Annotated in this window: 46 protein-coding genes and 1 riboswitch; of the genes, 28 read left to right on the top strand and 18 right to left on the bottom strand. The window is 62.9% G+C overall.

Annotated elements, in window-relative coordinates; genetic code table 11:
• Positions 1-286: 286 nt before the first annotated feature.
• Positions 287-580 carry a DUF1330 domain-containing protein gene (locus AC244_RS32155; RefSeq protein WP_053252889.1) on the bottom strand — a complete coding sequence of 98 codons (294 nt, stop codon included), beginning with the start codon at positions 578-580 and terminating at the stop codon, positions 287-289.
• A 232-nt stretch (positions 581-812) separates the two neighbouring features.
• Positions 813-1,029, top strand: a riboswitch (cobalamin riboswitch).
• A gap of 107 nt (positions 1,030-1,136) precedes the next feature.
• On the opposite strand from AC244_RS32155, the gene AC244_RS32160 reads away from it, so the two are divergent.
• From AC244_RS32160 to AC244_RS32205, 10 genes are all read left to right on the top strand, one after another.
• Positions 1,137-1,550, top strand: a complete 414-nt coding sequence (locus AC244_RS32160; RefSeq protein ID WP_053252890.1) for a DUF1636 family protein — start codon at positions 1,137-1,139, stop codon at positions 1,548-1,550.
• Positions 1,534-2,382, top strand: a complete 849-nt coding sequence (locus AC244_RS32165) for an ABC transporter ATP-binding protein (RefSeq protein WP_234717096.1) — start codon at positions 1,534-1,536, stop codon at positions 2,380-2,382. The genes AC244_RS32160 and AC244_RS32165 overlap by 17 nt, the downstream gene beginning before the upstream one ends.
• The gene (locus AC244_RS32170) at positions 2,379-3,332 is read left to right on the top strand and encodes an ABC transporter substrate-binding protein (RefSeq protein WP_053252892.1); all 954 of its coding nucleotides are present in this window, start codon (positions 2,379-2,381) and stop codon (positions 3,330-3,332) included. The genes AC244_RS32165 and AC244_RS32170 overlap by 4 nt, the downstream gene beginning before the upstream one ends.
• A gap of 164 nt (positions 3,333-3,496) precedes the next feature.
• Entirely contained in the window at positions 3,497-4,495 is a 999-nt protein-coding gene (locus tag AC244_RS32175; RefSeq protein WP_414735985.1) for a FecCD family ABC transporter permease, read from the top strand.
• A 229-nt stretch (positions 4,496-4,724) separates the two neighbouring features.
• Positions 4,725-5,285 (top strand): DUF924 family protein, encoded by a 561-nt coding sequence (locus tag AC244_RS32180; RefSeq protein WP_053252894.1) that lies wholly within the window; start codon positions 4,725-4,727, stop codon positions 5,283-5,285.
• 73 nt (positions 5,286-5,358) lie between these two features.
• On the top strand, positions 5,359-8,220 hold the full coding sequence (locus tag AC244_RS32185) for a mechanosensitive ion channel family protein (protein ID WP_321166247.1): 2,862 nt from the start codon (positions 5,359-5,361) through the stop codon (positions 8,218-8,220).
• Between the two features lie 167 nt (positions 8,221-8,387).
• Positions 8,388-8,651, top strand: a complete 264-nt coding sequence (locus AC244_RS32190; protein ID WP_053252895.1) for a hypothetical protein — start codon at positions 8,388-8,390, stop codon at positions 8,649-8,651.
• 501 nt (positions 8,652-9,152) lie between these two features.
• Positions 9,153-10,706, top strand: coding sequence for a caspase family protein (locus AC244_RS32195; protein WP_234717098.1), 1,554 nt, complete (start codon positions 9,153-9,155; stop codon positions 10,704-10,706).
• A gap of 279 nt (positions 10,707-10,985) precedes the next feature.
• Positions 10,986-11,678: a redoxin domain-containing protein gene (locus AC244_RS32200; RefSeq protein WP_053252897.1), complete on the top strand. Its 693-nt coding sequence runs from the start codon at positions 10,986-10,988 to the stop codon at positions 11,676-11,678.
• A gap of 202 nt (positions 11,679-11,880) precedes the next feature.
• Positions 11,881-12,642 carry an MBL fold metallo-hydrolase gene (locus AC244_RS32205; RefSeq protein ID WP_053252898.1) on the top strand — a complete coding sequence of 254 codons (762 nt, stop codon included), beginning with the start codon at positions 11,881-11,883 and terminating at the stop codon, positions 12,640-12,642.
• Positions 12,643-12,698: 56 nt separating this feature from the next.
• Here AC244_RS32205 and AC244_RS32210 read toward each other — a convergent pair whose 3' ends face one another.
• A complete protein-coding gene (locus AC244_RS32210) occupies positions 12,699-12,974 on the bottom strand; it encodes a hypothetical protein (RefSeq protein ID WP_053252899.1) in 276 nt (91 codons plus the stop codon).
• 109 nt (positions 12,975-13,083) lie between these two features.
• Between AC244_RS32210 and AC244_RS32215 the strand changes: the two genes are divergently transcribed.
• Positions 13,084-14,304 carry a hypothetical protein gene (locus tag AC244_RS32215; protein ID WP_053252900.1) on the top strand — a complete coding sequence of 407 codons (1,221 nt, stop codon included), beginning with the start codon at positions 13,084-13,086 and terminating at the stop codon, positions 14,302-14,304.
• 9 nt (positions 14,305-14,313) lie between these two features.
• Positions 14,314-14,982 (top strand): DUF5074 domain-containing protein, encoded by a 669-nt coding sequence (locus AC244_RS32220; protein ID WP_053252901.1) that lies wholly within the window; start codon positions 14,314-14,316, stop codon positions 14,980-14,982.
• Positions 14,983-15,045: 63 nt separating this feature from the next.
• Here AC244_RS32220 and AC244_RS32225 read toward each other — a convergent pair whose 3' ends face one another.
• A complete protein-coding gene (locus tag AC244_RS32225) occupies positions 15,046-16,455 on the bottom strand; it encodes an adenylate/guanylate cyclase domain-containing protein (RefSeq protein ID WP_053252902.1) in 1,410 nt (469 codons plus the stop codon).
• Positions 16,456-16,666: 211 nt separating this feature from the next.
• On the opposite strand from AC244_RS32225, the gene AC244_RS32230 reads away from it, so the two are divergent.
• The 4 genes from AC244_RS32230 (at position 16,667) to AC244_RS32245 (ending at position 21,352) form a co-directional block, all read left to right on the top strand.
• Positions 16,667-17,734: a cyclic nucleotide-gated ion channel gene (locus AC244_RS32230; RefSeq protein ID WP_053252903.1), complete on the top strand. Its 1,068-nt coding sequence runs from the start codon at positions 16,667-16,669 to the stop codon at positions 17,732-17,734.
• 409 nt (positions 17,735-18,143) lie between these two features.
• Entirely contained in the window at positions 18,144-18,977 is an 834-nt protein-coding gene (locus AC244_RS32235) for a response regulator (RefSeq protein ID WP_053252904.1), read from the top strand.
• Between the two features lie 409 nt (positions 18,978-19,386).
• Entirely contained in the window at positions 19,387-20,688 is a 1,302-nt protein-coding gene (locus AC244_RS32240; protein WP_063934184.1) for a sensor domain-containing diguanylate cyclase, read from the top strand.
• 181 nt (positions 20,689-20,869) lie between these two features.
• Entirely contained in the window at positions 20,870-21,352 is a 483-nt protein-coding gene (locus tag AC244_RS32245) for a VOC family protein (protein ID WP_053252906.1), read from the top strand.
• Between the two features lie 101 nt (positions 21,353-21,453).
• Here the strand turns inward: AC244_RS32245 and AC244_RS32250 are convergent, their stop codons facing one another.
• The 5 genes from AC244_RS32250 to AC244_RS32265 form a co-directional block, all read right to left on the bottom strand.
• Positions 21,454-22,053, bottom strand: a complete 600-nt coding sequence (locus tag AC244_RS32250; RefSeq protein WP_053252907.1) for a YdeI/OmpD-associated family protein — start codon at positions 22,051-22,053, stop codon at positions 21,454-21,456.
• A 1,148-nt stretch (positions 22,054-23,201) separates the two neighbouring features.
• Positions 23,202-24,206, bottom strand: a complete 1,005-nt coding sequence (locus AC244_RS32255; RefSeq protein WP_057210910.1) for a GlxA family transcriptional regulator — start codon at positions 24,204-24,206, stop codon at positions 23,202-23,204.
• Positions 24,203-24,514, bottom strand: a complete 312-nt coding sequence (locus AC244_RS37775; RefSeq protein WP_152976204.1) for a hypothetical protein — start codon at positions 24,512-24,514, stop codon at positions 24,203-24,205. Before AC244_RS37775 ends, AC244_RS32255 begins: the two co-directional genes overlap by 4 nt.
• A gap of 160 nt (positions 24,515-24,674) precedes the next feature.
• On the bottom strand, positions 24,675-24,878 hold the full coding sequence (locus AC244_RS32260) for a hypothetical protein (protein ID WP_053252908.1): 204 nt from the start codon (positions 24,876-24,878) through the stop codon (positions 24,675-24,677).
• 97 nt (positions 24,879-24,975) lie between these two features.
• Positions 24,976-25,296 (bottom strand): hypothetical protein, encoded by a 321-nt coding sequence (locus AC244_RS32265; protein ID WP_053252909.1) that lies wholly within the window; start codon positions 25,294-25,296, stop codon positions 24,976-24,978.
• A 113-nt stretch (positions 25,297-25,409) separates the two neighbouring features.
• On the opposite strand from AC244_RS32265, the gene AC244_RS32270 reads away from it, so the two are divergent.
• From AC244_RS32270 to AC244_RS32285, 4 genes are all read left to right on the top strand, one after another.
• A complete protein-coding gene (locus AC244_RS32270) occupies positions 25,410-26,333 on the top strand; it encodes a LysR substrate-binding domain-containing protein (protein WP_053252910.1) in 924 nt (307 codons plus the stop codon).
• A 61-nt stretch (positions 26,334-26,394) separates the two neighbouring features.
• On the top strand, positions 26,395-27,048 hold the full coding sequence (locus AC244_RS32275) for a VIT1/CCC1 transporter family protein (protein WP_053252911.1): 654 nt from the start codon (positions 26,395-26,397) through the stop codon (positions 27,046-27,048).
• A gap of 181 nt (positions 27,049-27,229) precedes the next feature.
• Positions 27,230-27,541, top strand: a complete 312-nt coding sequence (locus AC244_RS32280; RefSeq protein WP_053252912.1) for an ArsR/SmtB family transcription factor — start codon at positions 27,230-27,232, stop codon at positions 27,539-27,541.
• Between the two features lie 53 nt (positions 27,542-27,594).
• Positions 27,595-28,062, top strand: a complete 468-nt coding sequence (locus AC244_RS32285) for an SRPBCC family protein (protein WP_053252913.1) — start codon at positions 27,595-27,597, stop codon at positions 28,060-28,062.
• 386 nt (positions 28,063-28,448) lie between these two features.
• On the opposite strand, the gene AC244_RS32290 is transcribed toward AC244_RS32285, so the two are convergent.
• The 7 genes from AC244_RS32290 to AC244_RS32320 form a co-directional block, all read right to left on the bottom strand.
• The gene (locus tag AC244_RS32290; protein WP_053252914.1) at positions 28,449-30,521 is read right to left on the bottom strand and encodes an ASKHA domain-containing protein; all 2,073 of its coding nucleotides are present in this window, start codon (positions 30,519-30,521) and stop codon (positions 28,449-28,451) included.
• A gap of 162 nt (positions 30,522-30,683) precedes the next feature.
• Positions 30,684-31,031 (bottom strand): hypothetical protein, encoded by a 348-nt coding sequence (locus AC244_RS32295; RefSeq protein ID WP_053252915.1) that lies wholly within the window; start codon positions 31,029-31,031, stop codon positions 30,684-30,686.
• Positions 31,032-31,531: 500 nt separating this feature from the next.
• Positions 31,532-32,497, bottom strand: a complete 966-nt coding sequence (locus AC244_RS32300; RefSeq protein ID WP_053252916.1) for a methyltetrahydrofolate cobalamin methyltransferase — start codon at positions 32,495-32,497, stop codon at positions 31,532-31,534.
• Positions 32,498-32,596: 99 nt separating this feature from the next.
• Positions 32,597-33,688 carry a methylenetetrahydrofolate reductase gene (locus AC244_RS32305; RefSeq protein ID WP_053252917.1) on the bottom strand — a complete coding sequence of 364 codons (1,092 nt, stop codon included), beginning with the start codon at positions 33,686-33,688 and terminating at the stop codon, positions 32,597-32,599.
• On the bottom strand, positions 33,685-34,293 hold the full coding sequence (locus AC244_RS32310) for a methylenetetrahydrofolate reductase C-terminal domain-containing protein (protein WP_053252918.1): 609 nt from the start codon (positions 34,291-34,293) through the stop codon (positions 33,685-33,687). Before AC244_RS32310 ends, AC244_RS32305 begins: the two co-directional genes overlap by 4 nt.
• Positions 34,286-34,588, bottom strand: a complete 303-nt coding sequence (locus tag AC244_RS32315) for a virulence factor (protein WP_053252919.1) — start codon at positions 34,586-34,588, stop codon at positions 34,286-34,288. Before AC244_RS32315 ends, AC244_RS32310 begins: the two co-directional genes overlap by 8 nt.
• 258 nt (positions 34,589-34,846) lie before the next feature.
• Complete coding sequence (locus tag AC244_RS32320; protein WP_053252920.1) at positions 34,847-35,650, bottom strand: formyl transferase; 804 nt, start codon at positions 35,648-35,650, stop codon at positions 34,847-34,849.
• 249 nt (positions 35,651-35,899) lie between these two features.
• Between AC244_RS32320 and AC244_RS32325 the strand changes: the two genes are divergently transcribed.
• Positions 35,900-37,129: a GGDEF domain-containing protein gene (locus tag AC244_RS32325; RefSeq protein WP_082367304.1), complete on the top strand. Its 1,230-nt coding sequence runs from the start codon at positions 35,900-35,902 to the stop codon at positions 37,127-37,129.
• A gap of 48 nt (positions 37,130-37,177) precedes the next feature.
• Here AC244_RS32325 and AC244_RS32330 read toward each other — a convergent pair whose 3' ends face one another.
• Entirely contained in the window at positions 37,178-37,798 is a 621-nt protein-coding gene (locus tag AC244_RS32330) for a DUF1638 domain-containing protein (RefSeq protein ID WP_053252921.1), read from the bottom strand.
• Positions 37,799-37,837: 39 nt separating this feature from the next.
• On the opposite strand from AC244_RS32330, the gene AC244_RS32335 reads away from it, so the two are divergent.
• Positions 37,838-37,996, top strand: coding sequence for a hypothetical protein (locus AC244_RS32335; RefSeq protein ID WP_053252922.1), 159 nt, complete (start codon positions 37,838-37,840; stop codon positions 37,994-37,996).
• Between the two features lie 254 nt (positions 37,997-38,250).
• Here AC244_RS32335 and AC244_RS32340 read toward each other — a convergent pair whose 3' ends face one another.
• The gene (locus AC244_RS32340) at positions 38,251-38,949 is read right to left on the bottom strand and encodes a corrinoid protein (protein ID WP_053252923.1); all 699 of its coding nucleotides are present in this window, start codon (positions 38,947-38,949) and stop codon (positions 38,251-38,253) included.
• 336 nt (positions 38,950-39,285) lie between these two features.
• Between AC244_RS32340 and AC244_RS32345 the strand changes: the two genes are divergently transcribed.
• From AC244_RS32345 to AC244_RS32355, 3 genes are all read left to right on the top strand, one after another.
• On the top strand, positions 39,286-40,860 hold the full coding sequence (locus AC244_RS32345; protein ID WP_053252924.1) for a trimethylamine methyltransferase family protein: 1,575 nt from the start codon (positions 39,286-39,288) through the stop codon (positions 40,858-40,860).
• Between the two features lie 107 nt (positions 40,861-40,967).
• Positions 40,968-41,672, top strand: a complete 705-nt coding sequence (locus tag AC244_RS32350) for a 4Fe-4S dicluster domain-containing protein (RefSeq protein WP_053252925.1) — start codon at positions 40,968-40,970, stop codon at positions 41,670-41,672.
• Positions 41,673-41,802: 130 nt separating this feature from the next.
• Complete coding sequence (locus AC244_RS32355; RefSeq protein WP_152976205.1) at positions 41,803-42,354, top strand: hypothetical protein; 552 nt, start codon at positions 41,803-41,805, stop codon at positions 42,352-42,354.
• Between the two features lie 55 nt (positions 42,355-42,409).
• On the opposite strand, the gene AC244_RS32360 is transcribed toward AC244_RS32355, so the two are convergent.
• Positions 42,410-42,793, bottom strand: coding sequence for a hypothetical protein (locus tag AC244_RS32360; RefSeq protein WP_053252927.1), 384 nt, complete (start codon positions 42,791-42,793; stop codon positions 42,410-42,412).
• 155 nt (positions 42,794-42,948) lie between these two features.
• Here AC244_RS32360 and AC244_RS32365 point away from each other — a divergent pair, with 155 nt between their 5' ends.
• The 3 genes from AC244_RS32365 to AC244_RS32375 all read left to right on the top strand — a co-directional run bounded on the left by AC244_RS32365 (position 42,949) and on the right by AC244_RS32375 (position 46,458).
• Positions 42,949-43,698, top strand: coding sequence for a phosphodiester glycosidase family protein (locus AC244_RS32365; protein WP_053252928.1), 750 nt, complete (start codon positions 42,949-42,951; stop codon positions 43,696-43,698).
• Between the two features lie 97 nt (positions 43,699-43,795).
• Positions 43,796-44,323 (top strand): RNA polymerase sigma factor, encoded by a 528-nt coding sequence (locus AC244_RS32370; protein WP_053252929.1) that lies wholly within the window; start codon positions 43,796-43,798, stop codon positions 44,321-44,323.
• 2 nt (positions 44,324-44,325) lie between these two features.
• Positions 44,326-46,458 (top strand): YfbK domain-containing protein, encoded by a 2,133-nt coding sequence (locus tag AC244_RS32375; protein WP_414735984.1) that lies wholly within the window; start codon positions 44,326-44,328, stop codon positions 46,456-46,458.
• The last annotated feature ends 249 nt before the right edge of the window (positions 46,459-46,707 follow it).

The following is a 46,707-nucleotide window of genomic DNA, read 5'->3' on the forward strand; positions in this document are numbered from 1 at the left end:
CCGGGAGCCTCCCACTACGAGGAGAATTACCGCCGACGCATCCTGACTAATCTCCAGCGGAGGGCAAAGTCGCTTGGGTATGTCCTACAGCCCGCGCCAACGCCCGCCTGATTGTTTCTTAGGAATGTCGCATATTTGGGCGCTGGACCGAGGCAGGGCACACTCTTCTGGACTGGGTCCATCACTCAACCGGGGCCGATCACTCGGAGTTCCATACCGCGACTTTCCCGGAACCTCCAATACCGTTGCGCTGATTGCCATCAGGACGCTGCGCTGGAACCGCTTCCTAAGCGGCGACACCCTCCAGCGTCATGATCCGCGTCTTGGCGCAGCGCTCGCGGATCGCCTTGAGACGTTGATATTCCGGCGAGTTGTACCACTCGAGCAAGGAATGCATGTCCGGGAACTCGACGATGACGAGCCGGTGCGGCTCCCAGTCGCCTTCGAGTACCCGGGTCGAGCCACCGCGGCCCAAATATCGACCGCCATAGCGCGCTTCCGTTGCCGGCACCTCCTGTATGTATTGCTCAAAGGCCGCGGCATCCGTGACCTCGACATCCGCAATCAGATAGGCTGCCATGGTAGATCTCCTTTCCACACCGGCGCTATCGAAGGATACGCTCGTTGGCCGTTCCGGGCGAGTTCGCTAGCGAACCCGGCAGACAAAGGGAGGCCTTTGCCGCCCTTCGTTTCTGCCATATGTTTTTGTTGAGCTATGTAATGTTATTTCGTAACAAAAGCGCATGACCAAAAGCCGCATGTTGATATGCCTTGCCCGAACCGTTCCGGCGGTTGTCACCTCCGCCGAAGTGTGCGACGAAGGCTTTGATGGTGCTGCGACCGCGACAATGCGGAAGCGGCTGAAAAGGGAACACGGAACGGACGACCCGAATGGGGCCGAAACCGTGGCTGCCCCCGCAACTGTGAGCGGAAAGCGCATTCACACCATGTCACTGGCGATCAGCCGGGAAGACGTGGATGCGCCGCGACCCGCGAGCCAGGAGACCTGCCATCGAACCGATCAACCACAACGGACGGGGTGTTCCGATGGAAAAGAACTGGTTTTTGCGCGACGGTCATCCGTCATCAGACCGCTTTGCCACATTCTCTCCGGACCAATCCGGCGGAGAAGAGATATGGCCAATCCGGCATCCCGACAGCATAAGATAACGGTCTGCACCGATTGCCGCTTCACCGGCGGCCCCTGCCGGCCGGGCGCGGATCTGATCCAGCGGCTGAACCGCAGCATCGCCGCGCTCGGCGAGCCGCTCGACCGGGATTTTTCCATCGCCGGGACGGTCTGCATGGCCGCCTGCACCAGGCCTTGCACCATCGCTTTCCAGGCAACGGGAAAGGCGACCTACCTCTTCGGCGATATCTCGCCGGAAGAAGATATCGACGATCTCGTTTCCTTCGCGACTGCTTATGCCGGGCGCAACGATGGCATGACGCGGGCGGCCGAGCGGCCGCGCGGGCTCAACGGCAAGACGCTGGCGCGCATTCCGGCAGCGCTGCTGGTCTCCGAAGACATTGGTGGGCATTTCCAATGAGCGCGCGGGAAGGGACGAGCCGATGAGCTGCACCGCGACAGGGGCCGGCCTTCGGGTCCGCGCCCTGGATTGGGGCCCGCGCCCGAACCTGCGGCTGGTCCGCGAGGTCGACTTTGCCATTGTGCCCGGCAGCCGCCTTGCCATTCTCGGCCCGAACGGCGCCGGCAAGACCTCGCTGCTGCGCTGCCTCTATCGCTCCGCCCAGCCGACGGCGGGCTCGATCGAGGTCGATGGCGTCGACATCTGGGCGATGACGGCGCGCGAGGCGGCCAAAATCATTGCCGTCGTGCTGCAGGAAATGCCCAGCGATTTTCCCTTCAGCGTGCGCGACGTGGTGATGATGGGCCGCATTCCCCGGCGGGAAGGCATGAGCGGCTGGACCGCCAGGGACCGTGAGACGGTGGCGCATGCGCTCGAGCATCTCGATCTCACCCACCTTGCCGGACGGCAATTCTCCACACTTTCGGGCGGCGAGAAGCAGCGGGTGCTGATTGCCCGGGCTCTGGCCCAGCAGCCGCGCATCATCATCCTGGACGAGCCGACCAACCATCTCGACATCCGCCACCAGCTCGAAATTCTCGACCTGTTGCAGACGCTGCAGCTGACGATCGTCACCACGCTGCACGACATCAACCTGGCGGCCGAGTTCGCCACCGACGTGGCGATCCTGACGGAGGGGCGCATGACGGCCTTCGGCTCGCCCGAAGACGTGCTCAACCCGCAGGCGCTTTCCGCCGCCTTCGGCGTTACCGCCACTGCCCACAACAATGCCGTTACCAGCGGTTCGCGCTTTTCCTTTTCACTCGCTCGACAGGGATCGATGCCATCATGAAGACCTTTTTCGCCAGCTCCGCCCTTTTGCTCCTGACGCTTGCCGCAACGCCGGCGCTTGCCTATCCCGTCACCGTCAAGAGCTGCAACCGCGAGGTGACCTTCGATGCGGCGCCCAAGCGGGCCGTCGCCAACGACGTCAACCTCACCGAAATGATGCTGGCCCTGAAGCTGCAGGACCGCATGGTCGGCTATACCGGCGTTTCCGGCTGGAAGACGCTGGATGAAAAGCTGCGCAAGGGCGTCAAGGCGCTGCCGGAGCTCGCGGAGAAATACCCGACCAAGGAAGTGCTGCTCAATGCCGACGCCGATTTCTATTTTGCCGGCTGGAACTACGGCATGAAGGTCGGCGGCGAGGTGACGCCGGAAACGCTCGCGCCCTTCAAGATCAATGTCTATGAGCTGACCGAATCCTGCATCCACATCATGGCCAAGGGCAAGCCTGTCATGGACGACATGTTCGTCGATCTCCTCAATCTCGGCCGCATCTTCGGCGTCGAGGACCGGGCTCAGGCGCTCGTCGACGGCTATCGCCGCGATCTCGACAAGATCACTGCGGGCATCGGCGGCATCGAGCGCCCGACCCGGGTCTTCGTCTATGATTCCGGTGAGGAGAAGCCGTTCACCTCGGGCCGTTTCGGCATCCCGACGGCGATGATCGAGGCGGCTGGCGGCGTCAACGTCATGGACGATGTCGAGAAGAGCTGGACGGAGATTTCCTGGGAGCCGGTGATCGACAAGAACCCGGAAGTGGTGGTGATCGTCAACTATGGCGAGGTGTCTGCCGAGCAGAAGATCGCCTTCATGAAGAGCAATCCCGCCTTTAGGAATATCGATGCCGTGAAGAACGACCGCTTCGTGGTGCTCGACTATGTCGAGGCGACGCCGGGTCCGCGCAACATCGACGCCATCGCGCGGCTCGCCAAGGCCTTTCACGCTCAGGCGATGTAACCGGGAACCTGCTGCACAATTCCTTAAGTCGGCATCGATTTAAGGAGGAAATTATGCAGCAAGTTTGGATGGTTACAGCTTCTTTGGCGCCGTAGCGGGAGCGTGCCTTGCGGCCTGCTTCCGCCCTTTCATCTGCAACATCTGACCAGGGACGGACTGTGAAGATCACGACCGCCTTTCTCGCGGCGCTGCTGCTGTTGTGCCTGACGATCACTGTCGCCGTCTCATTGGGCTCAGCGCCGATCCCGGTCTCGACCGTCTGGTCGATCATCGCTTCGAAACTGTCTCCCGGCAGCGTCGAGGTCGCCTGGTCGGCCGGCCGCGAAAGCATCGTCTGGGATGTGCGTCTGCCACGCGTCGTCCTTGCCGGGCTTGTTGGGGCCGGGCTGGCGCTGACCGGCGCCGTGCTTCAGGCCGTCACCCGCAATCCGCTTGCCGACCCGCATCTGCTCGGCGTCTCTTCCGGCGGCGCGCTCGGCGCAATCATCGCGCTCCTGCACACCGGCCTGATCCTCGGCCTTGCCACCGTGCCGCTGTTTGCCTTTGCCGGCGCGCTGGTCGCGACCGCGCTCGTGGCTCTCGTCACGCGGGTGCTCGGCACCAACGCCGACAGGCTGGTGCTTTCCGGCGTTGCTGTCGCCTTCACCTTGACGTCGATCGGCAACCTGATGATTTTCCTTGGCGATCCAAGGGCGGTGCACACCGTGATCTTCTGGATGCTCGGCGGCCTCGGGCTCGCGCAATGGCCGCACCTTATCTATCCCGCCGTGGTGCTGGCCGCCTGCCTTAGCTATCTCGTGCTTCGAGCGCGCGAGATCAACGCACTTGCCATGGGCGACGAGACGGCAACGACGCTCGGCATTCCCGTCCGCCGGTTTCGCCTCGTGCTCTTCGTCGTCACGGCACTTCTGACCGGGGTCATGGTCGCCTTCTCCGGCGCGATCGGCTTCGTCGGGCTGATGGTGCCGCATTTCGTGCGGCTGTTTGCCGGCAGCGACAATGTCCGGGTCATCCCGCTTTCCGCCCTCGTCGGCGCGCTGGTGCTGATCTCGGCCGATCTCGTTGCCCGCGTCGTCATGGCGCCCGAGGACATGCCGATCGGCGTCGTCACCGGGCTTGTCGGCGGCATCGCCTTTATTGCCATTCTGAAGCGGCGCGCGTAATACCAGCGCAGGTTGGTATTAGCCATCTGCATCGAAAGATGCGATTGCCGCCTATTTCCAGGGTCAGGAACTCAAGTCCTGATCCCGGGGTCAGGACCCTAGGCCCTGATCCCGAGGTCAGGACCCTCGGCCCTGATCCCGAGGTCAGGACCCTAGGCCCTGATCCCGAGGTCAGGACCCTAGGCCCTGATCCCCGGGGCGATCGTCCCCACTGCGACATGAGGAGCGAATGACCTATCAAGCTGAGGCCTGCACCCCGGATGAAGTGCTGAAATTCTGGTTCGAGGAACTGTCGCTCGACCATTGGTTCAAGCCGACGCGCGAACTCGACGAACATTGCTTCCAGCGCTTCCAGTCATCGCACCTCGCGCTTGCGCGGGAGATCGGCGACGTCTGGCGGGCGACCCCGGAGAACCGGCTGGCGGCGATCGTGCTTCTCGATCAGCTGCCGCGCAACATGTATCGCGCCACGCCGCTCGCCTTTGCGACCGATGGTCTGGCGCTCCGGGAAGCCAAGCTCGCCGTCGGCGCCGGCGCCGACATGGCGGTTCGTCCGGAATGGCGGGCGTTCTTCTACATGCCCTTCGAGCATTCGGAGAACTTGACGGACCAGACCATGGCGTTGAAGCTCTTCACCGAGCTCGGCGATCCCATGTATATCGACTATGCGATCCGGCACCGCGAGGTGATCGAGAAATTCGGCCGCTTCCCGCATCGCAACGCCTTCGTCGGGCGGACGTCGACGGCGGCCGAACTGACTTACCTGGCGCAGCCGGGCGCAGGATTCTGACGGTTTGAGGGGCGGCGAAGGCATGATTTCCCATGCCTTTGCATCTTTCCGCCGTCTTTCGTATTCAAACCGCATTGTGACGACCGCCAGGGGCGATTCCGCATCCGGGGCGTGGTTTGGGCTTTTGAGGGTTTTGAAATTGCATTTCGTGGGAAAGTTGCTCGCTGTTTCTGTCTGCCTGCTTTCGCTGGCCGGTGCCGGCGCCGTCGTGGCGCAAGATGCCCAGCCGGCGCAGACGACGACGCAACCTGCCCAGACGCCTGCTCAAGCCCCGGCCCAGAGCAATAATCAGCCGGCGCAGAACGGCGCCCAGCCCGCCCAGGGCGGCGCGCCTGCGCAGAACGTGCAGCCGGCCGCCGATGATGGCAAGGCGCAGCCGGCACCGAATGCGCAGCAACCCGCAGGCGGCGCGGCGCAACCCGCCCAGAATGCGCCGACACCCGTGCAGGACGCGGCGCAGTCGAACGACGCCACTATTGCGGCCGATGCCGGCCAGAGCCAGACGGCGGAGCAACTGGCCAATGCCGGCAAGGAACTGAAGCGGCTGAGGGACCTTATTGCCAAGGCCAGTGACGACGACATCGCGCTTGCCGAACTCAAGGTGCAGGTCGATGCGGTCGGCAAGCAGATCATCTCGACCTCGATCGCCACGCGCCCGCGGCTGGACGAGATCAAGGCGCGGCTGACCGAACTCGGCGATCCGCCGGGCGAGGGGCAGCCGCCGGAAGCCGACATCGTGACCGCCGAGCGCAAGCGGCTGCTTGCCGAGCGCGGCGAGATCAATGCGCTGACCGGGGAGGCCGAGAGCCTTTCCGTCCAGGCGACGAAGCTGTCGAACGGCATCACCGCCACCCGGCGCGCGCTGTTTTCCAACACGCTGTTGAAGAACACCGATGTGTCGATCGAGATGTTCGATGAGGCGCTGTCGGCGACGGCGAATGAAACCAAGGTGCTGTCGCGCAGCACCATGAGCTGGCTGACCTTCGTCTGGAACTACAAGCGGATTCCATTGCTGACCGCGATCTTCCTGTCGATTTGTGCGGCAATGGTCTTCCTCGTCGGCAGCAACAAGCTGTTTTCGCCCTATATCCATCACGACAAGTCCGATGAGGAACCAAGCTATTTCCGGCGCCTGTCGGTTGCCTTCTGGTCGACGCTCATTCCGACCATTTCGACCGGTGCCTTTGCCGTATCGAGCTTCTTCTTCCTGCACAGTTTCAATGTGCTGCGTTCCGATATCACGCCGATCATCGCGATTGCGCTTGCGGTGACTGTGGTCGGGTTCTTCGTCACCACGCTCGCCAATGCGGTGCTGTCGCCGTGGGATTCGCGGTGGCGCCTGGTGCGCGTATCGGACCGCGGCGCCAAGGTGCTGTTGATCACCATCTTCGCCATGGCGCTGGTCAACGGCCTGGACTACATGTTCGGCGGCGTCAGCGAGGCGCTCGGCTCGCCCGTCGTGCTGACGGTGGTGAAGAGCTTCATCGCCTCGGTCGTCATCGGCCTGATCATCATTGCCTCCGCCTGGATCAAGCCGACGCTCAAGCGCGACGAGCCCTTCGATGCGCCGGGCCGCCCCTGGCCGCGTATCGTCTCTATCGGGCTGATGCTGACCGGCGCGTCGCTGATCATCGCGGCTGCTTCCGGCTATGTCGGCCTGTCCCGCTTCATCGCCACTCAGATCATCATCACCGGCGCCATCCTCGTGATGATGTATATCGGCTTCCTCACCGGCAAGGCGGTCTCTCGTCAGGGTGCCTTTGCCGAAACCTTGGCCGGGCGCTATCTCGAACGCCGCTTCAAGCTGGAACAGGTCGGGCTCGACCAGGTTGGCCTGATGGCCGGCCTCGGCATCTACGCGCTGGTGATCCTGTTCTTCATCCCGCTGATCCTGCTGCAGTGGGGCTTCCAGGTCGCCGACATCGAATCCTGGACCTATCGCGCCGTCACCGAGATCAAGATCGGCACCATCACCATCTCGCTCATGGGCATCATGGCGGGCGTCCTGTTCTTTGTGCTCGGCTATATCGTCACCCGCTGGGTGCAGCGCTGGATCGACGGCAACGTCATGGCGCGCAGCCGGGTGGATGCGGGCGTCAGGAACTCGATCCGCACCGGCATCGGCTATATCGGTGTCGGGCTTGCCGGCCTGATCGGCGTTTCGGCGGCCGGCATCGATCTTTCCAATCTCGCGCTTGTCGCCGGTGCCCTCTCGCTCGGCGTCGGTTTCGGCCTGCAGAACATCGTCTCGAACTTCGTCTCGGGCCTCATCCTTTTGGTCGAGCGCCCGTTCAAGGTCGGCGACTGGATCGTCAGCGGCACGACCGAGGGCTTCGTCAAGCGCATCTCGGTGCGAGCCACCGAGATCGAGACCTTCCAGCACCAGTCGATCATGATGCCGAACTCGCTGCTGATCAACGCGTCGGTGGGCAACTGGACCCACCGCAACAAGCTCGGCCGTTCGGAGATCGCGGTGACCGTCACCTATGCCAGCGACCCCCGGCGGATCATGGATCTGCTCGCCGAGATCGCCGGCGCCCACCCGATGGTGCTGAAGAACCCGTCGCCAACCGTCGGCTTTACCGCGTTTGGCGAAGAACGCATGACCTTCGAGCTTAGGATCTACGTGGCCGATGTGCTCACCGGCGGCGGCGTGCGCAACGACCTTCGTGTCGCCATCTACGAGCGCTTCCGCGACGAGGGCATCGGCGCGCCGTTCCCGCTGAAGATCGAGGATGTGCCGATCGAGGACCAGACCGGCATCGAGAGCCACGAACCGGAGACGGTCGGCGAGCCCAAGGGCGCAACGTCGGCCGAGGCGAGGGCTGCTGCCCCAAAGAAAGAAGCTGCCTCCGCCGCACCGCTTGACGAAGAAAGTGAAGAGGAAGGCGGCAAGCGCCGCGCTTCCAGCCGCCGCTCAAACCCCAACCGCTGATAAACGGAGCGTTCAGCCGCTATTCAGCCTGCCCGCGATAAAAAGCATGCAATTCTTCTTTTGACGGTCTAGGCTGTCACGGGCTGAAGAGGTGGCCGGAGCCACCGTCGCAATCCGACGGGGCGGCTGGCTGGACAAAAGGGCGGCGCCGCGGGCGACGATGGGCGATGAAGACATTTGTGATTGCTTTGCTTTCCGGCGTGCTGGCGGCAGCGGCGGTTTCGGCCGCGACTGTCACGAACAAGGATGGCGAGACTGCTGTTCTGGTTGTCGTCGAGGGTGAAAGCCGCATGGAAGTGGCGATCGACGCCGGCGCCACGGAGATGATCTGCCCCAGCGGCTGCTTCGTCACCACACCGAGCGGCGACCGCATCGGCCTGCAGGGCGACGAGAATGTCGAGATCGTCAACGGTTCGGCGATCGTCAAGTAAAAGCACCTCTTCATAACGGAATTTCGAACGGCGTCGGGATCACCCGGCGCCGTTTCCGTTTCGAGCGATCGTCGGCAGGCAAGCCGGCGGGTTTCCTGAGAAGCGCTCTCGTACTGGCGCCTGCTGCACGGCTGTGAAAATTGACGTCCACGGTGCCGTAAACCGAAAGGGCTAGAACGCCCTAATCCCATTTGGCAATTGAATGAAATGCCGCCATGGCCCGTTAATCCAGGGACGAGCCCTACACGTGTTTTCGTGCAGAACGGGTGTTGGAGTGGCGGGCCGACCGCATTGACAGGGTCGGCAATGGACCGCACCCTTCAGACCATCGGCGGATGCGCGGCGGCGGGGCAGGCGACTTACTACAGCGCCGCGTGTATCATCGTACGCGCAAAGGTCGCTGTAGCGCTTTGAATTGCTGCATGTTTTTATCCTTAAATCGGCAACGGTTTAAGGAAACAGGCAATAGGGACATGGATGGGCATGTCCGGGGGGTATGACATGCATTGCCTTCGCATGGTCATGACGGTCTTCCTGGTGCTGATCTGTTCGCAGGCGCTTGCCGAAAAGCGGGTGGCGCTGGTCATCGGCAATTCGGCCTATCAGCATGTGCCGACGCTGCCCAACCCCGACAACGATGCCGGCGACATGGCGGCCAAGCTGAGAGATCTCGGCTTCGAGGTCGTCGTTGGCCGCGACCTCGATCTTGCCGGCGTCCGCAACACGATCCGTGATTTCGTCGGCAAGCTCGACGGCGCCGACCTGGCGCTGTTCTACTATGCCGGGCACGGCCTGCAGGTGAACGGCGAGAATTACATCGCTCCTGTCGATGCCAAGCTTCTTTCCTATATCGACCTCGAATTCGAGGCGGTGCCGATGAACCTGATCCTTTCGGCGATGGAGCGCAGCACCCGGGTCAATCTGGTGTTTCTCGATGCCTGCCGCGACAACCCGCTGGCGGTCAATCTTGCTCGTTCGATGGGCACGCGCTCCAGCTCGATCGGCCGGGGGCTGGCAAAGGTCGGCACCGGCATCGGCTCCTTGATCGCCTTTGCCACCCAGCCCGGCAACGTCGCGCTCGATGGCGCCGGGCGCAACTCGCCCTTCACTGCCGCTCTGCTTCGCCATCTCGGCAAACCGGGGCGGGACATTACCCGCGAGTTGATCGACGTGCGCCGCGACGTGCTGGAGGCGACCGGCGGCAAACAGGTGCCCTGGGACAATTCCTCTCTGACCGGCGAGGTGGTGCTGAAGCCGTCGACGACGCCGGAACCCGCCGCATCGGGCGTGAGCGGCAAGAGCGACAATGCCGCCGAGCTGGCCTATTGGGACACGATCAAGGATTCGAGCGACCGGGACCTGTTCGACGCCTATCTGCAGCAATATCCCGCCGGTACGTTCGTTTCTCTGGCCAAGGCGAAGATCAGGATCATCGAGCGTGCGGCGGGCGAGGCGGCTGCAACCGAGCAAGTGGCCGCACTGACACCGCCGACCACCGAAACGCCGGTGCTTGAAACGGCCGAGACCGACCGCGAACTGGTACGCTCGATCCAGAAGGAGCTGAACCGCGTCGGCTGCCGCGCCGGCAGCGAAGACGGGCTCTGGGGTTTGGGCAGCCGCCGGGCGCTGGAGCAGTTCGCCAGGCTCAGCAAGGTCGAGCTTGCGGCCCTCGAACCGTCTGGTGACGTGCTGGTGCGGCTGCGGACGCAGAAGGCACGGATCTGCCCACTCGTCTGCGCCCAGAACCAGCAGCTGAGGGGTGGTCGCTGCGTCGACATCAAGCGCGATGCGAAGCTGCCGGAGCCATCGACGACGCGCAGCACCGGCGAGACGCCGGCCAAAAAGACACCATCGAACGCCATCACTGCGCCTGATGACGCCAAGCGAAAGAGTTTTGCTGGCTGCCCGGCCAGCGCCCAGCTCGCCGCCCGGCAGACGTTGGAGCGCGGCACGGGGCGCGGACGCACGGTGAGATCGGCCACGCATTCCTGTGGCCGCACCTTCGTTTGCCGCCGGGCCGCCCGTGGGCAGCCCTGGGATTGCGACTGGCGGTGAGTGCACCGCGCAAGCCGTCATGGTCACGAGACGACCAGAGCGGCGGGTGACATGACAGCGCCGCGCGCCAAGTATGGCGTGCCAAGGACGCTGTAACGCTATAAATTTGCTGCATAATTTTCTCCCTAAATCGGCTCCGATTTAAGGAATTATGCAGTAGAGCGTTTCCGGTACCGACGGAATCGTGGAAACGCTCTATCTCTTTGTTTGTACGCAATTCCGGACGCAGAACCGCTCTGCACTTTTGCTGGAATTGCTCTGGGAGGAGGACGGTTGTCCATGGTGAATGAGCTTCCTGCACTGCGCCCGGGGGACGCCGCCCCAGCGTTTTCGCTGCCCGCAGCCAATGCCGAGGACGCGGTCTCGCTTGCGGGCCTGCGTGGCCGGCCCTTCCTTATCGGGCTGTTTCGCGGTCTGCATTGTCCGTTCTGCCGGCGTCAGCTGCGGCAGTTTTCCGCGCTCCAGCCCGCCTTGCTCGAGGCGGGCGTCGAGACGCTGGCCGTGATCAACACGCCGGTGGAGCGGGCGCGGCTCTATCTCCAGTTCCAGCCGACGCCGGTGACGGTGCTGTGCGATCCAGAGTGCCGCACGCATCGCGACTTCGGCGTGCCACGCGTCGTCTTCGCGGCAGCCGACAGCGAGGAGAAGCCGCAATGGCCCTTCCACACCACCTTCGAACAGTTCGCCGCCGCGCGTATCAACCCGTTCGGCGAAATGGCCGAGCCGACGCAGCCGATGGAGGCCAATACCGTGCTCAATGCCAAGGATGGCTTCGAGCTGCTGGACGTCGACCGCTCGATTTTTGAGAACCACGGCACCCAGCTCGTCGGCCATTTCCTCGTCGATGCATCGGGCAGCATTGCCTGGGCTGAGGTCGAGGCGCGCAACGGCCCGGAGGGCCTCGGGACCTTTCCGACTGCTGAGCGGATCATCGCCGCCGCAAAAGATATCGCGATTTCTTCAGCCAAGTAGGGCACGGCGATGATGGACGCCGCCGTGGCGAAAGCGACGGCCTCCTGCATGCGCGATGTTTCAGTCGCGCCGATGACCGAAGCTTGATCTAGCGCTGCCTGAGTGGCCGGCACACGGCTGCATTTCGGGGCTTGATTTTACCGCCGCAATCGCAACGATCCGGCTACCTTCAAACACTGCTCGCCGCCAGAGGATGCACCCCATGAAACTGCAGCTGATCCGCAACGCCACCCTGAAGCTCGACTATGCCGGACGCACCGTCCTGATCGATCCCTATCTGGCGCCGAAACACAGCCTGCCATCCTTCGCCAATCGGTCGGAAAACCCGATGGTCGAACTGCCTGTCGCGATCGAGACGATCCTTGATGGCGTCGAGCTGGTCATCGTCTCGCACCTGCATTCGGACCATTTCGACAGCGTGGCCAAGGAGCGCCTGCCGAAGCATCTGCCGATCTTCTGTCAGCCAGGCGACGAAGGGGAGATCCGCGCGGCGGGTTTTACCGATGTTACCCCGCTCACCGATCGCGCCAGCTGGCAGGGGCTGACGCTGACGCGGCGCGAAGGCAGCCACGGTCTTGGGCCGGTCGTCGAGCTGATGGGCCCGGTCATGGGCTTGACGCTTGAGGGCGAGGGCGAGCCTTCGGTCTATTGGGCCGGCGACACCGTACTCTATCCACCGGTGGCAAGCGTGATCGCCGAGACGAGGCCGGACATCATCGTCACCCATTCCTGCGGCGCGCGCTGGGACGGCGACCTGATCGTCATGGACGCGCAGGAAACCGTCGCCGTCTGCGAAACGTCAGGCGATGCGGTGGTCGTCGCCACTCACATGGAGGCGCTCGACCACGCCACGATCAGCCGGCGGGATCTGCGCGCGGCGGCCGAGGCGCGCGGCATTTCCGCGGCGAAACTGCTGATCCCGGCCGATGGCGATGTGCTGGTGCTGGACAAGTCCGCGAAGTGATTGGCTCGCCCCAGCGTCTGCCGTTGTCACACTGTCCTTTCGATAGGAGACGCGCTTCACGGACGATGGGCCGAGCCCCGCTGCCCGGCGATCAGTCTTAGCCACGGCCCGGAATGGAAGGCACTCATCAGCCCGTACATTGCGACCATTCCCGTCAGCGGAGACGCCGGCGAGGCTGTGCAGAGCATGCCCTGCTCGCCGGCACTCAGGATGCCGGTCAGCAGCGCCATGATCGCGAAGGTCGGACTGGCGAGGAGTGAAAGCCGATCGGCCAAACCAAGCGCTATCGCGCTTCGCCACCCTTCAATCGTTCCGGTTCTGTGCGACGACATTTTCGGCTATCCATTCGTTGGTCGGTGTTGTGGGGCGCGTGGCTATCCTTCGGTTACAGTTAGCGCCGGGTGCCGAGAGGACGGGAGTTACAAGTTTGGCGGGATTGCCATGGACTCACTGATCACGGCTGCAGCGCGGGCGCTGGCGGCAGGCGATCCGCTCGGCGCGCTGAAACGCGTAGCACTTCGCGACGACGCGCCGGCGCTGGCGCTGCGCGGGATCGCGATGGCGCAGCTCGGTGATTTCACGCGCGCAAAGGTTTTGCTGAAAAGCGCTGCTCGCGCGTTCGGTCCGAGGGAGGCGGTGGCACGGGCGCGATGTGTCGTCGCCGAAGCCGAGATTGCGCTCGTTTCGCGCGATCTCGGCTGGCCAGCGAAGGCGCTCGATACGGCGCGCATGACGCTCGAGGCCCACGGCGATCGCGCCAACGCGGCTCACGCGCGCAATCTCCAGGTCCGCCGTCTGGTGCTGATCGGCCGCCTCGACGAGGCCGAGCGGGCGCTTGCCGGTTTCGACCCGGCGCCGTTGCCGCCCGCGTCGCGGGCCGCCCATGCTCTCATTGTTACGGGCATCGCCATTCGGCGCTTGCGCACCAAGGTGGCGCGTCAGGCGTTGGTGCAGGCCCGAGAGGCGGCGCGCGAAGCGGGTGTCCCGGCACTGATCGCCGAAGTCGAAGGCGCATCTCTCGCCCTCGACACACCGGTTGCACGCCTGATCGCCCGTGGCGAGGAGAGGGCGCTGTTGCTCGAGGAGGTCGAGGCGCTGCTGGCGTCCGGCGCACTGGTCGTCGATGCATGCCGCCATGTCGTGCGGGTAGATGACAGGATCGTGTCGCTCGCGACGCGCCCGGTTCTCTTTGCGCTCGCCCGGACGCTGGCCGAAGCCTGGCCCGGGGATGCGCCGAGGAGCGTGCTTCTCGCCCGCGCCTTCCGGGCCAGGCACGCCGATGAATCGCACCGCGCCCGGCTGCGCGTCGAAATCGGGCGGCTTCGGGCAGAGCTACGGGATGTGGCAGAGGTAAGCGCGACGGCGCGCGGTTTTGCGCTCATGCCGCTGCACGCCCGGGAGGTCGCCGTGCTGACGCCACCAGCCGAAGGACAGCATGGCGCGGTGCTTGCCTTTCTCGCCGATGGCGAGGCGTGGGCGAGCTCGGCGTTGGCGATTGCGCTTGGCGCCAGCCCGCGCACGGTGCAGCGGGCGCTTGACGCACTTAGCGCCGCCGGCAAGGTGCAGTCGATCGGGCAGGGGCGCGCGCGCCGCTGGATGATGCCGCCGATGCCGGGTTTCCCGACAGTGTTGTTACTCCCCGGTCCGCTGCCGAGCGATTAGGATGAAATGATGAAACGAAGCTCCGCCGAAATTCTCCGCGAATATGGCCCCTTTCCCGGTGCCGACCACGTGCATGGCGTTACCTTCGACGGCCATCACGTCTGGTTTGCCTCCGGCGATAAGCTGAATGCGCTCGACCCCGAGAGCGGGCAGACGGTGCGCTCCATCGAGGTCGCCGCCCATGCGGGCACGGCGTTTGACGGGCAGCACCTGTTCCAGATCGCCGAGGATTGCATCCGGAAGATCGATCCGAAGACCGGCCGCGTGCTTTCGACGATCCCGGCTCCGGGCAATGGCGGCGATTCCGGCCTTGCCTGGGCGGAAGGCACGCTCTGGGTGGGGCAGCATCGGGGTCGAAAAATCCATCAGATCGATCCGGAGACGGGGGCCATCCTACGCACGATCGAGTCCAACCGCGTCGTCACCGGCGTCACCTGGGTCGACGGCGACCTGTGGCACGGCACCTGGGAAGGGGACGACAGCGATGTCAGGCGCATCGATCCGCAAACGGGCGAGGTGCTGGAGAGGCTGGACATGCCGGCCGGCACGGGCGTGTCGGGGCTCGAGGCCGATGGCGGCGATCGCTTCTTCTGCGGCGGCGGCGCAAGCGGCAAGGTCAGAGCCATCCGTCGGCCGAAGCGAACTGCCGCAGCCAACCGCAGTGCCAGCAGCAAATAGTCCATCCTCATCCTAGGGGCGCCGATCGCACTGAGCCGCTCATCGAGCGCTCGGCAACGCCCCTCAAGGTATCGCGAAAATGCTGATCTCGTTGGTGATGCCGCGCAGCGTGACGTTGTGGGTCATCGGGTTGAGGCCGCGGTCGCTGAGCAGGTCGGCGGCGGCCGGATGCTTGAGCACCGCGCTGGTGGCGAAGATCTCCTGGGCGGTGGCGAGGTGCTGCACCCGCGAAGCGATGTTGACCGTCTGGCCGAAATAGTCCTGCCGTTCGTTGAGGCTGACGGCGATGCAGGGCCCTTCGTGGATGCCGATCTTCAACAGGAGGTCCTCGCTGCTGCGCTCCTGGTTGAGCTGGCGCATGGCGTCGCGCATCCGCATGGCCGCGGCAATGGCGCGGTCCGGTGTCGGGAAGGTTGCCATCACGGCGTCGCCGATCGTCTTGACCACGGCGCCGGCCTCGGCGGCCACGATCTCGTTGAGCACGCTGAAATGGGTCTTCACCAGGTCGAAGGCGGCGAGGTCGCCGACGCGCTCGTAAAGCTCGGTCGAGCCGCGCAGGTCGGTAAACAGGAACGTCAGGCTGGTGATCTTAAGGCGCTGATCGACGTCGATCGTATCGGTGCGATAGATGTCGCGGAACGTCTGGTTGGAGAGCAGCCGCTTGGCCGTCAGGAAGGGGCGCCGGCGCCCGAGCAGCGCATGCAGCGCTTCGCCGGCGATGCAGACGCTCGGCAGGGTGCGCACCTCCGCATGGTTTTCCACCTGGATGCGCAGCGGCCCCGGCTGCAGGCTGATGGTCTCGTTGTGCCGGTGCGTGCGGTCGAACACCAGGGACAGGTTTCGTTTTTCCTTCGTCGGCTCTCCCGATACGTCGAGGAACTGCGCCGCATGGGTCACCGGCTCGAAGATGATGACGAACTCCGCCGGAAGCTGCAGCGCGATGACCGCCTTTTCACCGGGCGGCAATTCGAGCGTCTCGATAAGGAACTCCTCGACCTTTTCCTCGAAATCATCGTCCGGCAGGTCGACGCCGGACCCCCAGTAGATCTGGCGGAAATATTCGGCGGCCGGCAGCTCGTGCGGATTGTGGGCCTCGATATGGCGGACACGCGGGCTGACGGTAAAGGTGACCTCGATCATCTCGTCCAGCGTCGGCTCATAGCCGGCGGCGCAGAGCGCGCAGGTATAGGCCTCGCTCTGCACGGTTTTCAGCGACGTGTTGGCGTCGAGCACGCCGCCGCAGCCAGGGCACAGCACATTCCAGGACAGCTCGAACAGTCCGAGGCGCGAGGCGTGCAGGAAGCCGGCGATGGTTTTTTCTTCGTCCAGCCCGTATTCGGCGGCAAAGGCGAGCGCATTGATGCGGCCGAGCTTGCGGTCCGGCGCGTCGCGCACGTGCCGCTCGAGGGCATCGGCGAAGGCGGGTGCCACCGACTGGCGCAGCACGTCGAAGAGGGCCTGGGTTTCGCTCATGGTGGTATCTTATACTGAAACAGGCACGCGGTCAGCGCCTTGTCTTGGGCGCGCTGAGAAGCTCAACCGGCTCTTCGACCAGCCGATGGGAGCCGGTGCCGCGTCGACGCTTTTGCCAAGGTCAACTCTGCTCCAGGGCCGTCTCGTTGGCCCCTTTGCGCTTGGCCTGAAGCATCTTATTCTAAGAGGGTGTAGGCCGCGGGAGCGTTGAATGTCGGTACGGCCGTTCTCGAAGATTTCTGCGCCGCTCGGCGGGCTGCTCGCCGCGGTCGGGCTTGTGGCGGTCGCTGCACTCACCACACCGGACATGACCGGACGAACCAGGCTCAATTTGGAGGTCCTGCTCGCTCTCATCTGGGCCATCTATGTCCTGCAACTGATCGATACGCTGATCGCGCAGCGCGCGAGAGACGTTCGCGACAGTCTGCCGGCGGTTGCTATCGATGTGCTTGCTGTCTTGGTTCCTCTCGCCGCGGTGCTGTTCGTCGGCACGCGCGATCAGAGCCTCTACTGTGCCATCTGGCTGCTGAAGCCTCTGCGCGGATCGCCCTTCTTCCGGCTTATGGGCAGGGTCCTGAGCAAACAGGCACGTAACCTGATCGGCATCACCTCGATCTTCGGCATCGTTCTTTTCGGCGCGGCGCTCACGGCCTATCTCATCGAGCGCGACGTCCAGCCGGACACGTTCGGCAGCATCCCCCAGGCGATGTGGTGGGCGGTGGTGACGCTGTCGACCACCGGCTATGGCGACAAGATTCCGCAAAGCTTCGCCGGCCGCGTTCTTGCCGGGCTGGTCATGATGTGCGGCATCGGCATCTTTGCGCTCTGGGCCGGCGTCCTCGCCACCGGCTTCTACGAAGAAGTCCGTCGCCGGGACTTCGTGCGCAATTGGCAGTTGGTGGCGGCCGTGCCACTGTTTCAGAGGCTTGGCTCGGCCGCGCTCGTCGAGATCGTGCGGGCGCTGAGGCCCCGCGTCGTGCCGGCGGGCGCTGTCATCTGCCGCAAGGGCGAGACCGGCGACCAGATGTTCTTCATCGTCGAGGGTCGCGTCAGCATCGCGACACCGAACCCGGTGGAGCTTGGCGCCGGCAGCTTCTTCGGCGAGATGGCGCTGATTACGGGCGAGCCCCGTTCGGCGACCGTCAGCGCGGCGACCGAGGTCTCGCTGCTGTCGCTGTATTCGGAGGATTTCCAGATGCTGTCCAGCAGCAACCCGGAGATCGCGGAGATCATCCGCAAGACCGCGCTCGAACGGCGCGGCGCGACGCCGAAGGCTTGACGGACCTGTATGGCCATTGGGTCTTATACCAAGTCTCGATGATAGAAACCTATAGGATGGTCCATGGCTGATCTCTGGCTAGGCGCGGTGCGCAGGTCGATGCTGACGCATCGGGCAAGCATCGCAACGACGCCAGAGATCAGCCATGGACCACCTTCGGCAGGCTTCTCGGGCTTTCTGGCGGCGTCGAGATCCTTGACCGATGCATGAGCATCGCTCCGCGGACCTCTCCTGGCCAGAAAACCCGATCGAGCCTGTCCTATAGGTTCCTATCACCGAGACTTGGTATTATGCCCAGACCCGAACGCAAGCGCGCCTAAGCGGCCATTTCACCGCCCGCTCATTAACAGCCGGGAAAGTCTTTCTCCTCTAGCATGGCTTCGGGGACACTCTTTCTTATAGGCGATCAATGTCATTTTTCGGCGTTTCCGGAATGTACTATTCCGGTGAATCTCTTGCTGAGCACCGCATCGTGCTTGCCGAGGACTCCAACCTGTTTTCGTCGATGGTCTCGAAGCGGCTGAAAGAGCTGTTCGACATCGACGTCATCGTCTGCCGTGACTATGACGATCTGCAGTTTGCCGTCGAAAATGCGACGTTTCCGGCGTCGCTGGCCATTTCCAACATCAATCTGCCCGGCGCCGAAAATGGCGAGGCGCTCAACTATCTCATCGAGATGAGCGTGCCGACCGTGGTCTTCACCGGCTCGTTCCAGGAATCGACGCGCGAGAAGATCCTGGCCATGGAGATCGTCGACTACGTCATCAAGGACAGCGTCTTTGCCGTCGACATGCTGGCGGAATCGGTTTGCCGGTTCCTCACCAACCACAAGCACCATGTGCTGATCGTCGATGACAGCCCGACGGCGCGCGCGCTTCTGACGACGCAGCTGAAGCGCTACAACTTCCGCACCAGCTCGGCCGAGAACGGTGCCGTTGCCCTCGAAATCCTCAAGAACAATCCCGATATCGGCCTCGTCATCACCGATTACAACATGCCCGATATCGACGGCTTCGAGCTGACGCGGCGCATCCGCAGCGCCTATGGCCCGCATCAGCTGCGCATCATCGGCGTTTCGTCCTCGACCAACCGGCTCCTGTCGGCGCGCTTCCTCAAGGCCGGCGGCAACGACTTCGTCGTGCGCCCCTTCGTCAACGAGGAGTTCTATTGCCGCGTCAACCAGAACCTCGACACGCTGACCAAGATCAAGACCTTGAGCGAAAAGGTAAAAGTCCCGGCGTAGGCCGGCGGCCGATCCCGCCGCGCTCGCCGGCTGAAGGGTCAGCGGGCACAGCGCCTGGACCTTGACCGCCGCCTTCGATTGAAGACGATGGCGCTCTTCCGTCGGGCATTCGCGCCGGCGCCATTGCAGCTTTCCTGCGCTTGCGACCCGCAAAATTGCCCGGGTCGCAAGAAAAGACTCCTTACGGTTGCCGCATTAACGAAATTGCAATCCGGACCGTCTTCAATCGGCCGCAATAAAAAGTGGGGAACCCGGTCACGCCTGGTCATGCCAAGACGAAACGTCTGGCGCGATCCGTGCCGGGTATATCAGTATATTGGGAGCCAGCGTCACCCTCCAGGGGACAGCACGCCTGCGGCTCGAAATCGGGATTTGCAGGGACGTGAGATTGCGCCGCACGCCGGGTCGGATGAATTCTGTGCAGAAGCACAGCGACAAGCGCATGCTGCTCATCGAAGATTCCCGCATGTTTGCCACCGCGCTGAAATACGGCCTGGAGACGGTGCATGGCATCCGGGTCAGCCATTGCGCCTCGCTGGAAGCTTTGCGTCAGGAGATCGCGGCAGCGCCTGACAGCTTCTCGCTTGCCGTGCTCGACCTCAACCTTCCCGACGCGCCCAATTGCGAGGCGCTCGACTTCATCCTCGCCAATCATGTGCCGGCCGTGGTCTTCACCACGGCGTTCAACGACAGCACGCGCGAGCAGATCCTCGGTCGCGGCGCGCTCGATTGCGTCATCAAGAACCAGCCGGAATCGATCAATCTGCTGATCGGTGCCGTCGACCGGGCTTTGACCAACGGCAAGACGACAGTGCTGCTTGCCGATTCCGACACGCCGTCGCGGGCCGAGCTTGCCGACATCCTGCGCCGGCAACGGATTTCGGTCTGCGAGGTCGCTTGCGCCGCCGATGCGCTGCAGGTGCTTGATTCCGGCGAGGCGATCGATCTCGTCATCACCGATCTGGACCTTGCCGACATGACCGGCGCGGCGCTGCTTGCCGAAGTGCGCCGGCGCCAGGGCGACGAGGCGTTGCCGGTGATCGCGCTTTCCGACAGCGGCGACCGCCGGATCGGTGCGCGTTTCCTCGAGGCGGGTGGTACCGACTTCATCCAGAAACCGTTCCTGGAAGCCGAGTTCAACGGTCGCATCGCCCATGCCGCCGGTATCCAGAAACGGCTGCAGACGCTGCAGCGCCAGGCGGCGAGCGATTATCTCACCGACATCTACAACCGCCGCCATTTCTTCCTGACCGGCCCGCGCCTGGTCGAGCAATGCCTGCGCCGCGGCGAGACGACCGCGATCGCCATTCTCGACATCGACCATTTCAAGCGGCTGAACGATACCTATGGCCACGAGATCGGCGACGTCGTCCTGAAGCATGTCGCAAAACGGCTGACGACGCTGGTCGGCGACGAACACCTGCTCGCCCGTCTCGGCGGCGAGGAGTTCGGCATCCTGTTCAACGGTTTCGACGTCCAGCGCGCTTTCGCCTTCTGCGAGAAGCTTCGCATCGAGCTGTCAAAATCGCGCATCGTTGCGGACGACGAAGAACTGTCGATCACTGTGTCGATCGGCCTTGCGACGATCGAGGCGCCGGAATCCTTCGAGAACTATCTGCATGCGGCCGACCAGTTTCTCTACATGGCCAAGCATGCCGGGCGAAACCGGGTGATCTCCGAGCTGGCGCTGCTGGATGCGCTGGCGTCGTAATTGGCAGCAATCTGCCGTTTTTCTGACGGTCCGGCGGGCGGATTTGTTCTCGCATAACGGCGCGGTAGCGTTTCTTGCCGGTGTGCCCGCAATAAATCCCTGGGCGTTGTCGGCCCTGACATCGGCGAAACGTCCTCTAGTTAGCTGGACATGTTGCAGCTATGCGAAGAGGAGTCTGCAGATGACGAATGTCGTTTCAAACCTCTGGTTCGAGAAAGACGCGCTCGACGCCGTCGAGTTCTACATCTCGGTCGTCCCCAATTCGGCGATCATCCGCACGACGACGCTGCCGGCGGAGTCGCCGAGCGGTCCGGCCGACAGCGTCAAGTTGATCGAGTTCACGCTGGGAAACCAGCAATTCATGGCGCTCGAAGCCGGGCCGCTCGACCCGTTCAATCATGCCTTCTCGATCGTGATCCAATGCGACAGTCAGGAGGAGATCGATCGTCTCTGGAATGCGCTGCTCGAAAACGGTGGTGAGCCCGAGCAGTGCGGCTGGATCCGGGATCGTTGGGGGCTCTGCTGGCAGATCGTGCCGAGGGCGCTGGGCGACATGATCGCCCATTCCGACCGTGATCGCGCCAGGCGGGCGGCGGAGGCTATGCTCGGCATGATCAAGCTCGATATCGCCGCACTCGAACGCGCGTTCCATAGCCACGGGTGAAGAGCCGCCGGGGGAAAGCCCGGTAGGGAGGGGCAAGGGCTGAAGGTTTGACCGGCGCAGCGACACCGGTCTTGGCCCCTGTTCGGACGACACGGTGCGGGCTATTTCCTTGCCTGTGGATAAATCGTCTCGCCGCGCTTCAGCATCTCGACGAAGGTCTCGATCTTTTTCCGGCGCCCGGCCTCCGTCTTCATGTTGTGGGTGCGGAAGGCGAGCGCGAAGCGGTTCTGCTCGCTCAGCTTTGTCAGCATTTCGCGGGCCAGAGGCTCGGCGTCGATGGCCGCCTGCAGGTCGTCCGGGATCTTCATGTCCTTGCCGCTGCCATAGGCGCGGTCCCAGCGGCCATCGGCCTTGGCGGCTTCGACCTCCTTCAACCCGTGCGGGGTCATCCGGCCCTCGGCGATGAGCCTTGTGACATTGTCGACGTTGATCTGGCTCCAGATGCTTTTCTTGCCGCGCGGGGTGTAGCGCTGCAGGAAGCTCCGGTCGTCGAGGCCCTTGCGCACGCCGTCGATCCAGCCCCAGCACAGGATCACGTCGATCGCTTCCTTCGGCGTGATCGATTTCAGCCCGGAGCTTACCTTGTGGATCTTGATCCAGACCTCGGTTTCGCTGGCATGATGGGCGCCGAGCCAGGTGTAGAAGCGCTCCGCGTCCTCGAATTCGTGGACCTTGTCGGGATCGATAATCACGGGTGCCATAGGGCAAATTGCTCCTGATCGTGGGGCTCTGAGCTCAAACGGAACGCTGCGGCGTCCCGTGATTCCCAGGGCCGTGACATTCAAGGCAAAATCGCGAGTGCGCAAGCCGGCCGGCGGATCGAGTGGTTCTGCACGGTGCAGGCACGGTGAACTCTGCTCCCGTCATCCTCGGGCTCGATCCGAGGATCCATCTACGACATAAGGGACACTATTGCGCCCACGACCTGGATGCTCGGGTTAAACCCGAGCATGACGGCGAGGAGAATTGCCTGCGACTGCCCCCAGGATCCTGTCGGTGGAACAAAAGGGCGGATAATTCCGCATCTGAACCGTTGCCATGCAGATGCCCGAGCTCTTCTCCCGTCATCGTCGGGCTCGATCCGAGGATCCATTTTACGGCGCAAAGGGCGCTATCGTGCTGGCGACTTGGATGCTCGGGTTAAACCCGAGCATGACGGCGAGGAGAATTGCCTGCGACTGCCCCCCGGATCCTGTCGGTGGAACAAAACGGCGGATGATTCCGCATCTGAACCGTTGCCATGCAGATGCCCGAGTTCTCCTCCCGTCATCGTCGTGCTCGATCCGAGCATCCATTTTACGGCGCAAAGGGCGCTATCGTGCTGGCGACTTGGATGCTCGGGTTAAACCCGAGCATGACGGCGAGGGGAATTGCCTGCGACTGCCCCCCGGATCCTGTCGGTGGAGCAAAAAGGCGGATGATTCCGCATCTGAACCGTTGCCATGCAGATGCCCGAGTTCTCCTCCCGTCATCGTCGGGCTCGATCCGAGGATCCATTTTACGGCGCAAAGGGCGCTATCGTGCTGGCGACTTGGATGCTCGGGTTAAACCCGAGCATGACGGCGAGGGGAGCCTGCGACTGCCCCCCGGATCCTGTCGGTGGAACAAAAGGGGCGGATGATTCCGCATCTGAACCGTTGCCATGCAGATGCCCGAGCTCTCCTCCCGTCATCCTCGGGCTCGACCCGAGGATCCATCTGCGACACAAGGGACGCTTTTTCGCCCGCGACCTGGATGCTCGGGTTAAACCCGAGCATGACGGAGCGGAAGGCTGGCGACTCCGTAGCGCCGCAGCTTGTTTCCAGCAAAAAGGGCGGAAGACCCGCCCTTTTGTGTGGTCGTACAGTTCCTACCGCGCCATCTGCAGCGTCAGCTTGCGGTCGGCGCGCTCCTGCTGCGGCGAGCGGTTGTAGAGTTCGCGATAACACTTGGAGAAGTGCGACGCGGAGACGAAGCCGCAGGCGACGGCCACTTCGACCACCGGCATCGAAGACTGGATCAGGAGGTGGCGAGCCCGGTCGAGCCGGATTTCCAGATAGTAGCGGGCAGGGGAGCGACCCATTTCCTGGCGGAACAGCCGTTCGATCTGACGGCGCGACAGGTCGGCGCCCTCGGCGATCTCCAAGAGCGACAGCGGTTCGGCAAGGTTACCTTCCATCAGTTCGATGATCGACAGCACCTTGGCGTTCTGGACGCCGAGACGGGCGCGCAGCGGCAGTCGCTGGCGATCGTGGGGCCCACGCACGCGGTCGGTCAGCGCCTGTTCGCAGACGCGGTTGACGAGATTCTCGCCGAAATCCTGGTCGATCAGGTTCAGCATCATGTCGAGCGAGGCGGTGCCGCCGGCGCAGGTGTAGATGTTGCTGTCGATTTCATAGAGGTCGGCATAGACGTCGACCTGCGGGAAGTTCTCGGAGAAGCCCGGCAGGTTTTCCCAATGAATGGCGCAGCGCTTGCCCGTCAAGAGGCCGGCCGATGCCAGCACATGGGCGCCGGTACAGAGGCTGCCGACGGCGACGCCGCGGTTGTAGACCTCGCGTAGCCAGGCATTGACGGACTTGTTGTTGAAATCCTCGACATAGATGCCGGAACAGACCAGCACCATCGACGGACGGTTTTCCCCACCGAGGAACTTGCGTTCGTCGGCCAGCGACGAGTTGACCTCAAGGGCGATGCCGCTCGAGGAGAGAACCTTTTCGCCGTCGGTCGATGTGAGGCGCCATGTATAGGCCTCATAGCCGAGCATGCGGTTGGCGATGCGGAGCGTTTCAATGGCGGCCGAAAACGGCAGCATGGAAAAGTTCGGCACCAGGAAGAAGACGAGAGAACGCTTTTTGGTCAAGGGCTTGTTCATGTGGCTTCCCATGCTTGGCGATGCCGTATATTCGTCGCTTGGAAGATACCTTCCGGCTTGTCTGTTTGCGACATTGGCATGGAAAGCAGCGACCGCAAAGACATTTCGCATTGCGACATGGGGCGGGAAAGCCGCTGCCGAGCCGGCTTTGCGGCTTTTGTAAGGAATGCGACAGATTTGCCGGCGCGACTGACGTAATCTGACAAGAAACGCCAGAGGTGCGTAATTTTCGCAAAGAACGCCTTTGGGTTGTGTTTGCCGATTGCGACGCGCGAATGGTGGGAATGCCAGGTGTCGGTATCGGACAAATTCTCCCGAAGAACGGTTCACGGCGTTTTAGCGCCCGGCTGTATCCGCCAAGGCCTTCAAGAGAAGCCGCAAAAGAAGAAGGGCACCGCCTTCTCGACGGTGCCCTTCAGCGGTTCGCACTCGGGGTCTTGGGTCCCCGAGAACAGGTCAGTCGGTCATTCATTGTTCCGTCTTGTGCACCGCATCGTCGACGGAGGGAAAGCCGATGTCCTTCATCGTGTCGTAGGACAGATTTTCAAGCGCACGTTCGTTGGCATAACGCTTCCAGGCAGCCCAGGCGCGTGCACGAAGATTGAAGAGACCCGGGATGGACGAGTGGGAGGATGCCCGCTCCGAGGTCTGGGATAGATGGATAGTAGACATTTCATGGCTCCTTCTGAGTGCCTCAGAGGTCGCGACCACGATCTATATATGTCGCAACCCTAATCATCATTCAAACGAATATGTTTGATGTCTTTCATCAAACATGGTGATCAATCAGCGTCTCGCCAAAGATGAGGTCGTTGCGGACCCGTTTGGGTAGTTTCGCCAATTCGCGTTGGGCTTCCACCCGATTCCGGGCGATGCGTTTTGCCAGTCGTTTTCGCGCAATGCCGTCGATCAGCGATTGCACACGGGAGAGCAACGACAGCACGAGATCGCCGTCGGCATTGGCCTGTCTGGCAGGCAGGGTATCTGCCATTCGCACGGCATGGTCGGGAGTGCGGTTCATCTTGGGTTTCACCTTGCTCACGTGCCGGATGTCCTGCGGGGCAGCGAAGACCATTGTTGTCGCGGACATGACTGGTTTCCTTCCTTACCGTCCTTGCAACTTGACTATCGGTCTTTGTTGATGTTCAATCAAACGAAATGGATTGAAGCAATCTGTCAGTTTTATTGAATAAGGATGCCGCCATGAACATGATGATGCGCCACGCGCTTCCGCTCCTGGAAATGGACGTGTTGAAGACTTTTGTCGCCATCGCCGAGACTGGCAACTTCACCACCGCGGCCGAAACGGTCTACCGCACGCCGTCGGCGGTTTCGATGCAGATCAAGAAGCTGGAAGAGTTGCTCGGATGTACGCTCTTCCTGCGCGATGCGCGCTCGGTGTCGCTGACGCCGAAAGGAGAGATGCTGCTGGGCTTTGCCCGACGCCTGCTGGCGCTCAACAACGAGACGGTGTCGCGCTTCCTGCTGCCCGACATGAACGGCGTCGTGCGCGTTGGCGCGCCCGAGGATGTCGGCGAGCGCATCCTGCCCGAAGTGCTGAAGCGTTTTGCCGAATCCTATCCGAATGTGACTGTCGACGTGTCGATCGGCATGAGCGGCGCCATGCGCAAACGCGTCGACGAGCATCGCCTCGACATCGCCATCTTCAACAGCCTGACCGATGTTGCGCCGACGAACGGCGAGATCCTGATGCAGGAGAAGCTCGTCTGGGCCGGCGCCAAATGCGGCAATGCCCATCTTAGGGATCCGCTGCCGGTGTCGATGTGGGAGGATGGCTGCGTCTGGCGGGCCGATGCGGTGGAGAAGCTGTCGCGCGCTGGCCGCAGGTTCCGCATCGCCTTCCTCAGCGCCTACACGACCGGGCAACGGGCTGCAGTGCTGGCTGGCCTCGCCATCGCGCCGCTGCCGCGTTATCTCGTCCACGGCGATATGGTGCAGCTTGGCGAGCGCGACGGCCTGCCGGACCTTGGTCACTACGATATCGGCCTGCAGGTGATCGACGGCGCGTCGGCGCCGGTGCTGGCGGTGGCAGATCACGTTCGCGAAGCTTTCGCCGAATTGAGGATGCAGTCGGGAGAGGTGCGGCTTGCGTCAGCGGTTGCCTGACCGAGCGGCCGGCTCCGGCCCTATCGTCAACCATTGACCTTCACGCAGGGGATGGCGTGCCATGGCACGAGATGACCAGCCGCGCCCCATTCTGGATCCGATCGATCGCCTGTCGGAGATCATCTTCGGGCTGCTGATGGCGCTGTCCTTCACCGGCACGATGAGTGTGGCGGTCGGTGGCGGCGGCACGGTGAACGCGATGCTGGTCGCCGCCTTCGGCTGTAACGTCGCCTGGGGCATCGTCGATGGCGTCATGCATGTGTTGACGACAGCGGTGGAAAGGGTCAAGCGCCGCGGCTTTGTTGCTGCTTTGAGGAGCGAGCCGCTCGCCAGCGCGCGCCAGCTGTTTCTCGACAGCCTGCCCGACGATGTGCGTCTCGTGGCTTCGGAAAACGAGGTGGAAGCAATTCTGCAGCGCGTTCGCACGTTGCCCGCGGACCCGCGGAGAGCGGTCGTCACCGGCCGCGATCTCAAGGCGGCGCTCGCCATCTTCGCACTCGTCGTCATTTCGACACTGCCGCCCAGCATTCCGTTCCTTTTGATCGAGCGCATCGATGTCGCCATGCGCGTTTCGAACGGCATCGCGCTGGTGATGTTGTTTGCGATCGGCGCTCAGCTTGGCCGCTACATGGGCCGCAGCCCGTGGCCAATGGCTTTCGCCATGACCGCGATCGGTGCTGTGCTGGTGGCAATCACGATTGCGCTCGGCGGGTAGAAAAGGGTCCGACGCCACCGGCGCGGCTCGGGCTCGTATCTAGATTCATGTCCGGCCTGTAACAAACTGAATTCTAATGCATTTTTTATGACGCGATGCTCTCGCGCGGGGTCGGCAGGAGCATCGGGTGGCGGCGATGGCGTTCGGCTTGCATATCATAAGTATCGGCTTATAATAAGGCATGACTTATGAAGGCAGAGTGCTTGCCGCGCTTGCGGATCCGACCCGGCGGGCGATCATCGAGAAACTCGCGACGGGCGGCCGCTCAGTTGCTGATATCGCCCGGTCATTGCCGGTGTCGCAGCCGGCGATATCGCAGCATCTGAAAGTGTTGAAGGAGGCGGGGCTGGTCAACGACGTGCCATTGGGCACGCGGCGAATCTATGCCATCGATCCCGACGGTCTCGGGCCGCTGCGGCAATGGCTCGACCGATTCTGGGGCGACCAGCTAGCAGCTTTCAAGGCAATTGCAGATCGTGACGAGACGAGTTGAAACATTCAGCCTCGCGATGACCGTGAGTGCATAGTGTAGTGGGAGGCCGTGCCATGCATGTCATCCAACCGGCTCCGGTGCGCAAGGCCGTCACGGTCCGCGCTGACCAGGAGCGCGCTTTCGATATCTTCGTTTCAGCGATGGGCGATTGGTGGCTGAAGAGCCATAGCCTGACGACAAGCGGACAGAAGACCGTCGTGGTCGAGCCGTTTGCTGGCGGTCGCTGGTACGAGATCGGCAATTCCGGCGAAGAGAAGCAATGGGGGCGGGTGCTGGCCTGCGAGCGGCCGAGGCGCATCCTCTTTGCCTGGCAGCTCAACGCCGACTGGGTGTTCGATCCCGATTTCCGGACCGAGGTGGAGGTGACCTTCGAACCCACGACGGATGGCGGCACGATGGTGCTGCTCGAACATCGCGATATCGGCAATTATGGCGACAAGGCGAGCGAAGCCCGCGCGGCGCTCGATTCCGAAGGCGGATGGGCAGGGTTGCTGGCGGCGTTTGCGGCAAAGGCTGCGTGACGCGTCGCGGTTTAAAGCCCTTGCGGACCGGGCCCCTCATCCCGCTGCCGCGACCTTCTCCCCGCGGGCGGGGAGAAGGGATGTGCCGAGCCCGATCGTATCTACAGCTACTGCATGTTTCCTTAAATCCTAGCCGATTTAAGGATAAAAACATGCAGCTTCAAAGTACTACAGCGACCTTTGCGCGTCTGATAAGACGCGCGGCGCTGTAGGCTCGCGATTGCCGCCGCTTGCCGGCAGCAGCCGTCAAGTGGCGATCCCTGCGAGGTGACCACGTTCAATCTCCCCGCAAGCGGGGAGAGGGTTAGGGTGAGGGGCGAGCGAGGGTAGCGGGCGTGAGGACGAAAACCGCTCGGGATTCCGGGACTGTCCTGTGCCGGGCCGGCCTACTCCCGGCTGCGCCGCCGGCGACGGCCGCCGGCTTCGCCGTCGTCGCCGGTCACCTTGCGCTCCGGCAGGGTGACGACCGCAGACAGTTTCGGGAAGGCGTCGACCTTGTTCGGCATCGCCATCGCGTTGATGAAATGCTCCTGAAATTTTGATTCAAGTGCGGTCTCTATCTTCTCGATTTTGCTGACGGTTTGCTCGATCTCGCGGCGGTGGCCGCGGTTCAGGAGCGCCATCAGCGCGCCGGTGCCGGCGGCATTGCCGACCGCTTTCACCTCATCAAGGTCGCAGTCCGGGATCAGGCCCAGCACCATGGCGTATTTCGGGTCGATGAAGGAGCCGAAGGCGCCGGCAAAGCGGATGGTGTCGACATGGTCGATATCAAGCTTTTCCATCAAGAGCTTGATGCCGGCATAAAGCGCCGCCTTGGCGAGCTGGATGGCGCGGATGTCGTTCTGCGTCACGGTGATGCGCTGTTCGCCCTGGTGCAGCAGATAGGAGAAGGTGCGGCCGTTGGGGATGATGCGCGGGCTTTTCGCCGCCATCGCGCCATCGACGACGCCGTCCTGCGAGATGATGCCGGAGAGATACATCTCGGCGACGATCTCGATGATTGCCGAGCCGCAGATGCCGGTGACGCCGACGGAAGCCGCCGCCTCGGCAAAGCCGTCCTCGTCGGACCATTTGTCGACGCCGATGACGCGGAAGCGCGGCTCCAGCGTCTCGGGGTCGATGCGCACGCGCTCGATCGCGCCGGGGGCGGCACGCTGGCCGGAGGAGATTTCCGCACCTTCGAAGGCGGGGCCGGTTGGCGAGGAGGCGGCGACGACGCGATCTTTGTTGCCGAGTACGATCTCGGCATTGGTGCCGACATCGACGAGCAGCATCATCTTGTCCTGGCGGTAGGGCCCTTCCGAAAGCGTCGCACCGGCCGCATCGGCGCCGACATGTCCGGCGATGCAGGGCAACATGTAGAGCCGCGCGCCGCGGTTGACGTCGATGTCGATTTCGTGCGCCCAATATTGCAGCGCGCCGGAGACGGCGAGCGCAAACGGCGCCTGGCCGAGTTCGGTCGGATCGATGCCGAGGAACAGGTGGTGCATGATCGGGTTGCCGACGAACACCATGTCGAGAATGTCGTGACGGTCGACGTCACCTTCGGCGCAGACCTTGCCGATCAGGCTGTTGACCGCTTCGCGCACCGCCTTGGTCATGGCCTCGCGGCCATCGGGGTTCATCATCACGTAGGAAACGCGGCTCATCAGGTCTTCGCCGAAGCGGATCTGCGGGTTTGACGTGCCCGAGGAGCCGACGATGCGGCCCGACAGCAGCGACACCAGGTGCATGGCGATGGTCGTCGAGCCGATGTCGCAGGCAACACCATAGGCCTCGTTCTTCAGGCCCGGCCACAGGCCGACGATGAAGGGGCGCGAGGAATCCATGTCGCGGTGGATCGCGGCGGTGACCGCCCAGTTGCCCTTGCGCAGGATGCCCTGGATCTGTGGGATCAGGTGCGGCGCGATCAGCAGGTCCTTCCAGCCCCAGTCCTTCTCCAGCATCACCTTCAGCCGGTCGAGATCGCCGAGCGGCTTGTGCATGTCGGGCTCGTCGACTTCGACGTAGCAGAGCTGGACGGCGGCGTTGCGCTCGATCACCCGGTCGCTCGCCGCCTTGCGCACCACCTGGGCGTTGATGACCGTGTCCTGCGGCACGTCGATGACGAGATCGCCGAGGATATGGGCGGAACAGGAGAGGCGGCGTCCGTCGGGCAGCTCGCGCACGGAGGCGTAGCGCTGCTCCTTCGGGCCAACAGGCGAAATATGGTCGTTGGAGGAGACGATCTTGTGCTTGGCGAAGTTGCCTTCCTGCACCTCGATCTGACAGCGCCCGCAGGTGGCGCGGCCGCCGCAGACGCTTTCGACATAGACCCCGAGCGAGCGTGCGGCATCGAGAACCGGCGTGCCGACCGGGAAGCGGCTGCGCTTGCCCGACGGCATGAACAGAACGAGGGGGTCCTTGTGCGCGGCTTCGGTCATGTTGGTCTCGATTTCGGAAGTGCCTTCGATGCGCATTCTGTTCTGTCTTTCCTCAGGGCCGCTTCTGTCCGATGGACCGAAGCATGGGTAAACGGCTTCAGACTGCACCGGAATGCTGCCTGATAGTTGTCAGATCCCGACATGGAAAGATCTGCGAGCATCATTTCGTCAGGGTTGCGCTCGTGAGGGCGTGTCCGTTCACGACGTCTTGCGCGACAGGCGCCGGGCATTGCCGCGCACGCGCTTGCCGTAGGGTTTCAGGGCGGCGGCAGCGATCGTCGTTCCGCCCAGGCCAAGCGACGCGCCTCCGCCGGTCATCAGCCGCACCGTATTGTCGAAGGCGGCGCGCCACAGCGCCATGTTTACGGCCATGACGCTCTCGGCAGTGGCGGCCATCTTTTCGGAGACCATGCGGTTAAGCTCGGTCGAATCCTGGGTTTTTCCGGTCAATGCCGCCAGTTGCATTTCGTGCAGCCGAAGCGCCATGACGAAAGGGGCCTCGAACCAAAGCGTGAACGTGTCCAGATGAAGTCGGCGCGTTGTCATCGATGATCCCTGCTCTTGGGCCGCAACAGCGGCGCTCGGATGCCTGACTATGATGCCTTGGTCAGTTTGGCGACTGCGATTGCCCAGGCAAACGCTGCCGCCAGTGTTGTCGAGCCCACCCAGAAAAGGATATTCGCGACCCGCTTCTGAGAGCCAGGATTGATCTTATTCGCCGTCAACGCAACAAGCATGACGGCAAACACCGCGAGGTTTACCAACAGGACCGGCAGGACTTAAAGCGCGTCGCGATCTCCAGGATCCGCTCGTCGCGCTTTAAGTTCTATTTTTCGAGCATGTCGTTATTCGCAAAACCGCTGCGCACTTTTGCGCGACATGCTTTAGGTCCTGAGCGCACCGTAGAACCTTTCAAACTCGTCCGCACCCTCAAACAGTGCGTATCTGGCGATGAGGGCCAAGGGGACAATCAGGGCCAAGAGGCGCAGAAAGCTTCTCATGGCCGGGTTGTCCCCTTCATATGCCGCGCGGTGGCGAGCAAGAACCTATTCGAGCGCCGCAGCAACGCCGGTGCGCGCAGCACGGCCGCCACGGCGTCCGCCAGCTGCAGCAGCGACCGGAGCGGCTGCAACCACGTGGCCGCCTTCGGCCGGCTTGTGGTCGCGGTAGGTCTTGATCCAGTGGGTGCAGTTCGGGTCGGTGCCGTTCAGAACGTTGGCGGCGCGGACGGCCTCCATTTCCTGCGGGCGGCAGGGGTTCATGATCGCCGACGTCATGCCGGCGCCGATGACCATCGGAATGAAGCCCGCGTTGATGCCGTGGCGGTGGGGCAGGCCGAAGGAGATGTTGGAAAGGCCGCAGGTGGTGTTGACTTTCAGTTCCTCGCGCAGGCGGCGCAGAAGCGCAAAGACCTGCTTTCCGGCGGTACCCATGGCGCCGATTGGCATGACCAGCGGATCGACAATGATGTCGTGCGACTTGATGCCGTAGTCGGCGGCGCGCTCGACGATCTTCTTGGCGACCGCGAAACGCACATCAGGATCTTCCGAAATGCCGGTTTCGTCATTGGAAATGGCCACAACCGGCACGTCGTACTTCTTGCAGAGCGGCAGGATCGCCTCGAGCTTTTCCTCTTCGCCGGTGACGGAGTTGACGAGCGGCCGGCCCTTGGCGACGCGCAACGCTGCCTCGATGGCGGCAGATACCGAGCTGTCGATCGACAGCGGCACGTCGACGAGGCCCTGAACGATTTCCAGTGTCCGAACCAGGAGCGGCGGTTCGGTCTCGTTCGGGTTGACGGCGGTGACGCCGGCATTGACGTCGAGCATCGTCGCACCCGCGGCGACCTGTGCCAGCGCATCATGGATGACGGTGTCGAAATTGCCTTCGATCATTTCCGCTGCCAGCTTCTTGCGGCCGGTCGGGTTGATGCGTTCGCCAATGACGCAGAAGGGCTGGTCGAAACCGATGATGATTTCGCGGGTTGCGGAAGCGACGATGGTACGGGTCATGTAAGATCCTTTGATCCTGTGGCGTCGGGCTATGTAATCTCACCCGTTGATCGATGTAAGGCGCGGGATCGAACCCGCGCCGGTTTGTCTGCAATTGCCTCAGTGGGGATGGTGGGCGGCGGCCTCGGCCATCTCCTGCTGGTTTTCTTCCTTGCCTTCGCGAATGTGCTCCATGCGGGAGGCGACAAGTGCATCGGTCGGCAGCGTCTCGTGCTTCCAGGGCTTGCGGCCCTTCAGCACGCCCGATTCATGCACGATCTCTGCGACATATTCTTCCTGACGATAGGCCATGACGTGGACGCCGGAGACGCCTTCGATCTCCTTGACCTCGTTGATAATGTCGATGCAGAGCTGCTTGCCTTCCTTTTTCTGGTCCTGGGCACCTTCCAGCCGCGTGATGATGCTGTCGGGAATGTGGATGCCCGGCACGTTGGAGCGGATCCAGCGGGCGGTCTTGGCTGACGCCATCGGCCCGACGCCGACCAGGATGAAGCATTTTTCGTGCAGGCCGAGATCGCGCACCTTCTTCATGTACTCGCGGAACATCGGCACGTCGAAGCAATACTGGCTCTGCACGAACTGTGCGCCGGCCTCGATCTTCTTGGCCAGCCGATAGGGGCGGAAGTCATAGGGCGGGGCAAAGGGGTTGATGGCGGCACCAAGAAACACCTGTGGCGGCGTCGTCAGCTTGCGGCCCGAGAGGAACTTGGAATTGTCGCGCATGATGCGCACGGTTTCGAGCAGCGACATGCAGTCGAGGTCGAACACCGGCTTGGCGCCCGGCTGATCGCCGGCCTGCACGCCATCGCCGGTCAGGCACAGGACGTTCTGCACGCCCATGGCCGAGGCGCCGAGCACGTCGCCCTGGATGGCGATGCGGTTCTTGTCGCGGCAGGCAATCTGCATGATCGGCGCATAGCCCATGCGCGTCAGGAGCGCGCAGATGCCGACCGACGACATGTGGCAATTGGCGCCCGAAGCATCGACCGCGTTGATGCCGTCGACCCAGCCGTCGAAAATCGCGGCGCGCTCGTAGACGTCCTGCGGGTTGGCGCTGTCGGGCGGGTTGAGTTCGGCGGTCACCGCGAATTCGCCGCGGCGCAGCACGCGCTCGAGCCGTCCACGCGAGGAGTGACCGGGCAAGGGATCGAGCGGCGCGCCGGGATCGTGTGGGTTGTAGTCGGGGCTCATGCCTGGTTCTCTTTTGCCTGAGCTTCGCGGAGGGCTGCGGCTTCCGCCGTCACCCGCAGCCAAGAGGAGGTTTCGCGCAGCGACTGGTTCACCGGCTTCTGCACGTTCATGATCGCATCGCCCTTCACCATATTCTGCGAGCCTTTCCACGCCTGCACCCAGACGCAGGGCATATCCGGCTCGACCTCGCAATTGCCGTTGGCGCGCACGCCGCCGCAGGGGCCGTTGCGCAGCTGCTTCGGACAGTTCATCGGGCAGGACATGCCGGTCGATGACAGTGCGCACTGACCGCACATGCGACAGTCGAAGAGAAAGCCTTTGACGTGGCGTTCGACGAAGGTGACGGGTCGCTCCACCCTGTTGTAGCCGATCGCCTTCCACAACGGATGCAAGAGCAGGAACATGTCGGCAAAGCGGTTGTAGAACCATTCGAGGAAGCGCGAATGGCGCACGGCCCATAGGCGAACGGTATATTTGTGGCGCGAGCGGCGGCTGGGGGAGACGCCGGCTGGGGTATAGGCGCCGGTCGCGGCCTTGGCAGCGGGTGCGGCGTTGCCCTTGACGATCTTCGTTTCGATTGCGTCTGCGACCTTCGGGTCAGCCATTGTCGCGGCCTCCTGCCTTGACCAGGGCGACCAGGCGCTCGCGATCAAAGGCCGCTTCGAGTTCGGAAGCGGCACGGTCGGCTTCCGCTTCCAGGTCGTCGGAAACCGGCACGGGGTCGGCCTTGCGCCATTCGGCGAGATAATCGTCGGTTTCGGCAGCACCAGTGCGCATGGCGCACATGTCGATCGCCTCGGTGAAGCGCAGCGAAAGCTCGCGCTTTGCGGTCGTGCGGCCCCGTTTGATGATGACCTGGGCCGGGATGTCGCGCCAGTAGACGATTATGCGATCTGCCATCGGGTGTCGTTCTCCTCTTCTGCGACAATGCTTATGTCCCGGCGTCGTGGCTCACCTCGCCACGACGTTGGATATGTCCAAAAACGACGCCGGCGTAGAACGTTGAAAACACCCAGCACTCTACGCGTTGCCGCGATGCGAGCAAGTCCGGGGCACGGTAAGTCCATCTATTGGGGAGTGCTAGAAATTTCAGGGGCTTAGAGCCTTCGAACGGCCAAATGTGGTGACGCGACAGTTGTCGCGCTCCGCCCAATTTTCCTACCAGATGCCGCGCCGAATTCCGTTCCAGAGCCATGTCCAGATTGGCGGGTGATACCATTGTTGCGACGGGCCTGCGACATCGAGCGATCGCAGCTTGCCTTGCAGAGCATCGTCGATTGCGGCAATGGCGATGTCGGTGGAGGCGGCCGTCTGCAGCAGCGGATAGGTGTGCATCGTGTCGGCTTCTGTGGGCGTCTGGCGCGACTGGTAGAGAATGCCGCCGGTGTCGACGCCTTCGTCGACGAGATGCACGCTCGCGCCGAAATTGCCGACGTCGTCGTTGATCCGCGCCCAGTAGCCGCCCATCAGCCCGCGATAGCGCGGATTGATGCCGGCATGGAAATTGACGACCGGGCAGGGCATTGCCGCAAGCGTCGCCTTCGTCAACATGCGGCAACTGATGAGAAAGACGACTTGCGGGGCGAGCTGCCGGATCTCGGACACGGCGCCGGCGTCGTTCACCGAAACGATCTGCTGCATCCGCACCCTGGGATCCGGCACGCCTGAGACACCGTAGAGCCTCAGGATCTCGTCCGCTCTTTGCCGGGTAAAGCGCTTGCCGAAACGCGAGGCGATCATCGTCGCCAGTTGCCCGATCGCCGTCGGCCAACCGAGCTTTCGCGCCCGCCGGCGCAGGAAGAGACCCTTGGATTCCGGCTGTTCCTCGAAGACGACGACATCGTCGAAGCGCGCCGAAAGCGCGTTGATCATGATCCATGGATTCTCGCCGCCCGCCGTCACCACGACGACGCGGCCCGGCCGCTTACCGGTGACCATGATCTCGTTTTCTGCGTCCGCCATGCCGGCCTCTGATGCGTTGGTCGTTGCAGATATGGCGGCTGCCAAGTTACCGGCGACTTAATGCTGCTAGCGCGGGCAACCGAGGGCGTCACAGGCGGTGTGTCGTTTCTCGGCTTGTTGTCCGTCTGATCGCTGGACTGCTGCGCTCGCCTGATGAGCAGAAGCTGCGCAGCCCGACCGCTCTTTAGGGCGTGTTCAGCTTTTTGTGTCACCTCTCATGCGTCCGTTTCACAAGCCGGAGAGTCGAGGATGGGCGTCGTGACGCTAGGGGACGTTGATCGCCAGATCGGCCGCGGGTTCAAGTTCCTGCGCTTTTCGCCCGATATCGAGACGGCGTTCCTTCACGACTACGCCGCAAGCCGCATCAGACTTGCGGCTGTCTGGGCAATCATCGGCACGCTGATCTACGACAGCGTCTTCTTCGGCGACGCAACGATGATGCCGGATGTGTTCTCTGAACTCGTCACCGTGCGCTTCGGCATCTTCACGCCCTTTGCCCTCTTCAGCGTGCTGGCACTCAGGCGCTGGCCGAGCGCGCGCAACTACGATCTGTTGTCCATCTCTGTCGCGGTGCTCGGTGTGTCGCTGCCGATGTCGGTCGCCGTCTTCAGCAACAGTCCCTACCTGTTCGTCTACCAGAACGGCAATGTCGCGGCGTTCCTGTTCTTCGTCGTCGCACTCCGGCCTCGAATTTTGACTATCTTGGTCGGTCTGGCACTGATGTGTGCAGTGCAATTCACAACGACGAAGCTGAACGGCACCTTCGACGATGTCACCTATACCGGGATCGTCACCTTCTATGTCACGCTGACGATTTTCCTGGCGATGAGCGCCTATTTCATGGAGCACAAGGATCGGCTGAATTTCCTTCACCAACTGCGCGGCAGCCTGCTGCATGCTGAGCTGGAGCGCAAATCTGAGCGCGACGAACTGACCGGTCTCTTCAACCGCCATTCGCTGGCGCGGGTGCGCCAGACAATCTGGAGCAGGCAGAGTGCTGCCGCCGTGGCGGTGATCATGCTCGATATCGACCGCTTCAAGCTCTTCAACGACGTTCACGGCCATATCGAAGGCGACGATTGCCTGCGTGCCGTCTGCCATTGCATCCTGCTTGAGGTTGGCAGCGCGGGCGAAACCTTCCGCTTCGGTGGCGAGGAAATCCTGGTGCTGATGACTGATGTCGAACAGGAGCAGGCAATCGAAACGGCAGAGAGGATCAGGGCGGCGATCGAGGCGCTTCGCATCCGCAACCGTGGCCTTGGCGACGGACAACTCGTCACGGCAAGCCTTGGCGTCGCCTTCGGCAATGCCGACGAAGCCTCGCTGGAAGACCTGCTTCGAGCGGCGGATGCTGCGCTCTACCAGGCGAAGCGCGATGGCCGGAATACCGTGTCGATCTTTGACGTCGCGCGGCGCGGTCCGACCGGCTCAGGCCCAGGGGACGACACGGCCCGGGCTCCGATCCCGCTGGCGAGCTGACCTCCGCCGCTTCCCTTGCCTTGAATTGCACCAGGGGGCGGTTGAGGGTCAAGCGCCCAAGAGCGACGTCGTCAGGTCGCCATAGCCCGTGAACCGGTATTCGTATTCGAGGCCGAGATAGTCGGCGGCCTCTTTGGCCTTTGCCTGCAGCGCCTCGTCCTCCTGCTGCGAGAGATAGACGAGCTTACGGTAGTGGCCGAAATACATGTCCCTGAGCTCCGGATGGCGCTTGAGGCCGAGCGGTTCGATGACGAAGGCCTCGAACTGGCGGGCGAGGAAATCGGTGAGAAAGAAGGCGGTGATATCGTCGTCCCAGCGGCTGGCGAAGGCGTCGTTGCCGGCGAAGAAGGAGTAGCAGTGCGGGCCGGGGATGCGCTCGACACGTTCTTCTTCGCAGAGCCGGTCCAGGTGGCCGCCGGTGCCGCAATCGGCATAGGCGACGAAGATGCGCTCAAAGCCCTCCTGCCGCGCCTTGGCGATCGCCTCCCTGACACCCGGCGTGATCTTGTCGGGGGTGTTGTGCCAGATGGCGGGCAGACAGGTCAGGTCGACATGGTCGAGCTTGTTGGCCTGACAGATGGCGAGGATTTCGCGCGCGATGGCGCCACAACCGATGACGTGAACTTTTTCCGGTTGTGCACGTTCTATTGCGCGCGATACTTTTTCCATCTCGATTCCATCCAGTGATCAACGTGAAGGAAACTGGCCATGAAAACACAAACTCTTGCCACCGTCGGCGCCATTCTCATCGCCCTTACGACGCTGAGCGCCTGCGGCAATACGATCCGTGGCATCGGCCAGGATACCGCAAACACCGTCAACGCGACACAGGCGGCCGGCAAGAAGGTGGTCCGCGCCGCCAACTGAGCCTCCGTCTGAGGCGCCGCGCGCCGAGTTCGGGCTCGATCCGCTTTGATGCCCGGGCTTCTCGCTTGATGTTCCGCGCCCGTCGCGGCGAGGAACATAAAGAGACAGTTCGGACGCGCCGATTTTCCATCGACATCGCCGCATGGTGGGCGGTTGCGCCGCATCGCAAAATCCCACCGTTTTCATGCCAGCAAATGAAAAGCCGGCCGCGAGCGTCATTGCTGCGGCCGGCTTTCCGTGTTCGTGAAGCAGGCTCAGCCGGCAGCGAGCAGGTTGTGCTTGCGCTTCATGAAGTCCTTGGCGGTTTCGACCGCGATCGCCGCGTCGCGGCAATAGGCGTCGGCGCCGACGGCCTTGCCGAATTCCTCGTTGAGCGGCGCGCCGCCGACGAGAACGACGTAGTCGTCACGCAGTCCTTTTTCCTTCAGCGTATCGATGACGACCTTCATGTAGGGCATGGTGGTGGTCAGCAGCGCCGACATGCCGAGAATGTCCGGCTGCTCGCGCTCGATCGCTTCCAGATAATTTTCGACCGGATTGTTGATGCCGAGGTCGACGACGTCGAAGCCGGCGCCTTCCATCATCATGCCGACGAGGTTCTTGCCGATGTCGTGAATGTCGCCCTTGACGGTGCCGATGACCATCTTGCCGAGCTTCGGTGCGCCGGTTTCGGCGAGCAGCGGCCGCAGAATGAACATGCCGGCCTTCATCGCATTGGCCGACAGCAGAACTTCCGGCACGAACAGGATGCCGTCACGGAAGTCGACGCCGACGATGCGCATGCCTTCGACCAGCGCCTGGGTCAGGACGTCGTAGGGCGTCCAACCGCGCTTGAGCAGGATGTTGGTTCCGTCCTCGATCTCCTCCTTGAGGCCGTCATAGAGGTCGTCATGCATCTGCTGCACAAGTTCCTCGTCGGAAAGGTCCTCGAGAATGATTTCATCGTCTGCCATAGTAGGGTTCCTCGGTTCCTGGCACGGCCGGGCTAAAATCCGGACACGTTCACCAATCAATAGCGGTCGACGTGTAAAAATCTGTTTTCGAAAGCGACGTCGCATATGACAAAAAGCGACGGGAGGGCGGCTTCTTTCGAGGCCTGTATATTCTTAACAAAAACAATATATTCGCGCCATGCGGTTTTTGGCCGGCCATGACGCAGATCGCAGTGTTCGAGTTGCGCCACTCGTTGGCGCATTGAGACCCGTACAGTCCCTGCGGCTTGGTAGCATTAGGGCCAATTGGTGCTTGAAGGCGCAAGATATCGAAATGCGCGGGAGAGGAATGAGTAAATGAGCGACGTGACAGAACAGGACGCGGTTGAGGGTGGCGGTCGCCGCTCGCGTGGCGAGGGGCGGGGAGCGGCGGCACGGCGTGCCTCGCGCACCGGCGGCGGCCCGGGGCCGTCTCTGCCCTATATCCAGCGCAAGATTCGCGAATACGAGGTCCTGGACGAGGAGGGCCTGCAGCTCATCGAGCGCAATGCCGATACGATCCTGGAGGAAATCGGCATCGAGTTCCGTGATGACGCCGAGGCGCTCGAACTCTGGAAAGAGGCCGGCGCCGATGTGCGCGGCCAGCGCGTTCACTTCCCCAAGGGGCTCTGCCGCGAACTTCTGAAAACCGCACCGTCCGAATTCACCTGGCACGCCCGCAATCCTGCGCGCAGCGCCCAGGTCGGCGGCAAGGCGACGATCTTCGCGCCGGTCTATGGCCCGCCCTTCGTCCGCGATCTCGAAGGCGTAAGGCGTTACGCGACCATCGAGGACTTCCGCAATTTCGTGAAGCTCGCCTATATGGCGCCGTCGATGCATTCGTCCGGCGGCACGGTCTGCGAGCCCGTCGACATTCCGGTGAACAAGCGTCACCTCGACATGGTCTACAGCCACATCAAATATTCCGACAAGCCGTTCATGGGATCGGTGACGGCGCCCGAGCGCGCCGAGGACACGATCGCCATGGCCAAGCTCGTGTTCGGCGACGAGTTCGTCGAAAACAATTGCGTCACACTCAACCTGATCAACGCCAACTCGCCGATGGTCTTCGACGAGACCATGGTGGGCGCGCTCAAGGTCTATGCCCGCCACAATCAGGCCTGCGTGCTTTCGCCGTTCATCCTGTCGGGCGCCATGAGCCCGGTGACGGTTGCCGGCACGCTGACGCAGATTCTTGCCGAAGTGCTGGCCGGCGCCTCGTTCACCCAGCTGATCCGCAAGGGCGCGCCGGTGCTGTTCGGTACCTTTGCCGCCTCGATCTCGATGCAGTCGGGCGCACCGACCTTCGGCACGCCGGAGCCGTCGCTGGTTTCCTATGGCGCGGCACAGCTGGCCCGCCGCTTGAAGCTGCCGTTCCGCACCGGCGGTTCGCTCTGCGGCTCCAAGGTTCCGGACGCTCAAGCCGCGCACGAATCGGCCAACACGCTGAACATGACGCTGCTCGCCGGCACCAATTTCGTGCTGCATGCGGCCGGCTGGCTCGAAGGCGGTCTTATTTCTTCCTATGAGAAGTTCATGATCGACCAGGACCAACTCGGCATGATGCAGAAGATGGCCGAAGGCGTGGATCTCTCGGAGAACGCCCAGGCGCTGGACGCCATCCGTGAAGTCGGTCCGGGCAGCCACTATCTCGGCTGCGCCCACACCCAGGCCAATTTCCAGACGGCTTTCTACCGCTCGCCGCTCGCCGACAACAATTCCTACGAACAGTGGGAAGTGGAAGGCGAAAAGCGCATCGAGCAGCGCGCCAATGCGCTCGCCCGCAGCTGGCTGGAGCATTACGAGGCACCCTATCTCGATCCGGCAATCGATGACGCGCTCAAGGCCTTTATTGAGGAGCGCAAGAACTCGATGCCAGACGCCTTCACTTGAAAGGGTCCCGAACGAGCCAGGGAGCAAGGCGGCGCGGCGCAGGTGGCTGACATGATCCAGAAGGAGGTCTGGCGCCCGCATTACGATCTACAGGGGCCGAAACCGAAATGACGGCGCCTTCCGCACCTGCGGACACTGTTCTCGAAATCGTCCGTGCGGCTCTTGAGCCGCACGGACTTTTTTTGCGTGGCACGCTGAATTTCGCTTCCAGTGATGCCGCGCCGCTGCTGGCGGATGGCCGGCCTGCGGCAAGCGTGGTGCTGATCGGCAATATCGGCGGCTCGCTGTGGCAGCCGTTCGTGCGCTGGCGTGAGGAAGCGCCGGATCGCGGCGGCGCCGACCCGCTCGACACTTGGTCTAAGGCGGTGATCGGCGAGATCGCCCGGGCAAATGGGGCGACGGCCTATTTCCCGTCCGATCCGCCGTGGCAGCCGTTCCAGCAATGGGCGATGCGGGCGGAAGGGCTGAAGGCTTCACCGCTCGGCATTCTCATCCACCCGCGCTACGGCCTATGGCACGGCTATCGCGGCGCGCTGGCTTTCGCCATGGCCTTACCGGCCGATGGCGAGCGGACGACCGCGCATCCCTGTGACAGCTGCGTGGAAAAACCGTGCATTGCCGCCTGTCCCGCCGGCGCGCTCGAGCGCCTGCAATTCGATGTCGGCCGCTGTCGCAGCCATCTCAGGACGGAGGCGGGCAGGAGCGGTTGTCTCAAGCGCGGATGCCTTGCGCGCGATGCCTGTCCCGTCGGGCGGGACTATCGCTATCCGCGCGATCAGCTACACTTTCACATGGCTGCGCTCAGCCTTTGAGCCACCTCGTTCCGCCTTGGCGCGCAAAGATGGTGCAAATCTCCAAAATGACTAAAATTGGAGGTGTCGTGGAAAGATAATATTATCGAATTTATAACGATCTGGACGGCGTGGCGTTGGAGTCCATCGTATGAGAGGTAGCCCAGTCGTATCCGTGAGCAACTATCCTCCGCAGCTGTCGCGCGAGGAAGTGGAAGCGCAGATCTCACGCCTCGACAGTATTCACGCCGCCAACAGCCAGGTGCTGGAGGGCGCTTTCAAGCGGCTGCTGGCAATCGGCGCCGGCCATGCGGCCGTCATCGCCGCCTGCATCGCCGGCTTCGATGCACTGGTGGACCGCTCTGTCCTGGCAAGCGACCTTCTGCCCGACGCGATCGACCTGCTACGGAAATTCGCGCTGACCGTCAGCGCGCTCGGCCTGTTTCTCACCTTCTGGGCAATCGGCAATAATTTCGCCGAGGTGCGGAAGGAAGCCAAGCGCCATGCGGTAAAGCTTGCCACGACGCTGCGTGAAAAACGGCTCTTACTTTCGCTGTCGCAGGACGTGCTCAACCGCGATCCCAAGACCTATGTGCTTGCGGGTGTCGGCGGTTTTGCTTGCCTCTGCGTGATCTTCGGGCTGGCCGCGGCGGCCGGGTGTTATGGGCTTGTCATAGCCATGGGGCTGCTTACCGGCGGTTGACGCAGGAGCCGGCGGCGCTGGCTTCGCTCAGACGATCCTGTCAGGCGGGTTTTGTCTATTTGTCGATCTTCCAGGCGCATATCTTGACCGTTTCACTGACCCAGCACGCTCCATCGCGTACCAGCTTGCCAAGGGGGGAGTGGGCGTGGGTGGAACTTGGGTGCGCATTCCAATGGGCCTCTGCCATGTTGGGGCCATCCTCGATCGATTTGAAGACGTAGGCGAAATAATCCTTGCCCTGAAGGACAAATTCACCCCCGCCAATCGGTCGGAACTCGCATGTCCCGGTAATATATTTGACGCCTTTAACCTGCAGCAGGCATCTCGCCGGCATGATCACTTCTTCGGTTGCTGTGCTGGTCTCTTCGGCCACTGCGATGGAAGCCAAACCGACGGTCGTTGCGCAGAGTGCTGCACGTGCAAAGCTGGTGAACTTCATCGTGGACCTACAGGCTTAGGTTGAATGGTGTTCAGTTGACACGATTCGAGATGCAGTGCCCCCCGAATAGATTGCGGCGGCTCCTCCCTGATTATGCGCCAGAACCGCCGCAATCTCGGTCATGCTTGGTGGCTGATTCGATTGGACCTTTCGACATGCCACTTTTCCCAAAGCCTTTTCTCGTCGGTGCTGTTCTCTCCGCCGGTCTTGCCGGGCCGGCGCTCGGCGCCTGCCGCGACGTCAGCCATCTCGGGCAGGACTATATCGCCTGCACCGTCGACCCGGCCGACAACGACATCCGTCTCTACAACAAGGACCAGGCGGGCGTTCCCTTCCGCTCCTTCCGAGCGCTGTCGCTGGAACTGCGCCATCGCGACGAATACATGCTCTTTGCCATGAACGGCGGCATGTATCACGACGACCTGTCGCCGGTCGGCCTGCATATCGAGGAGGGGCGCGAGCAGGCGCCGCTCAACACCAACACCGGCTGGGGCAATTTTCATCTGCTGCCCAACGGCGTCTTCTATGTCGACGGCGGCAAGGCCAGCGTGATGGCGGCAGAGGCCTATCGCGCGGCCGATATCCAGCCGCGGTTTGCCACGCAGTCCGGGCCGATGCTGGTAATCGACGGCGCGCTGCATCCGCGCTTTCTGCCCGACAGCACCAGTCTCAAGACCCGCAACGGCGTCGGCGTGACGGCAACGGGTGAGGTGGTCTTCGTCGTCTCGAAAAGGCCGGTGCGGTTTCACGACTTCGCGACGCTTTTCCGCGACGAACTCGGTTGCCCCAATGCGCTCTTTCTCGACGGCACGATCTCCAGCCTCTACGCGCCTGAGATCAACCGGCACGACCGGCTGTTTCCGATGGGGTCGATGATCGCCGTGGTCGGAAAATTCCCGCGCTAACTCTTTCTTTGGGCCGCGACATTTTTTTCGTCGCGGCCCCAAGGAAATGTCGTCGTGCAACGTCTAAGGTTTGAAACAGGTGGGAGCGGGCACGCCATTGGACGCTGAACTCGTCGAGAAAGCGGTGTCTGGAGACAGACGGGCGTTCGGCCAATTGGTCGAGCGGCACTATGATTTTGTCCATGCCGTCGCCTGGCGCTGGTCGGGCAATGCTGCGGATGCGGAAGACATCGCCCAGGACGTCTGTGTGCGGCTGGGCTCCGCCATCCGTGGCTTTCGCGGCACCAGCCGCTTCCGCACCTGGCTCTACACCCTGACGCTGAACGCGGCCCGCGACCACAAGCGTCGCCAGATGCGCGACACCAACAGGATGCAGGCCTATGCCAGCGAACAGGCCGTTCTCGGCGGCGGCGAGGCCCCGGAAGACGACCGCCAGGAGGCGCTCTGGACGGCGGTGAGGGCGCTGCCGGAAAAACAATGCGACGCGGTGCTGCTCGTCTATGCCGAGGGGATGAGCCATGCCGCTGCCGCCGACGTGCTCGGATGTTCGGAAGCGACCGTATCCTGGCACGTGCACGAGGCGCGCAAGCGGCTGAAGACATTGCTTGGCAAGGAGGCCGTGTGATCATGACCGACGATTTCGACAAGCTCTCCGGACTGACCCCGCCAAAGGCCTCGAACGAGGCACGGGCGCGGGCGCTTGCCGCCGCCATGCAGGCCTTCGACACGGCAGAAGAAAATTCGACCGCCACCCAAGGATCCGTGCGGCCGGTTCGTCAAAGCTCCATCTTCAACCGGATATGGAGCCCCATCATGAACAGGAAACTGCTTGCCGGATCGGCGCTGGCCACACTGCTGGTCATCCCCGCCGCCGCCTTCCTGACGCTTGAGTTGACGCGCAACACCACCCTGCCGGGCGACATCGGCACGGAGATTGCGGTGAAGGAGGAGCCGAAGCAGAAGGCTGTGCCGCAGCCGACGCCGTCCTCGACTGCAACAGCGGCGGACGAAACCCTCGCTGCGGCGAAAAAGCAGGAAACCTCCGGCCTTGCAGCCCCGGAGCCGGCCGCCACCGACGCTAAGGGACAGGCACCGACCAGCGAGCCGGAAATCGCCAAGTTGCTTGCCCGCACCCGCGAACAGAAGGCCGTCGAGGTTCAATCCGCGCCCGCCGCCGAGGCCGAGGCGGATGCTATGGCCAACCAGATGATGAGCGACAGCGTCGCACCGCTCTCAGCAGCCCCAGGCGCACAGAACCGGATGACCTTTCTGCCGGCGCCCGTCATTGCGCCGGAGATGCAGACGGCACCCCAGGAAAACCGCGAGCGCTTCGGCAAGGCCGACAGCAATCCGGTCAAAAGCGTTGCCACCGATCCGGTCTCAACCTTCTCGGTCGATGTCGATACGGCATCTTACGCCTTCGTGCGCCGGTCGCTGATGGAGGGCCAGATGCCGGAGCGCGATGCCGTACGGGTCGAGGAGATGGTCAACTATTTCCCCTATGACTGGCCGCGTCCGGCGACAGCTGCCGAGCCGTTCAAGGCAACGGTGACGGTGACGCCGACGCCCTGGAATGGCGGCACCCGGCTGATGCATGTGGCGATCAAGGGCTATGACGTGGTGCCGGCAGAGGCGCCGAAGGCAAACCTGGTGTTCCTGATCGACGTTTCCGGCTCCATGGACGAGCCGGACAAGCTGCCGCTGTTGAAAGCCGCCTTTCGGCTTTTGGTCGAGAAGCTGAAGCCCGAGGATACGGTGTCGATCGTCACCTATGCCGGCAATGCCGGCACGGTGTTGGAGCCGACCGCAGTCAAGGACAAGGCGAAGATCCTTGCGGCGATCGACACGCTGCAGCCGGGCGGCTCCACGGCCGGTGCCGAAGGCATCGATGCGGCCTATCGGCTGGCCGAAAAAGCTTTCGTCAAGGGCGGCGTCAACCGCGTGATGCTGGCGACCGATGGCGACTTCAATGTCGGCCCGGCCAGCGACGATGAGCTCAAGCAGATGATCGAGGCCAAGCGCAAGAGCGGCATCTTCCTCTCGGTGCTCGGCTTCGGCCGCGGCAACTACAACGATGCCCTGATGCAGACGATCGCCCAGAACGGCAACGGCACGGCCGCCTATATCGATACGCTGGCCGAGGCGCAGAAGACGCTGGTGGAGGAGGCGGGCTCGTCGCTCTTCCCGATCGCCAAGGACGTCAAGCTGCAGGTCGAGTTCAACCCGGCGGCAATCGCCGAATACCGGCTGATCGGCTACGAGACCCGGGCGCTCAAGCGCGAGGATTTTAACAACGACAAGGTCGACGCCGGCGACATCGGCTCCGGCCACAGCGTCACGGCGATTTACGAGGTGACGCCGAAGGGAAGCCCGGCAGTGCTGAACGACGATCTGCGCTATAAGACGGCGGAAAAACCGGCAGCCGATGCCACGACGAAAACCGGCGAACTCGCCTTCCTGAAGATCCGCTACAAGAAGCCGGATGGCGACCGCAGCGAGCTGATCACCACGCCGGTCACCGAGGCGAACGCCGTACCGTCGCTGGCAGAGGCGCCCAACGACGTGCGCTTCTCGGTGGCGGTGGCATCTTTCGGGCAGAAGCTGTCAGGCGTCACGGCGCTGTCGGACTATTCCTATGATGCCGTCATCGACCTTGCGGCAGCGTCCAAGGGCGCGGACCCGTTCGGCTATCGCGGCGAGTTCGTCAATCTTGTGCGGCTCGCCAAGGGGCTTTCGGGCGGTGGCAGTTCGGCTAATTGAGGCTCGGCGGCGCGCGTGCTTTGGCATCACGCCTTCGCAATCAGAGTCTGGCGCCGCCCCTCATCTGCCTGCCGGCCACCTTTGTAACTTCCCTATCACCGCATTCGCAGGTGTAATGGACAATGCGGTAGCGGGCGAAAGACCGAAGCCCCTTTGGGACAGCAAGCCCGGGGGAGAGCTTGGGTCCTCGCCCGCCGTTCCATCGAACCCGAACAGTCGCCAGGGCCGCTTGCGCAAGCGAAGCCCGAT

The sequence above is a fragment of the Ensifer adhaerens genome (assembly GCF_001270265.1).
Classification (GTDB): Bacteria; Pseudomonadota; Alphaproteobacteria; order Rhizobiales; family Rhizobiaceae; genus Ensifer; species Ensifer adhaerens_B.

What these genes read in the sequence shown, in the direction of transcription:
- AC244_RS32250 (WP_053252907.1), bottom strand. Translation starts at nt 22,053, where the DNA reads ATGGCACCCGTGATTATCGATCCCGACAAGGTCCACGAATTCGAGGAC.
- AC244_RS32210 (WP_053252899.1), bottom strand. Translation starts at nt 12,974, where the DNA reads ATGTCGTCGCACAGAACCGGAACGATTGAAGGGTGGCGAAGCGCGATA.
- AC244_RS32290 (WP_053252914.1), bottom strand. Translation starts at nt 30,521, where the DNA reads ATGCGCATCGAAGGCACTTCCGAAATCGAGACCAACATGACCGAAGCC.
- AC244_RS32195 (WP_234717098.1), top strand. Translation starts at nt 9,153, where the DNA reads ATGCATTGCCTTCGCATGGTCATGACGGTCTTCCTGGTGCTGATCTGT.
- AC244_RS32160 (WP_053252890.1), top strand. Translation starts at nt 1,137, where the DNA reads ATGGCCAATCCGGCATCCCGACAGCATAAGATAACGGTCTGCACCGAT.
- AC244_RS32320 (WP_053252920.1), bottom strand. Translation starts at nt 35,650, where the DNA reads ATGGCGGACGCAGAAAACGAGATCATGGTCACCGGTAAGCGGCCGGGC.
- AC244_RS32265 (WP_053252909.1), bottom strand. Translation starts at nt 25,296, where the DNA reads ATGTCCGCGACAACAATGGTCTTCGCTGCCCCGCAGGACATCCGGCAC.
- AC244_RS32340 (WP_053252923.1), bottom strand. Translation starts at nt 38,949, where the DNA reads ATGGCAGACGATGAAATCATTCTCGAGGACCTTTCCGACGAGGAACTT.
- AC244_RS32350 (WP_053252925.1), top strand. Translation starts at nt 40,968, where the DNA reads ATGACGGCGCCTTCCGCACCTGCGGACACTGTTCTCGAAATCGTCCGT.
- AC244_RS32260 (WP_053252908.1), bottom strand. Translation starts at nt 24,878, where the DNA reads ATGTCTACTATCCATCTATCCCAGACCTCGGAGCGGGCATCCTCCCAC.
- AC244_RS32190 (WP_053252895.1), top strand. Translation starts at nt 8,388, where the DNA reads ATGAAGACATTTGTGATTGCTTTGCTTTCCGGCGTGCTGGCGGCAGCG.
- AC244_RS32330 (WP_053252921.1), bottom strand. Translation starts at nt 37,798, where the DNA reads ATGGAAAAAGTATCGCGCGCAATAGAACGTGCACAACCGGAAAAAGTT.
- AC244_RS32295 (WP_053252915.1), bottom strand. Translation starts at nt 31,031, where the DNA reads ATGACAACGCGCCGACTTCATCTGGACACGTTCACGCTTTGGTTCGAG.
- AC244_RS32305 (WP_053252917.1), bottom strand. Translation starts at nt 33,688, where the DNA reads ATGAGCCCCGACTACAACCCACACGATCCCGGCGCGCCGCTCGATCCC.
- AC244_RS32215 (WP_053252900.1), top strand. Translation starts at nt 13,084, where the DNA reads ATGGACTCACTGATCACGGCTGCAGCGCGGGCGCTGGCGGCAGGCGAT.
- AC244_RS32280 (WP_053252912.1), top strand. Translation starts at nt 27,230, where the DNA reads ATGACTTATGAAGGCAGAGTGCTTGCCGCGCTTGCGGATCCGACCCGG.
- AC244_RS32315 (WP_053252919.1), bottom strand. Translation starts at nt 34,588, where the DNA reads ATGGCAGATCGCATAATCGTCTACTGGCGCGACATCCCGGCCCAGGTC.
- AC244_RS32310 (WP_053252918.1), bottom strand. Translation starts at nt 34,293, where the DNA reads ATGGCTGACCCGAAGGTCGCAGACGCAATCGAAACGAAGATCGTCAAG.
- AC244_RS32205 (WP_053252898.1), top strand. Translation starts at nt 11,881, where the DNA reads ATGAAACTGCAGCTGATCCGCAACGCCACCCTGAAGCTCGACTATGCC.
- AC244_RS32345 (WP_053252924.1), top strand. Translation starts at nt 39,286, where the DNA reads ATGAGCGACGTGACAGAACAGGACGCGGTTGAGGGTGGCGGTCGCCGC.
- AC244_RS32180 (WP_053252894.1), top strand. Translation starts at nt 4,725, where the DNA reads ATGACCTATCAAGCTGAGGCCTGCACCCCGGATGAAGTGCTGAAATTC.
- AC244_RS32325 (WP_082367304.1), top strand. Translation starts at nt 35,900, where the DNA reads ATGGGCGTCGTGACGCTAGGGGACGTTGATCGCCAGATCGGCCGCGGG.
- AC244_RS32335 (WP_053252922.1), top strand. Translation starts at nt 37,838, where the DNA reads ATGAAAACACAAACTCTTGCCACCGTCGGCGCCATTCTCATCGCCCTT.
- AC244_RS32270 (WP_053252910.1), top strand. Translation starts at nt 25,410, where the DNA reads ATGAACATGATGATGCGCCACGCGCTTCCGCTCCTGGAAATGGACGTG.
- AC244_RS32255 (WP_057210910.1), bottom strand. Translation starts at nt 24,206, where the DNA reads ATGAACAAGCCCTTGACCAAAAAGCGTTCTCTCGTCTTCTTCCTGGTG.
- AC244_RS32275 (WP_053252911.1), top strand. Translation starts at nt 26,395, where the DNA reads ATGGCACGAGATGACCAGCCGCGCCCCATTCTGGATCCGATCGATCGC.
- AC244_RS32155 (WP_053252889.1), bottom strand. Translation starts at nt 580, where the DNA reads ATGGCAGCCTATCTGATTGCGGATGTCGAGGTCACGGATGCCGCGGCC.
- AC244_RS32235 (WP_053252904.1), top strand. Translation starts at nt 18,144, where the DNA reads ATGTCATTTTTCGGCGTTTCCGGAATGTACTATTCCGGTGAATCTCTT.
- AC244_RS32225 (WP_053252902.1), bottom strand. Translation starts at nt 16,455, where the DNA reads ATGAGCGAAACCCAGGCCCTCTTCGACGTGCTGCGCCAGTCGGTGGCA.
- AC244_RS32240 (WP_063934184.1), top strand. Translation starts at nt 19,387, where the DNA reads ATGAATTCTGTGCAGAAGCACAGCGACAAGCGCATGCTGCTCATCGAA.
- AC244_RS32170 (WP_053252892.1), top strand. Translation starts at nt 2,379, where the DNA reads ATGAAGACCTTTTTCGCCAGCTCCGCCCTTTTGCTCCTGACGCTTGCC.
- AC244_RS32300 (WP_053252916.1), bottom strand. Translation starts at nt 32,497, where the DNA reads ATGACCCGTACCATCGTCGCTTCCGCAACCCGCGAAATCATCATCGGT.
- AC244_RS32375 (WP_414735984.1), top strand. Translation starts at nt 44,326, where the DNA reads ATGACCGACGATTTCGACAAGCTCTCCGGACTGACCCCGCCAAAGGCC.
- AC244_RS32360 (WP_053252927.1), bottom strand. Translation starts at nt 42,793, where the DNA reads ATGAAGTTCACCAGCTTTGCACGTGCAGCACTCTGCGCAACGACCGTC.
- AC244_RS32230 (WP_053252903.1), top strand. Translation starts at nt 16,667, where the DNA reads ATGTCGGTACGGCCGTTCTCGAAGATTTCTGCGCCGCTCGGCGGGCTG.
- AC244_RS32355 (WP_152976205.1), top strand. Translation starts at nt 41,803, where the DNA reads ATGAGAGGTAGCCCAGTCGTATCCGTGAGCAACTATCCTCCGCAGCTG.
- AC244_RS32245 (WP_053252906.1), top strand. Translation starts at nt 20,870, where the DNA reads ATGACGAATGTCGTTTCAAACCTCTGGTTCGAGAAAGACGCGCTCGAC.
- AC244_RS32285 (WP_053252913.1), top strand. Translation starts at nt 27,595, where the DNA reads ATGCATGTCATCCAACCGGCTCCGGTGCGCAAGGCCGTCACGGTCCGC.
- AC244_RS32200 (WP_053252897.1), top strand. Translation starts at nt 10,986, where the DNA reads ATGGTGAATGAGCTTCCTGCACTGCGCCCGGGGGACGCCGCCCCAGCG.
- AC244_RS32365 (WP_053252928.1), top strand. Translation starts at nt 42,949, where the DNA reads ATGCCACTTTTCCCAAAGCCTTTTCTCGTCGGTGCTGTTCTCTCCGCC.
- AC244_RS32220 (WP_053252901.1), top strand. Translation starts at nt 14,314, where the DNA reads ATGAAACGAAGCTCCGCCGAAATTCTCCGCGAATATGGCCCCTTTCCC.